Source organism: Pseudomonas sp. TREG-RG-20F-10-E-6-01 (assembly GCF_022662455.1).
GTDB lineage: Bacteria > Pseudomonadota > Gammaproteobacteria > Pseudomonadales > Pseudomonadaceae > Aquipseudomonas.
Genome location: NZ_JAKNQP010000005.1, coordinates 172,329 through 229,999 on the forward strand (window position 1 = coordinate 172,329; position 57,671 = coordinate 229,999).

At 60.8% G+C, this 57,671-nt stretch carries 41 protein-coding genes and 2 pseudogenes (2 of these 43 cut by a window edge); 24 read left to right on the forward strand and 19 right to left on the reverse strand.

The window, feature by feature from the left end; all coding sequences use genetic code 11:
• The 7 genes from L8K08_RS16980 to L8K08_RS17010 form a co-directional block, all read right to left on the reverse strand.
• Positions 1–138, reverse strand: the beginning of a protein-coding gene (locus tag L8K08_RS16980) for a glycosyltransferase family 2 protein (RefSeq protein WP_242198842.1). The gene continues 597 nt to the left of window position 1, outside the view; only the first 138 of its 735 coding nucleotides appear in the window; it begins with the start codon at positions 136–138; its stop codon lies off the left edge, out of view.
• Between the two features lie 242 nt (positions 139–380).
• Positions 381–2,051, reverse strand: coding sequence for an acyl-CoA synthetase family protein (locus tag L8K08_RS16985; RefSeq protein WP_242198846.1), 1,671 nt, complete (start codon positions 2,049–2,051; stop codon positions 381–383).
• Positions 2,048–2,593, reverse strand: coding sequence for a hypothetical protein (locus tag L8K08_RS16990; RefSeq protein ID WP_106577550.1), 546 nt, complete (start codon positions 2,591–2,593; stop codon positions 2,048–2,050). The genes L8K08_RS16985 and L8K08_RS16990 overlap by 4 nt, the downstream gene beginning before the upstream one ends.
• Positions 2,590–2,844, reverse strand: a complete 255-nt coding sequence (locus tag L8K08_RS16995; protein WP_106577551.1) for an acyl carrier protein — start codon at positions 2,842–2,844, stop codon at positions 2,590–2,592. The genes L8K08_RS16990 and L8K08_RS16995 overlap by 4 nt, the downstream gene beginning before the upstream one ends.
• 9 nt (positions 2,845–2,853) lie before the next feature.
• Positions 2,854–3,123: a phosphopantetheine-binding protein gene (locus L8K08_RS17000; RefSeq protein ID WP_010213712.1), complete on the reverse strand. Its 270-nt coding sequence runs from the start codon at positions 3,121–3,123 to the stop codon at positions 2,854–2,856.
• Positions 3,101–3,913 carry a lysophospholipid acyltransferase family protein gene (locus L8K08_RS17005; protein ID WP_242198848.1) on the reverse strand — a complete coding sequence of 271 codons (813 nt, stop codon included), beginning with the start codon at positions 3,911–3,913 and terminating at the stop codon, positions 3,101–3,103. The genes L8K08_RS17000 and L8K08_RS17005 overlap by 23 nt, the downstream gene beginning before the upstream one ends.
• Positions 3,889–4,608: a beta-ketoacyl synthase chain length factor gene (locus L8K08_RS17010; protein ID WP_145160033.1), complete on the reverse strand. Its 720-nt coding sequence runs from the start codon at positions 4,606–4,608 to the stop codon at positions 3,889–3,891. Before L8K08_RS17010 ends, L8K08_RS17005 begins: the two co-directional genes overlap by 25 nt.
• Positions 4,609–4,957: 349 nt before the next feature.
• Here L8K08_RS17010 and L8K08_RS17015 point away from each other — a divergent pair, with 349 nt between their 5' ends.
• Together L8K08_RS17015 and L8K08_RS17020 are read left to right on the forward strand one after the other, a co-directional pair.
• Positions 4,958–5,728: a ParA family protein gene (locus L8K08_RS17015; RefSeq protein WP_106577554.1), complete on the forward strand. Its 771-nt coding sequence runs from the start codon at positions 4,958–4,960 to the stop codon at positions 5,726–5,728.
• A 468-nt stretch (positions 5,729–6,196) separates the two neighbouring features.
• Positions 6,197–6,418 carry a DUF6124 family protein gene (locus L8K08_RS17020; RefSeq protein WP_145160035.1) on the forward strand — a complete coding sequence of 74 codons (222 nt, stop codon included), beginning with the start codon at positions 6,197–6,199 and terminating at the stop codon, positions 6,416–6,418.
• A gap of 125 nt (positions 6,419–6,543) precedes the next feature.
• Here L8K08_RS17020 and trxC read toward each other — a convergent pair whose 3' ends face one another.
• The 5 genes from trxC to L8K08_RS17045 form a co-directional block, all read right to left on the reverse strand.
• Positions 6,544–6,978, reverse strand: coding sequence for a thioredoxin TrxC (gene trxC, locus L8K08_RS17025; protein ID WP_242198850.1), 435 nt, complete (start codon positions 6,976–6,978; stop codon positions 6,544–6,546).
• A gap of 230 nt (positions 6,979–7,208) precedes the next feature.
• A complete protein-coding gene (gene selO / locus L8K08_RS17030; RefSeq protein ID WP_242198852.1) occupies positions 7,209–8,672 on the reverse strand; it encodes a protein adenylyltransferase SelO in 1,464 nt (487 codons plus the stop codon).
• 48 nt (positions 8,673–8,720) lie between these two features.
• The gene (gene mscK / locus L8K08_RS17035) at positions 8,721–12,059 is read right to left on the reverse strand and encodes a mechanosensitive channel MscK (RefSeq protein ID WP_242198854.1); all 3,339 of its coding nucleotides are present in this window, start codon (positions 12,057–12,059) and stop codon (positions 8,721–8,723) included.
• 56 nt (positions 12,060–12,115) lie between these two features.
• Positions 12,116–13,858, reverse strand: coding sequence for a potassium/proton antiporter (locus tag L8K08_RS17040; protein WP_106577559.1), 1,743 nt, complete (start codon positions 13,856–13,858; stop codon positions 12,116–12,118).
• A gap of 232 nt (positions 13,859–14,090) precedes the next feature.
• Positions 14,091–15,716: a methyl-accepting chemotaxis protein gene (locus L8K08_RS17045; RefSeq protein WP_242198857.1), complete on the reverse strand. Its 1,626-nt coding sequence runs from the start codon at positions 15,714–15,716 to the stop codon at positions 14,091–14,093.
• Positions 15,717–15,993: 277 nt separating this feature from the next.
• Between L8K08_RS17045 and L8K08_RS17050 the strand changes: the two genes are divergently transcribed.
• Both L8K08_RS17050 and L8K08_RS17055 read left to right on the forward strand, forming a co-directional pair.
• Complete coding sequence (locus L8K08_RS17050) at positions 15,994–16,224, forward strand: hypothetical protein (protein ID WP_038844376.1); 231 nt, start codon at positions 15,994–15,996, stop codon at positions 16,222–16,224.
• Positions 16,221–16,514: a cell division protein ZapA gene (locus L8K08_RS17055; RefSeq protein ID WP_119738009.1), complete on the forward strand. Its 294-nt coding sequence runs from the start codon at positions 16,221–16,223 to the stop codon at positions 16,512–16,514. The genes L8K08_RS17050 and L8K08_RS17055 overlap by 4 nt, the downstream gene beginning before the upstream one ends.
• Here the strand turns inward: L8K08_RS17055 and L8K08_RS17060 are convergent.
• Together L8K08_RS17060 and putA are read right to left on the reverse strand one after the other, a co-directional pair.
• Entirely contained in the window at positions 16,511–18,313 is a 1,803-nt protein-coding gene (locus L8K08_RS17060; protein WP_242198860.1) for an acyl-CoA dehydrogenase, read from the reverse strand. The two genes, L8K08_RS17055 and L8K08_RS17060, sit on opposite strands and share 4 nt — an antisense overlap.
• A gap of 227 nt (positions 18,314–18,540) precedes the next feature.
• Positions 18,541–22,494 carry a trifunctional transcriptional regulator/proline dehydrogenase/L-glutamate gamma-semialdehyde dehydrogenase gene (gene putA / locus L8K08_RS17065; protein WP_242198862.1) on the reverse strand — a complete coding sequence of 1,318 codons (3,954 nt, stop codon included), beginning with the start codon at positions 22,492–22,494 and terminating at the stop codon, positions 18,541–18,543.
• 463 nt (positions 22,495–22,957) lie between these two features.
• On the opposite strand from putA, the gene putP reads away from it, so the two are divergent.
• From putP to rlmJ, 7 genes and pseudogenes are all read left to right on the forward strand, one after another.
• Positions 22,958–24,442, forward strand: coding sequence for a sodium/proline symporter PutP (gene putP, locus L8K08_RS17070; protein WP_145160050.1), 1,485 nt, complete (start codon positions 22,958–22,960; stop codon positions 24,440–24,442).
• A 204-nt stretch (positions 24,443–24,646) separates the two neighbouring features.
• Positions 24,647–26,641, forward strand: a pseudogene (tssI, locus tag L8K08_RS17075) (type VI secretion system tip protein TssI/VgrG); the annotation flags it as partial.
• 1,044 nt (positions 26,642–27,685) lie between these two features.
• Positions 27,686–28,084 (forward strand): hypothetical protein, encoded by a 399-nt coding sequence (locus tag L8K08_RS17080; protein ID WP_242198864.1) that lies wholly within the window; start codon positions 27,686–27,688, stop codon positions 28,082–28,084.
• Between the two features lie 56 nt (positions 28,085–28,140).
• Positions 28,141–28,422, forward strand: a pseudogene (locus L8K08_RS17085) (DUF4123 domain-containing protein); the annotation flags it as partial.
• 325 nt (positions 28,423–28,747) lie between these two features.
• Positions 28,748–29,137: a hypothetical protein gene (locus L8K08_RS17090; protein WP_242198866.1), complete on the forward strand. Its 390-nt coding sequence runs from the start codon at positions 28,748–28,750 to the stop codon at positions 29,135–29,137.
• 711 nt (positions 29,138–29,848) lie between these two features.
• Complete coding sequence (locus tag L8K08_RS17095; RefSeq protein WP_242198868.1) at positions 29,849–30,574, forward strand: DUF4123 domain-containing protein; 726 nt, start codon at positions 29,849–29,851, stop codon at positions 30,572–30,574.
• 232 nt (positions 30,575–30,806) lie between these two features.
• Positions 30,807–31,643 carry a 23S rRNA (adenine(2030)-N(6))-methyltransferase RlmJ gene (rlmJ, locus tag L8K08_RS17100; RefSeq protein ID WP_016975658.1) on the forward strand — a complete coding sequence of 279 codons (837 nt, stop codon included), beginning with the start codon at positions 30,807–30,809 and terminating at the stop codon, positions 31,641–31,643.
• 139 nt (positions 31,644–31,782) lie between these two features.
• Here the strand turns inward: rlmJ and msrA are convergent, their stop codons facing one another.
• The 4 genes from msrA to aceE all read right to left on the reverse strand — a co-directional run bounded on the left by msrA (position 31,783) and on the right by aceE (position 39,825).
• Positions 31,783–32,430, reverse strand: coding sequence for a peptide-methionine (S)-S-oxide reductase MsrA (gene msrA / locus L8K08_RS17105; protein ID WP_106577569.1), 648 nt, complete (start codon positions 32,428–32,430; stop codon positions 31,783–31,785).
• 73 nt (positions 32,431–32,503) lie between these two features.
• Complete coding sequence (locus L8K08_RS17110) at positions 32,504–35,197, reverse strand: GGDEF and EAL domain-containing protein (protein ID WP_242198870.1); 2,694 nt, start codon at positions 35,195–35,197, stop codon at positions 32,504–32,506.
• 318 nt (positions 35,198–35,515) lie between these two features.
• Positions 35,516–37,168, reverse strand: coding sequence for a dihydrolipoyllysine-residue acetyltransferase (aceF, locus tag L8K08_RS17115; protein WP_242198872.1), 1,653 nt, complete (start codon positions 37,166–37,168; stop codon positions 35,516–35,518).
• Positions 37,169–37,179: 11 nt separating this feature from the next.
• Positions 37,180–39,825 carry a pyruvate dehydrogenase (acetyl-transferring), homodimeric type gene (aceE, locus tag L8K08_RS17120; protein ID WP_242198874.1) on the reverse strand — a complete coding sequence of 882 codons (2,646 nt, stop codon included), beginning with the start codon at positions 39,823–39,825 and terminating at the stop codon, positions 37,180–37,182.
• A gap of 383 nt (positions 39,826–40,208) precedes the next feature.
• On the opposite strand from aceE, the gene glnE reads away from it, so the two are divergent.
• From glnE to L8K08_RS17160, 8 genes are all read left to right on the forward strand, one after another.
• On the forward strand, positions 40,209–43,148 hold the full coding sequence (gene glnE / locus L8K08_RS17125) for a bifunctional [glutamate--ammonia ligase]-adenylyl-L-tyrosine phosphorylase/[glutamate--ammonia-ligase] adenylyltransferase (protein ID WP_242198877.1): 2,940 nt from the start codon (positions 40,209–40,211) through the stop codon (positions 43,146–43,148).
• Between the two features lie 219 nt (positions 43,149–43,367).
• Positions 43,368–44,402, forward strand: coding sequence for a lipopolysaccharide heptosyltransferase II (gene waaF / locus L8K08_RS17130; RefSeq protein WP_242198879.1), 1,035 nt, complete (start codon positions 43,368–43,370; stop codon positions 44,400–44,402).
• A gap of 1 nt (position 44,403) precedes the next feature.
• Positions 44,404–45,465, forward strand: coding sequence for a lipopolysaccharide heptosyltransferase I (gene waaC, locus L8K08_RS17135; RefSeq protein WP_242198881.1), 1,062 nt, complete (start codon positions 44,404–44,406; stop codon positions 45,463–45,465).
• Positions 45,465–46,589 carry a glycosyltransferase family 4 protein gene (locus L8K08_RS17140; RefSeq protein WP_242198883.1) on the forward strand — a complete coding sequence of 375 codons (1,125 nt, stop codon included), beginning with the start codon at positions 45,465–45,467 and terminating at the stop codon, positions 46,587–46,589. The genes waaC and L8K08_RS17140 overlap by 1 nt, the downstream gene beginning before the upstream one ends.
• Complete coding sequence (gene rfaP, locus L8K08_RS17145) at positions 46,586–47,392, forward strand: lipopolysaccharide core heptose(I) kinase RfaP (protein WP_242198885.1); 807 nt, start codon at positions 46,586–46,588, stop codon at positions 47,390–47,392. The genes L8K08_RS17140 and rfaP overlap by 4 nt, the downstream gene beginning before the upstream one ends.
• A complete protein-coding gene (locus L8K08_RS17150) occupies positions 47,392–48,126 on the forward strand; it encodes a lipopolysaccharide kinase InaA family protein (protein ID WP_145160075.1) in 735 nt (244 codons plus the stop codon). The genes rfaP and L8K08_RS17150 overlap by 1 nt, the downstream gene beginning before the upstream one ends.
• Complete coding sequence (locus L8K08_RS17155; RefSeq protein WP_145160077.1) at positions 48,123–48,875, forward strand: lipopolysaccharide kinase InaA family protein; 753 nt, start codon at positions 48,123–48,125, stop codon at positions 48,873–48,875. Before L8K08_RS17150 ends, L8K08_RS17155 begins: the two co-directional genes overlap by 4 nt.
• Positions 48,875–50,326 (forward strand): lipopolysaccharide kinase InaA family protein, encoded by a 1,452-nt coding sequence (locus L8K08_RS17160; RefSeq protein ID WP_242198887.1) that lies wholly within the window; start codon positions 48,875–48,877, stop codon positions 50,324–50,326. Before L8K08_RS17155 ends, L8K08_RS17160 begins: the two co-directional genes overlap by 1 nt.
• An 81-nt stretch (positions 50,327–50,407) precedes the next feature.
• On the opposite strand, the gene L8K08_RS17165 is transcribed toward L8K08_RS17160, so the two are convergent.
• The gene (locus L8K08_RS17165) at positions 50,408–52,492 is read right to left on the reverse strand and encodes a TonB-dependent receptor (protein WP_242198889.1); all 2,085 of its coding nucleotides are present in this window, start codon (positions 52,490–52,492) and stop codon (positions 50,408–50,410) included.
• 179 nt (positions 52,493–52,671) lie between these two features.
• Between L8K08_RS17165 and L8K08_RS17170 the strand changes: the two genes are divergently transcribed.
• From L8K08_RS17170 to L8K08_RS17190, 5 genes are all read left to right on the forward strand, one after another.
• Entirely contained in the window at positions 52,672–53,001 is a 330-nt protein-coding gene (locus L8K08_RS17170) for a YceK/YidQ family lipoprotein (protein ID WP_242198891.1), read from the forward strand.
• A 376-nt stretch (positions 53,002–53,377) separates the two neighbouring features.
• On the forward strand, positions 53,378–55,135 hold the full coding sequence (locus L8K08_RS17175) for a carbamoyltransferase (protein WP_119737974.1): 1,758 nt from the start codon (positions 53,378–53,380) through the stop codon (positions 55,133–55,135).
• Positions 55,119–56,249 (forward strand): glycosyltransferase, encoded by a 1,131-nt coding sequence (locus L8K08_RS17180; RefSeq protein ID WP_242198893.1) that lies wholly within the window; start codon positions 55,119–55,121, stop codon positions 56,247–56,249. The genes L8K08_RS17175 and L8K08_RS17180 overlap by 17 nt, the downstream gene beginning before the upstream one ends.
• Entirely contained in the window at positions 56,249–57,145 is an 897-nt protein-coding gene (locus L8K08_RS17185) for an antimicrobial resistance protein Mig-14 (protein ID WP_242198896.1), read from the forward strand. Before L8K08_RS17180 ends, L8K08_RS17185 begins: the two co-directional genes overlap by 1 nt.
• Positions 57,142–57,671: the beginning of a PIG-L family deacetylase gene (locus L8K08_RS17190; RefSeq protein WP_242198899.1), read on the forward strand. 886 nt of this gene lie beyond the right edge of the window; 530 of the gene's 1,416 nt are visible here — the first part of the coding sequence; the start codon lies at positions 57,142–57,144; its stop codon lies beyond the right edge, outside the window. Before L8K08_RS17185 ends, L8K08_RS17190 begins: the two co-directional genes overlap by 4 nt.

The window sequence follows — 57,671 nt, forward strand, 5'->3', positions numbered from 1 at the left end:
CAATACCGCCGCGCACGCCGGGCTGCTGCCGTCGTCGACCAGCAGGCACGGCAGGCCACTGTTCAACAGGCTGTGCACCACGGCCGGTACGGCGGCTTCGTGGTTGTAGACCGGGATGAGCGCGCAGGGGTTATGCATGGCTGGTCCAACCGACGGGTAGCGGGCTTACTGTGGTGAGCGCGCTTGTTGTGGCGAGCGGGCTCATTGTGGCGAGCAGGCTTGCCCTGCGTTGGGCTGCGAAGCGGCCCCAAAACCTGCCAACTCGGTATGCCTGACACACCTCGATTACCTTACTGGGGCTGCTTCGCAGCCCAGCGCAGGGCAAGCCTGCTCGCCACAAAAAGTCTGCTGGCCACAGGAAACCCGCTGGCCACAAAGGGTTATGCACTTGGCGCCTCCAACACTATCCGGCCACTGGAGCAGGCGGCGACGCCATTGCGGTAGGCAAAGTACAGCTTGCCGCGTTCCTGGTCGAAGCGCAGGTGCAGTTCAACCTGGTCGCCGGGGCGCACCAGTTGCTGGAACTTGAGCACTTCCATGCCGGCAAAAGTCGCGGGCAGGTCGAGCAACTGCTGGCCGAGGTTGAAGGCCCATTCCACCTGCACCACGCCCGGCAACACCGGCGTGACGGGGAAGTGGCCGCTGAAGTAGGCAAGGTCCGGCGGGATGCTCAGTTGCACGGTCCATTCGCCGTTGGCTTGCACTTGCTCCAGCACGTCCGGCGCTTTGGGCCGGGGGGCGAGTAACAGCGCTGTGACGTCGGCTTGAGGCAGTTTGCCCTGGGCATTCAACGGCAACTGGCGCAGCAACCGCCAGCGCCGCGGCAGCGCCAGGGCTTCGCAATGTTGGCTCAGGTGCTGGCGCAGGGTTTGAGTGACGGCGCGGCGGCCTTGATTGCGCAGGGCATGCAGGCCATCGGCGCTCAACACCACCAGCGCGCCGAGCGAGGCGCGGTTTTCCTGCACCACGCCCAGGCGGGTTTCGGCGACCCAGGCGTGGGCCATCAGCGCCTGTTCGAGCATCGGCAGGGAGATGCGTTTCTCTTCCAGCTTGACGATACGGTCCAGGCGGCCGAGCAACTCGAAGCGCCCGTCGCAGTGGATGCGGGCGGCATCGGCGGTCTGTTCAATGTGCCCAGCAGGTAGATAAGGTGAGGCAATGCGCAGGGCGCCGTCGGCATCCTGGCTCAGTTCGACCTCGGCAAACGGCTGCCACGGCTGCGCGCCTTGGCGCCAGGCAATGCCGCCGGTTTCCGAGCTGCCGAGGATTTCCGTCGGCCATTGCTGCAAACGGTCGTACAGGCTGCCGGCAGCCTCGATGGGCAGCGCGCCACCGGACGAAAACACCCGCGACACGTGGCTCAGGGCGGGCCAGTCGAGGTTGTCGCCCATGCGTTTGAGCAGCGCGGGGCTGGCGACCCAGGCAAATTGTGGGTGTTCACGGCTGGCGCGCTGCAGGTCTTCGGGGAAGGCCAGTTGTTTGCGTACAAAGGTGCGCCCGGCGCACAGCGGCCACAACACCCGGAACAGCAACCCGTAGATGTGCTGGGTGGCGACGCTGCCGATGATGCAGGCGTCTTTAAGGTCCGCGCCCCACAAGGCTTCCAGCGCTTCCACTTCGTTGGCAAGTTGGCGCAGGGTCTTGTCGATGCGCTTGGGCTCGCCACTGGAGCCGGAGGTGCACAGGCTCAAGTGGCAGGCGTCCAGGTCGAGTGCGGCGGCGCTCAACGGCGGCTGATACAGCGTGTCGAGATCGGCGGCCTCAACCAGCCAGGCGTCCACAGCGTTGTCCCAGCGCTGGCGCGTCTGGGGTTGCAGGTCGGCCGGCAGCAGCACGCTGACCCCGGCCCGCCAGGCGCCCAGCAGGGCAATGGCCAACAGGCCGGCGTCTTCCAGGTGCACGGCCAAACGCCGGATGCCGCGCGCTTGCAAGCCCGCCGCCAGGCTCAGGGAGTGCGCCCACAGTTGGGCATGGTTCATTTCAGGCTCGGTGGTAACCCAGCGCTGTTGCAGCGGCTCAAGCAGCAGGTGCTCAAGTTTCAACCCATTCATACGCGGCCTCGAACCCTTTGTCGTACCAGCCATTCCACGGCAAACAACAACCCCATCAGCCCGTAGGCGATCAGGCCGTTGTACAACGTCCACCAGCTCAGCGGCGCCCACAGGGTGAGGGCGGCGGCGAGCAGGCCATTACACAGAAAAAATACACTCCACACCACGGTGACCTGACGCGTATAGCGGATGGCCTCGGGCGGCAGTTGCGGTTCAGTGATGCGGGCCAGGCGCTCGACCATCGGCGGGCCGTATTTCAGGCTCAAGCCGAACAGCGCCAGCATGAACGCGCTGACCAGGCTGGGGTACCAGCGCAGCAGCTGCGGGTTGTCGAACCAGGCCAGCAGCAGGCAAAACACGATCACCGCCATCGCCATCCAGCGGCTGCCCGGGCGGCGTGCGCCGGTCAGCGCGCGCAGCAACCACAGGCTGCCCAGCAGCAGGCCGAATTGCCACGGCGCAAAGTGCTCGGTGCCGTAATACACCGCAAAAGGGTACAACAGCCCCGCCAACAACAGGCCAAGGCCGATCAGCCGGCTCATGCGGCAGGTGCGACCAGACGGTACACCGCCTCAACCACATCGTTCACGGTGCGCACGGCCTTGAATTCTTCGGCCGCGATCTTCTTGCCAGTCTGGCGCTTGATGTGATCGATCAAGTCCACGGCGTCGATGCTGTCGATTTCCAGGTCCTGGTACAGGTTGGCGTCGAGGGTGACGCGCGAAGGCTCCAGTTCAAACAGTTCCACCAAGGCGTCGCGCAGGGTGTTGAAAATATCGTCACGAGTTTGCATGGTCCGGTCTCAAGCTGCCTGTCTGGCCGTGACGAACGCCGCAAGGCTGGCCACGTTGGTGAAGTGATTGCGCGTGTCTTTGGCGTCGGCATCGATCTTGATGCCGTACTTTTTCTGGATCGCCAGGCCCAATTCCAGGGCGTCTACCGAATCCAGGCCCAGGCCTTCGCCGAACAGGGTCTGCTCGCTGCCGATGTCGTCGACGCTGATGTCTTCCAGGCCCAGGGCCTCGATGATCAGCATCTTTATGTCGTGCTCAAGGCGGTGTTGGTCGCTCATCTTCGGCGAGCTCCTTAATGAAATAGTGGTGCAGGTAATCGTTGAGCTTGCGTGAAGCCTGGGGCGCGGGCCCGAGTGCGGCAAAGGTGTGTGGTTCTATATCGGCACCCACGCGCAAACTGAAGTGAAATCGACGTTTGGGAATGCGGTACCAGGGTTCTGCCTTGGTCAACGTCGTAGGGCTGACCTTGATCACCACGGGGGTGATGATTGTCGCACCGCGCAGCGCGATGGCGGCGCCACCGCGATGAAAGGCGGGCGCCGCGCCGGGTGTGGTGCGGGTGCCCTCGGGAAAAATGATCAGGGTCTGGCCCTGGCGTAACGCCTCGGCGGCGGCGTCGAGCATGTCGGCGCTGCCGTCATTGCTGATATAGCCTGCATCGCGCACCGGCCCGCGGGTGAACGGGTTCTGAAACAGGCTCTGCTTGACCACGCAGTTGGTCTGGCGCATCAGGCCGATCAGGAATACCACGTCGATCAGCGATGGGTGGTTGGCGATGATCATCTGGCCCGGGCGACCGAGCTTTTCCGCGCCTTCGACGCTGTAGGTCAACACGCCGGCGCGCTGCATCAGGCGGACGAAGAACCAGAACAGTTTGCTGATGGTGTGGCGGGCGCGGCGCTGGTGTTTTTCAGCGCTGCCTGGCAGGCAACTGAGCAGCGGAAACACCAGCAAACGCAGGCACAACCCGCCGACGCCGAAGAAGAAAAAGCTCGCGGCGGTGGCAAACAGGCGCCAGTAATAGGCGTCCCGGGGTTTTTCGGTCAGGGCTTGCGTTGCCAGTTCCATACACGGTTCTTCCAGGCATGTTGGCAGGCAACCTGTTCGGTGAGCAGGGTGCGTAGCAGGTTCAGGGCGTGGGGCCACTGGGTTTGAGTGAGTTGGACAGCGCCGCTGTTTAGTTCCAGTCGCCACTCGTCGCCCGGTGTCAGCAGCAGGCCGAGGGCGTAAGGGAAGGGCACGTCATGAATCCAGCTGGCGTAGGCTTCGGGGGGCTGTTCCTCGGTGATCACCAGCAACACCGCCGGGGCACCTTCGTTGAGCAGCGCGGCGGCTTCGAGCATGCCGTGCTCCAGGCCGTCGCCTGCGGCGGCGAGCGCGGTCATTTCGCTGGTTTCATTGCGCAGGATCGACCACAGGCCGATCACCGCGTTATGCACCGATAGGCTGAACTGGGTCGGCGACAGTGGCTGGCCGTCGGCCAGATCACTGAGGATGTCGAGGGTGCGCGGGGTTTCGCCGTGCCGGGAAATAAACACCAGCGGCAGGTCTTGCAGGCCTTCGGCCAACGGCCAGCCGACACTGAACGCCATGCGTGCCAGGCGGCTCAGGCGTCGGCGCTGCATGGCCGGCAAAAAGGACACGTCAGGCCAAGCATCGCTGGCAGGCAGCGCCACTGGGGCCTGGCACCAGGCGTGCCAGTCGTGCGCACTCTCCAGGCCGGGAGCCCAGGCGCGCCATTGGGCGATGTTGAAAGTGATCACTGAGAAGTTATCCCGCCCCTGCGGGCTTCCATGTGCGGCCGTTGGCCCCGAATACCGGGACAGGGAACGCAGGCCGAATGGCGCGCATTATCCCGGTGCTGCGGGCTTCTAGCAAACTTTGGTAAAGAATTGTTCACGGCTGATTACAATTTACTGGGAAAGATTTACAGATTGTCCTTTACGTGAGGACTGACGGGGTCGTCGGAGTATTCCTTTTAGTTTGTCGGCGCCGGATTACGGGTATCGCGCATCCGGCCGTGCAATGCGCCAGTGCATGGATGAACGAGGTAGCTAACAGGCGCTTTTGCCCTCTACACTCGGACATTCATTGATACACGGAGGTTTTTCCATGCGGCGTGTGGTGTTCAATCAGAAAGGCGGCGTTGGCAAGTCCAGCATTGCCTGCAACCTGGCGGCGGTCAGCGCCAGTGAAGGCTATCGAACCCTGTTGGTGGACCTCGATGCGCAAGCCAACTCGACTCAGTACCTCACCGGGCTGACCGGCGACGATATCCCGATGGGCATCGCCGAGTTCTTCAAGCAAACCCTGTCATCCGGGCCGTTTTCCAAGAAAAACCGCGTGGATATCTACGAAACGCCGTTCGACAACCTGCACGTCATTACCGCGACGGCCGAGCTTGCCGACCTGCAGCCCAAGCTTGAGGCCAAGCACAAGATCAACAAGCTGCGAAAGCTGCTCGATGAACTGAGCGAGGACTACGACCGGATTTACCTGGACACGCCGCCCGCGCTGAATTTTTATGCGGTTTCGGCGCTGATTGCTGCTGATCGTGTATTGATTCCGTTCGATTGCGACAGTTTTTCACGCCAGGCGCTGTATGGCCTGCTGGCGGAAATCGAAGAATTGAAGGAAGACCACAACGAAGGCCTGGAAGTGGAAGGCATCGTGGTCAACCAGTTCCAGGCCCGCGCGAGCCTGCCGCAGCAGATGCTCGATGAGCTGATTGCCGAAGGCCTGCCGGTGCTGCCGGTGTACCTGGCCAGCTCCGTGCGCATGCGCGAGTCGCACCAGGAGAGCAAGCCGCTGATCCACCTGGACCCACGGCACAAGCTGACGCAGCAGTTTGTGGAGTTGCATAACTTGCTGGAAAGCGCGTGATCCTTGCCGGCACCGCCTGACCCTGTGGGAGCTGGCTTGCCTGCGATAGCATCACCTCGGTTTAACTGGCAAACCGAGTTGCCTGCATCGCAGGCAAGCCCGCTCCCACATTTGTTTTTGCATTCCTGCAGGGGATTTGGATTTGTCCCGCAGAGGCTGTAGGACACGTCTGGCAAGCGGGGTAGCGCCTTGTCTCGCTGCCTACAGATAAGCCAGAATCCGCCGGCTTGTGCGTCTGGATGGGCGTCTCTAAGGTTCTTCGGTCGTTGAATGTTCAGCGATCGGGTTTAGTAGCCCGTGGTGAGACGTACAGCAACTCTTCGGTCAGGGTCTTCCTGAGCGTGATGGTGGCTGTACGGAGGGCGCTTTCGAGCGCGCCGGTTGCGTCTCCCCGGTCTACTAACCTGCGTACAGCTGCCACCCTCCGTTTAGTAGCGGCTGGTTGCGGCTCCCGCTCGGAGACGTTCCATGGTTAACCTTTATACCGTTGCACCCAACCTCCCCACCGAAACCCTCGTGCTCAACAGCTACGAAACCTTCTCTTCCGTACGCACGCTGTTACTCAAGCTGTCCAACGACCTAAGCGGCGAACACCGCGACGTCGCCCTGGCCATCCATCAATTAAGCGAGCTGGGCGTACAACTCGTAGGCCAGATGATGGACCGCGAAACCCCCGTAGCACGGGCTTAAAACGCGGTCAGTGTGGGAGCTGGCTTGCCTGCGATGCAGACAACCCGGTCTGTCAGGCAAACCGAGGGGATGCCATCGCAGGCAAGCCAGCTCCCACATTTGACCGAGTTGATGTTGGGTGTGGGTTATACGCCCTGGCTACGCAACCAGCTCATCAACTGCGGCAATGGGAATGCCCCACTCTGGCGCGCCACTTCGCGGCCGTTTTTGAACAGAATCAAGCTGGGAATCGAGCGAATCCCCAACTGCGCTGACAGCTGCTGATTGGCCTCGCTGTCGAGCTTGGCCAACCGGCACTTGCCCTCCAACTGCCCAGCCGCCTGCTCAAACACCGGCGCAAACGACTTGCACGGCCCGCACCATTCCGCCCACACATCCACCAGCAGCGGCAGATCGCCCTTGATCTGGCTGGCGTAGTCGCCCTGTTTCAACTCAAAGGGCTTGTTCAACAACACCGCCTGTTTACAGCGCCCACATTTAGGCGCATCACCCAGGCGCTCGCCGGGGATGCGGTTAAGGCCGTTGCAATGGGGGCAGGGAATGACGAGAGGTTCGGACATTGAGGGCTCCTGGAGATGGCCAATAGTTTCTATTTGGAGCCAGCGCCGATATTTATCAAGGCAAATACATAACTGTGGCGAGCGGGCTTGCCCCGCGTTGGGCTGCGGAGCAGCCCCAGTAAAGTAACCGAGTTGTATCAGGCAGATCTTCATTGCAGATTTTGGGGCTGCTTCGCAGCCCAACGCGGGGCAAGCCCGCTCGCCACCGTAAACGTATCGTTTTTGCGAACTTACGATGAGCAACTAATCTCCAAATGCTTGCCCCAATCCGGCGGCCGCTGGGCGTATTGTTCCATCCCGGCCTGCTCTTCAAAGGGTTTGCTCAGCACTTCATGCAATCGACGTACTTCGCTGTAGTCGCCTGACTCGGCGGCGGCGATGGCGTTTTGTGCAAGGTAGTTGCGCAGGATGTACAGCGGGTTTACCGCGTGCATGCGCTCGCGGCGCTGTGCTTCGCTGTAGTCCCCGTCTCGCGCAACGCGGGCTTTGTACTGTTCGGCCCAGGCATCAAACCCTGCGAGGTCGACGAAGTCATCGCGCAGCCGCGCCACAGATTGCGCTGCGGGCTCATCGCCCAAGCGGCGGAAGAACAGCGTGTAATCGACGCCGCTGTTCTGCATCAGCTTGAGCAACTGCTCCACCAGCTTCTGGTCATCGTCTTCGGCGGTGGTCAGCCCAAGCCGGCGGCGCATCAGGTCCAGGTAATGGGCCTGGTACAGCGGCAGGTAAAGGCCAAGCGCCTCTTTCAAGGCGTCAACGCTGATAAACGGCGTGAGCGCCTGGGCCAGCGCGCTGAGGTTCCACTGCCCAATGGGCACCTGATTGCTGAAGGAATAGCGCCCTTCGTGATCGGAGTGGTTGCAGATGAAATGCGCGTCAAAGTCATCGAGGAACGCAAACGGCCCGAAGTCGAAGGTGATGCCCAGGATCGACATGTTGTCGGTGTTCATCACGCCGTGGCAGAAGCCATAGGCCTGCCATTTGGCGATCATTTCGGCATTGCGCTCGACAATTTCGCGGAACATCGCCAGGTACGGCTCGGGCTGCTCGCGGCACTCGGGGTAGTGCAGGTTCAACACGTGTTCGGCCAGTTCAGCCTGCTGCTCGGGCTTTTTGGTGTAGTAAAAATATTCGAAATGCCCGAAGCGGATATGGCTGTGCGCAAGGCGCAGCACCATGGCGCCGCGTTCCTGTTTCTCGCGCCAGACGGGCGTGATGGAGCCGATCACGCACAGGGCGCGGCTGCTGGGAATGCCCAGCGCATGCAAGGCTTCGGAAGCGAGAAACTCGCGGATCGAAGAGCGCAGCACCGCGCGGCCGTCGCCCATGCGCGAATAAGGCGTCATCCCGGCGCCTTTGAGGTGCAAGTCCCAGTGTTCGCCGGCCTCGTTGTACACCTCGCCCAGCAACAGCCCACGGCCGTCGCCCAGTTGCGGGGTGTAGCCGCCAAACTGGTGGCCGGAATAGACCATCGCCCGCGGCTCCGCTTCGGCCCACAACTTGTGCCCGCTGAACAGCTCGGCAAACACCGGCGTGTCGGCCACCGCCGGGTCGAGGTCGAGCAGAGCCATGGCGGCATTGCTCGCCACCACAAGGCGCGGCTCATCGAGGGGTTCAGGCAGTACGTGAGTTGAGAACGCGTCGCCCAGGCGTGCGAAGCGGTTGTCGAAGGTCAGTTCGTCGAGGGCTTTCACCGGCCATCTCCAGCAGAATGTCCGAGCATTCTGCTGGGGATAGGCGCGTTAGTCGAGTTTGCTCGGCGGTGGTTCTTGCACGCCGCCGTCGTTGGCGGGTTTGGCTGGGGTGTCGACTTCCACCAGTTTGTATTCCTGGCCGTGGAGGTTCTTGAGGTAAACCTCCATCTGGCGGAACGAGATGTTGATGTGGTGGTTCTTGAACTCGCGGTTGATAAAGCGGTTCACCTCGTCGATCACCGGGTTGCGGTCACCGAGGTCGCGCACGTGCATGCGCAGTTCGTGGTCGAGGGTGCTTTCGCCGAAGTTGAGGAAGTACACGTGGGGTTCCGGCTCTTTCAACACACGCGGGTTTTCTCGCGCCGCCTTGAGTAAGAGTTCCTTCACCAGGTCCAGGTCGGAGCCGTAGTCCACGCCCAGTTTCAGGGTCACGCGGGTGATGGTGTCGGTCAGCGACCAGTTGATCAGTTGCCCGGTAATAAACGTCTTGTTCGGGACAATAATGTCTTTGCGGTCAAAGTCGGTGATGGTCGTCGCACGGATGCGGATTTTGCTGACCGTGCCCGACAGGTTGCCGATGGTGATGGTGTCGCCGATACGCACCGGGCGTTCGAACAGGATCATGATGCCGGAGATAAAGTTGGCGAAGATCTCCTGCATCCCGAAGCCCAACCCCACCGACAGCGCTGCCACCAGCCATTGCAACTTGTCCCAGCTCACGCCGAGCGTGGACAGGGTGGAGACAAAGCCGACGCCGGCAATCACATACGACAGCAAGGTGGTTGTGGCGTAGGCGCTGCCTTGAGCCAGGTCCAGCTTGGACAGCACCAGCACTTCCAGCAAACCCGGCAAGTTGCGCGCCAGGGCGAAGGTGATGCCGATGATGATCGACGCACCCAGCAGGTCGCCGAAGCTGATCGGCACCATGCTGATGTTGGCGCCGGTGCCGCTGGTGTATTCGTACAGGGTGATGTTGTCCAGGTAGGAGAACACGGTGATCAGGTCTTTCCACACCCAGTACAGCGCCGCGATAAAGCCGCCGAGCAGGGCCAGGCGGATCAGGCGCATGGACTGTTCGTTGACCTGTTCGATGTCCAGGGTCGGTTCTTCGATCACCGCTTCGCCATCCCCGGCTTCCTTGGCTGCCTGGCGTTTGGCCAGTGCACGCGCGTAGGCCAGGCGCCGTGCGGCGACGCCCAGGCCGCGCACGAAGGTGGCTTCGATCACCAGCCAGAACATCAGCAGGTACAGGGTATTGATCAAGCGGTCGCTGAGTTTGAGCGCGGTGTAGTAATAGCCAAAGCACACCGCCAGAAACAGGGCGACGGGCAGGGCGGTGAACACCAGGCCCACGGCTTTGCGAAACAGTGAGGCTTTCTCGTGGGTCGGGCTGTTCAGCAGCAGGCGGCCCAGCAACCAGGCCATCAACGCGTAGCACGTCAGCACCACACCGATGCCCAGCACGTCGTCGGCCAACGCCTCGGGTTGGTGCTCGGCGATGGCCACTACGGCCACCAATGCCAGCACTACCAGGCCGAGTTTGCGCACCCAGCCTTGCAGGAATTCAACCTGGGGTTTCTCCCAGCGAAAGTGCAGTTCCGCCACGCCGCCCGGCGCCAGGATGCGGTAGGCGGTGTAGAACACCAGCCACGCTTGGGCGATCTGCAGCAGTGCATCGCCCAGGTTGGCGTTTTGCCCGCGGGCGTCGATCTGCAGCGCGTAGCCGCACAGCGCCAGGCCCAGGGACACCGGCATCGCCAACAGAATGTTGATCAGGATGGCCTGCGGCGTGTGCCACTGGCTGTCGCGCTTGAAGTGGCCGATGTCCAGGTGAACCTTGTTCAGCCGTTGGTACAGCGCTTTACGCCGCCACAACAATGCACCGATCAACAGCAGCAGTGGCAGGAACAACAGCGGGCGCTGGGTCAGGCCGTCGTACAGTTCGCTGACGCTGGAGGCCCACGGCAGAGTGGTGATCTGTTTGTTCAGGTGCGCCGGTACGGTTTCCAGCCACTCGGTGTCCAGCGGCTTATTGCTGGGGATCCAGAACATTTGCTCATCCAGCGTCGCGCGCAGGGTGGTGGCGGTGCTGAGCAGTTGTTTCTGGTTCAGTTGCAGGGTGATCGATTCGTTCAGCAGTGCGCTCAGCTCACGGCTCAGGCGCTCGAGCAAGTCGCTGCGGGTGATCGCCAATTCCAGCAAGGTGCGGCGCAGTTGCGGCGTCACGTCTTCCGGTGGCTGGTTGGCCAGCAAGTTATCCACATAGGCACTGGGTGAGTTGATCTGCTCACGTTGCTGGTTGATCTCGAACTGGTACAGGCGAATGTTGGCGATATCGTCCGCCAGGTCGCGGTCGACCGTGAGACGGGGCAGCGCCTGTTTCTGCTTGTAGAGGATCTTGGAGAGCAGCAGGCTGCCCTTGAGCACGTTGATTTGCTCGTCCAGGGCCGAGTCGCTTTGCGTCACTGCGTCCAGTTGCTGCTTGGTCTTGAGGTTGGCCTGGGTCAGCTCGTTAAGGCGGTCGGTACTCTTGAGCAGGTAGTCGGACAGTTTGAGGTTGGCCGCGCTTTCCGAGGCCAGCAGGCTGCTGCCCCCGGCTTTCTGCGCTTCGATGGACTGTTGGGTCACGGTCTGCTGGGACTGGGCCAGGCGTTTCTGGTTGATCAGCGTTTGCAGGTCCTGGATTTCCTGCTCCAGGCGGCTGGTTTTCTCGGTTGCCAGGTCGCGCTGGCTATTGCCCAGGTCTTGCAGTTGGCTGTTGCCGGCCAGTTCCTGGCGGCGCAGTGGAATCAGGGCATTGAGGGCGGCCAGTTCGGCATTCAGTTGGTTGCGCTGGTCGCCGGTGAGGGTCTTGCCGTTGTCTTTGCCCGCCTTGAGGATCGAATTGATCTGCTGGATGCGCGTCTGGCTGTTGCTGATTTCGGTCTGGGCGCGTTCGGGGCGGGTCTGGGCGGCGACGGACATGCTGTTGGCGTCGGCCACGGTTTTTTGCAGATCGCCTTGCTGAGTGGTGCGTTGCACCAGCAATTGCTCAAGCTGCGGCACCGGCAGGGTGGCGTAGCGCTGCGCCACCGGGATGATTTTAGTGGCCTTGAGCCGCACCAGTTCGCGCTGGTTTTCAGTGGTCTGGCGCGGAGCATCTTCGAGCTGGCGCTTGAGGTCGACAAGGCGCTGCTCGTAATCCTGCTTGTTGCCCAGGTAGGTCAGGGTCTGTTGCAGGATGGTTTGCAACGCCTTCATGTCGGCGTCGGGCAGCTTGCGGTCGGGCAGTTTGTCCAGGGTTTGCTGGATGGACTCGGCGCTGGGCGGGTCGGCGGCGTAAACGCTGCCGACACAGAGGGTCAGACCCAGCAGGGCAGTGGCTAAAAAGGTGCGCAGAGTTGTCATGGATACCGGTCGAGCAAGGTAAAGAAGGTGGGGGCGTGGCGCCATAGCCCCGCAGTTTAGAGGAAGAGTCCAGGGCCTGGACGACTTCCTTCGGGGAATTTGACGCCGACTTTTCCGATTCTGTTCCCGTCCATGACCGCGACGGTCCACAGCGTGTTGTTCCATTCCACTTGGTCGCCCACCACTGGCGCGCCGCCGACCTTCTGGGTGATGAAGCGACTCAGCGGCATATCCGGGTCGATACCCTCGAGCTTGAGGCCGTACAGCGCCGACACCGCGCCCAGCTGGGCGTCGCCTTCGAGCACAAAGTCGCCGAAGAAGCGCAGGTCGAGACCGCGTTGCGGCGCCTGGCTGAACAGTTTGCCCAGGGCCGGCAGGTTGTGTTCGTGGCCGATCACACAGAGCAAATCGTCGACTTCAAGCACCGTACTGCCCGACGGATGGAGCAGTTGCTGGCCACGGAACAGCGCGGCGATCCGCGTGCCTTCGGGCATTTTCAGTTCGCGCAGGGCCGCGCCGATACACCATTTTTCTGCGCCCAGGCGGTAGACGAACAGCTCCCACTCGCTGGTAACGTGCACTTCCAGGGCAGCGCGGGAGATCGGCGCAGGGTCGGGCGGTACGGTCACTTTCAGCAGCTTGGCCACCCACGGCAGGCTCGTGCCCTGCACCAGCAGCGAGACCAGCACGATAAAGAACGCCAGGTTGAAATACAGCTGCGCGTGCGGCAGGCCGGCCATCAGCGGGAACACCGCCAGAATGATCGGCACCGCGCCGCGCAGGCCGACCCAGGCGATAAAGGCTTTTTCGCGCCCGTGGAACGCCTTGAACGGCAGCAGGCCGACCATCACCGACAGCGGCCGCGCAAACAGGATCATCCACAGCGCCAGGCCCAGGGCGGGCAGGGCGATGGGCAGCAAGTCATGCGGCGTGACCAGCAGGCCCAGTACCAGGAACATGCCGATTTGTGCCAGCCAGGCCATGCCGTCGAGCATATGCAAAATGCCATGGCGGCTACGCACCGGGCGGTTGCCGATTACCAGGCCGCACAGGTACACGGCGAGAAAGCCGCTGCCGTGCAGGGCGTTGGTCAGGGCGAACACCACCAGGCCACCGGCGATCACCAGGATCGGGTACAGGCCGGTGGCCAGGTTGATGCGGTTGACCATCTGCAACATCAGCCAGCCGCCGCCCAAACCGACGATGCCGCCGATGCCGAACTCGCGGATCAGGTGGGTCAGCAGGCTCCAATGCAGGCCGGTCTGGCCGGTGGCGAGCATGTCGATCAGGGTCACGGTGAGAAACACCGCCATCGGGTCGTTGCTGCCGGATTCGATTTCCAGGCTGGCGGTCACCCGTTCGTTCAGGCCTTTGCCGCCCAATAGCGAGAACACCGCGGCGGCATCGGTTGAGCCGACAATCGCGCCGATCAGCAAGCCTTGAATGATATTGAGGTTGAATAGCCAGGCCGCGGCCATGCCGGTGAGGCCGGTGGTGATCAACACCCCGACCGTGGCCAGTGACAACGCCGGCCAGAGTGCCACGCGAAAACTCGCCACCCGTGTGCGCAAGCCGCCGTCGAGCAGGATCACTGCCAAGGCAAGGTTGCCCACCAGGTAGGCGGTCGGGTAATTGTCGAAGATGATGCCGCCGCCATCGACGCCGGCGATCATGCCCACGGCCAGGATGATCACCAGAATCGGGATCCCCAGGCGGGACGAAAGAGAACTCACCAGAATGCTCGCACCCACCAGCAACGCGCCGATCAAGAACAGGCTGTTGATGGTCGTCGCATTCAAAGGCAGTACTCCAGAACTGGGAAGACAGGGCGCAAACTGACCATGCAGTCTGCGTGCCAGCGATTCTAACCTGTTGAATTGCTGTGCTGTCAAAAAGCTTTTGCGGGTTGGCTCAGATCTGATGTGGGAGCGGGCTTGCTCGCGAATACGGTGTATCAGCTACACATCAAGTGACTGACACTCCGCCTTCGCGAGCAAGCCCGCTCCCACATTTTTTACCCAGGTGTGTCACTTACAGGCGAAAGCGCCCCACCATCCCATTCAAATCCACTGCCAGGCGCGACAACTCGCTGCTCGCTGCACTGGTTTGGCTGGCGCCGGTGGCCGATTGCACCGACAGATCACGAATGTTCACCAGGTTGCGGTCCACTTCCCGCGCCACCTGTGCCTGTTCTTCTGCCGCGCTGGCGATCACCAGGTTGCGCTCGTTGATCTCGACAATCGCGGTATTGATGGTGTCCAGCGACAGGCCCGCGCCTTTGGCGATGTTCAATGTCGATTCCGCGCGTTCGGTGCTGTTACGCATCGAATCCACCGCGTGTTCGGTGCCGGCCTGAATGCTGCCAATCATCCGCTCGATCTCGCTGGTCGACTGCTGGGTGCGATGGGCCAGGGCGCGCACTTCATCAGCCACCACGGCAAACCCGCGCCCGGCTTCACCGGCACGTGCGGCTTCAATTGCGGCGTTCAGCGCCAGCAGGTTGGTCTGGTCGGCCAGGCCGCGAATCACGTCCAGCACCTTGCCGATGTCACGCGATTCATTGGCCAGGTCGCCAATCAGCGTGGCGGTGGCCTGCACATCACCGCTCATGCGCTCGATGGCGCTGACGGTTTCCTGCACCAGATCACGGCCGTCACCCGCTGACGTGGTGGCGTTGCGCGAGGCTTCTGAAGTGCTGACCGCATTGCGCGCGACTTCTTCCACGGCGCTGGTCATCTCGTTCACCGCTGTGGCGGCTTGTTCGATTTCGTTGTTTTGCTGGGTCAGGCCGCGAGCGCTTTCGTCGGTAACGGCGTTCAGCTCTTCGGCGGCGGAGGCCAGCTGCGTGGCGGAACCGGCAATGCGTTGCAGCGTGTCGCGCAATTTTTCCTGCATCTTGGCCATCGCCGCCAGCAGGCGTCCGGCCTCGTCGTTGCCGTCGACCTTGATCGGGCGGGTCAGGTTGCCTTCGGCCACTTCTTCCGCTGCTTCCAATGCCTGGGAAATGGGCAGGGTGATGCTGCGGGTCAGCAGCCAGGCGAACAACAGGGTCAGCAGGGTAGCGATCACCAACAGGCTCACCACCATATTGAAGGCCATGTTGTATTGGTCCTCGGCGTCCTTATTGGTGGTCAGGGCCATTTTGTTGTTGAGCTCCAGCAGGCGCGTGAGCACGGCATTGACCTGCTCGGAGTTGCTGAGCAATTCGGTGTTGAGCAATTTGCGCAGATCGTCGACTTGATTGGCCTGGGAGAGGCTCTTCATGCGCTCTTCAATCTGATGGTATTGACCGAGCAAGCGCACGTACTCGTCGTAGGCCGAACGCTCTTCAGCACCCTCGATGAGTTTTTCGTAGACAGCCTGGGCGGTGCGGATCTGCTGATTACGCAGCTCAAAAGCTTCCAGGGTTTTTTGCTGGATCTCCGGCTCGCGGTTGGTCAACAGGCGGTACGACAATACCCGCAGGCGCAGGGTCAGTTGGGTGAACTCGTCGAGGGCGCGAATGCTCGGCACGCTGGCCAGGGTGATGTCTTCCGTGGCAGCACGGATCTTGCTCATTTGGTTCAGGGCGAACACACCGAGAAACAACATCAACGCGCCAATCAACGCAAAGCCGAGGAAGGCCCTCGGAGCGATATTCATATTACGAAGCGACATGCGGGAATCCTGGGGGAGAGCGCGATCCGTGCGGCCATGAGACGGTCAGTCCCCCTCTATCGGACGTAGGACTAAAGTCTAAAGGGGGCTGTGCGTTTTTGTCGCATCTGACGAGGGGTTGGGCGGATTCAGGAACCAGATCGGGTAAATGCAGTCACTAAGGCTCGAAAGTGCGGCCCGGCCCTTAAATATCGGGCTGCGCGCCTGGGATAACCCTGGCATCCGAGGTGAATTTTCTTTATCGTCACCGCCCTTTGAAAAAGCCCGAGAAATCAAAATGTTAGAAGCATCCCTCAGCCAACTGGAACAACTGGTCAGCGACCTGGTACAGCAGAATCAGGACCTACTGGGCAGCAACGAATCCCTCAAGGCCGAACTGGCCCGCGCCAAGGATGAAAACGACAGCCTGCAACTGAACCTGATGGAACAGGAAGAAAAGCACGGCGCTACCGCCGCACGCATCCAGGCCCTGGTTGAGCGTGTGAGCGCAGGTCCTGTCGGCGCATGAATGAAGGCATAAAGGTCGTTTCGATTCTCGGAGAGGATTACTCGATCAAGGCGCCGGACGGGGAAGATCAAACCCTGATGCACGCCGTGACCATGCTCAAGGCCTCCCTGGCCACCACTAAGAAAAAGTACCCGACCCTGATCGGTGACAAATTATTGGTACTGGCTGCGCTGAACCTGTGCGCCGAGCAGATCGAAATGCAAAAGCACCACCAGCAGGAACTCGACCGTTACCAAGAGCAAGTCAGCGCCACGGTTGAAGTGATTTCCAAGGCGATCGGAACGCCTTAGAACCACGCATCCTGCATCCCCAGGCACGTGTCATCGCGTGCCTCCAGAATCGCCAGTTCATGATGGCAGCTCGGCACTTCCCAGGTCAGGAAGTACCGAGCAGCCTGGAGCTTGCCTTTATAGAAGGCAGCATCCGCCGCATTGCCTTTGGCCAGGCCTTCCTCGGCGCGAATCGCCTGCTCCAGCCAGCGCCAGCCAATCACCGTGTGCCCGAACACCTTCAAATACAGTGCCGAATTTGCCAGGCTGCTGTTGACCTTGCCTTGGGCGAGATCGGTCAGCAGGCCAATTGTCACGCTTTGCAGGCGGCTGACCAATTGCTCCAGCGGTTCGCGCAGGGCCGTCAGTGAGGCGTATTGCTGTGCTCGAGCGCCTGTCTCGGCGATCAGGCGGATCAGTTGCTTGAGGCCCGCGCCGCCATTCTGCGCGAGCTTGCGCCCGAGCAAATCCAGGGACTGGATGCCGTGGGTGCCTTCGTGGATCGGGTTCAGGCGGTTGTCGCGGTAGTACTGCTCCACCGGGTATTCGCGGGTGTAGCCGTGGCCGCCGAGAATCTGGATCGCCAGCTCGTTGGCCTTGAGGCAGAACTCCGACGGCCAGGATTTGACGATGGGCGTGAGCAGGTCGAGCAGTTCGTGGGCTTGCTTGCGCTCGCTTTCGGTTTCCAGCGTGGTGGTGTCATCGAACAACCGCGCGGCATACAGGCCGAGGTCGAAGGCGCCTTCGACGTAGGCTTTTTGTGTCAGCAGCATGCGCTTGATATCGGCGTGCTGGATGATCGAAACCGGCGCGGTGCCTGGGTCTTTGCTGTCGGGCAGGCGACCTTGTGGGCGTTCGCGGGCGTATTCCAGCGAGTAGAGGTAGCCGGCGTAACCGAGCATGACTGCGCCCATGCCCACGCCGATGCGCGCCTCGTTCATCATCTGGAACATGCAGCTCAGACCCTGATGCGGCTTGCCGACCAGATAGCCGACGCAATTGCCGTTATCGCCGAAGTTAAGCGCCGTTGACGTGGTGCCGCGCCAGCCCATCTTGTGGAACAACCCGGCCAGCAGCACATCGTTGCGCGCGCCCAGGCTGCCATCCTCGTTGACCAGGAACTTGGGCACGATAAACAGCGAAATACCCTTCACCCCGGCCGGCGCATCCGGCAGCTTGGCCAGCACCATGTGCACGATGTTTTCCGACAGCGAATGGTCGCCGCCGGAGATGAAGATCTTGTTGCCCTTGAGGCGATAACTGCCGTCAGCCGCTGGCTCTGCGCGGGTGCGAATATCCGACAGGGATGAACCGGCATGCGGCTCGGTCAGTGCCATGGTGCCGAAAAAGCGGCCCTCGATCATTGGCTGCAGGAAGCGCTGCTTCTGCGCCTCGGTGCCGAAGCTTTCGATCAGGTTGGCGGCGCCCATGGTCAGGAACGGGTAGGAGGTCGAGGCCGCGTTGGCCGACTGAAAGTGCGCAAAGCAGGCTTGCGACAGCAGGGTCGGCAACTGCATGCCGCCGGCGTCGAAGCTGCGCGCGGCGTTCAGAAAACCGGCTTCGAGGAACGCGTCCACGGCGGGTTTGACGTCCGGGATCAGGATCGCCTTGCCGTCTTCGTAGCGCGGTTCGTTTTCGTCGTTTTTGCGGTTGTGCGGCGCGAAGTACTTTTCGGCAATGCTGCGCGCGGTGCTGATGGCGGCATCGAACGTTTCGCGGTTGTGCTCGGCAAACCGCTCGCGCTGGGTCAGGCCCTCGGCATCGAGGACTTCGTACAGCTCGAAAGCCAGATTGCGGGAACTGAGCAGCGTCTCGGACATGGCGGCTTACCTTTTAAGGGAATGGCCGGAGTCTAAGTGCGCAAATAGAGGCTGGATAGCAAGATTGATTTGCGTGATGCAGAGGCAGAACGCGAGAAGGGCGTTGCGAACGCGGTCAATGTGGGAGCTGGCTTGCCTGCGATGAGGCAGTGCCAGCCGACATCTTTGTCACTGACCCGCCGCTATCGCAGGCAAGCCAGCTCCCACATTTCTCCGCGTTTTGTCAGTTAGCCGATAGTCATCAGGCTGGCGTTACCGCCTGCCGCAGCGGTGTTAACACTCAACGCCCGCTCAATCACCAGACGCTCCAGCGCAATCGCCGTCTCGCCCTGTGACAAACCATGCACCCCGACAATCGCCCCACCACGCTGCGCCACTTGCTGGCACACCGCACGCAATTGGTCGGAATCACCGTGGTGCAGGACCGCGTCGAATACCACCTCATCCTTGGTCCAGTCAGCCACGCGCTTGATCTTCGCCTGAACTTCCCTCGGCAGACGTGGGAACAATGCTTTAGTCAGGTCAGTTTCCGGCCATACCGCCGAACCGCCGACGGCCAATACCGCCGCCAGTTGCGTCAGCAGATCACCTTCCACGTCCGCCAGACACAGCACGTGCTCGCGGGGCAGGATCGCGTAGCTGTTGCGCTCGCCGGTCGGGCCGGCCAGCTGGCGGGTAATACCGCTTTGCGACTGCGCGGCGAACTGGTTGCACAGGGCGCTCAGTTCGCTGAACTTGTGGCTGTCGGCCCAGGTTTTCAGGGCGGTCAGCGGTTGGCTCATGGCATCGCGCAGACGCACGTCCGGCGCGGCCAGCTTGTCGCCACGCACGAAGGATTGTTCGATCGCATCGGTAGGACGTGTCGACAGCAGACGGTACAGGTACAGCGGCCCACCGGCTTTCGGGCCAGTGCCCGACAGGCCTTCGCCGCCGAAGGGCTGCACGCCAACCACCGCGCCCACGATGTTGCGGTTCACATAGACGTTACCGGCGTGAACATTGTCGATCACCTTGGCGATGGTCTCGTCGATGCGGGTGTGCACGCCCAGCGTCAGGCCGTAGCCGGAGGCATTGATCTGCGCGATGAGCTGGTCGATCTCTTTGCGCTTGTAACGCACCACGTGCAGCACCGGGCCGAAGATCTCGCGTTGCAGTTCGTCGAAGCTTTCCAGTTCGATCAGGGTGGGCATCACGAAGGTGCCGCGCTTGATCTCTTCGCCGTCGGCAATCGCCACCTGGTACACATTGCGGCCTTTGTCGCGCATGGCCTGGATGTGTTTCTCGATGCCGGCCTTGGCTTCGGCGTCGATCACCGGGCCGATGTCTACCGACAGGCGCTCCGGGTTGCCCAGGCGGCATTCAGCCATGGCGCCCTTGAGCATTTCGATCACACGGTCTGCCGAGTCTTCCTGCAGGCACAGAACGCGCAGGGCCGAGCAGCGCTGGCCGGCGCTGTCGAAGGCCGAGGACACAACGTCGATGACCACTTGCTCGGTCAGCGCCGAAGAGTCGACGATCATTGCGTTCTGGCCACCGGTTTCCGCGATCAGCGGAATCGGGCGGCCCTGGGCATCCAGGCGGCCCGCAACGCTGCGTTGCAGCAGGCGCGCCACTTCGGTGGAGCCGGTGAACATCACGCCTTTGACGCGATCATCCCCCACCAGGCGGGCACCGACGCTTTCGCCCTGGCCCGGCAGCAGTTGCAGCACGCCTTGCGGAATGCCGGCTTCGAGCAAAATGCGCACAGCTTGTGCCGCCACCAGCGGGGTTTGCTCGGCAGGCTTGGCCAATACCGGGTTACCGGCAGCCAGTGCGGCAGCCACTTGGCCGCTGAAGATCGCCAGCGGGAAGTTCCACGGGCTGATGCACACCACTGGGCCCAATGGGCGGTGGGCGTCGTTGGTGAAATCGTTACGGGCCTGTACCGCGTAGTAGCGCAGGAAATCCACGGCTTCGCGCACTTCGGCGATGGCGTTGGCGAAAGTCTTGCCGGCCTCGCGGGCCAGCAGGCCCATCAACGGCTGGATCTCACCTTCCATCAAGTCGGCGGCACGCTCCAGGATCGCGGCGCGCTCCGCGGGCGGGGTGGCCTGCCAGATCGGGCCGGCATTGATCGCGCATTGAATGGCGTTGTCGACGTCTTCGACGGTGGCTTCCTGTACATGGCCCACCACGTCACGCAGGTCGGAGGGGTTCAGCACAGGTGCGGCCGGCTCATTGCTGGAGGCGCAGCCCAGCATCGGCGCGGCTTTCCAGTCGTTATGCGCGGTAGCCAGCAAGGCGCAGGACAACGACGCCAGGCGGTGTTCGTTCGCCAGGTCGATACCGGCCGAGTTGGCGCGGTCGCTGCCATACAGGTCACGCGGCAGTGGAATACGCGGGTGCGGCAGGCCGAAGCCGCCTTCCAGCGTGGCCATCTGCTCGATGCTGGCCACTGGGTCGGCCACCAGCTCCTGAATCGAAATAGTGTGGTCGGCAATACGGTTGACGAACGAGGTGTTGGCGCCGTTTTCCAGCAGGCGACGCACCAGGTAGGCCAGCAGTGTTTCGTGGGTACCGACCGGGGCGTACACGCGGCACGGACGGTTCAGCTTGCCCTCGGAAACTTTGCCTACAACTTGCTCGTACAGCGGTTCACCCATGCCGTGCAGGCATTGGAACTCGTACTGGCCGGGGTAATAGTTCTGACCGGCGATGTGGTATATGGCCGACAGGGTGTGGGCGTTGTGCGTGGCGAACTGCGGGTAGATGGCTTCCGGCACCGACAGCAGTTTGCGTGCGCAGGCAATGTAGGAAACGTCGGTGTACACCTTGCGGGTGTACACCGGGTAGCCTTCCAGGCCTTCAACTTGGGCGCGCTTGATCTCGCTGTCCCAGTACGCGCCTTTTACCAGGCGGATCATCAGGCGATGGCGGCTGCGGCGTGCCAGGTCGATGACGTAGTCGATCACATACGGGCAGCGTTTCTGGTAGGCCTGGATCACGAAACCGATGCCGTTCCAGCCGGTCAGTTGCGGCTCGAAGCACAGGCGTTCGAGCAGGTCGAGCGACAGCTCCAGGCGGTCGGCTTCTTCGGCGTCGATGTTCAGGCCAATGTCGTAGTGCTTGGCCAGCAAGGTCAGCGACAGCAGGCGCGGGTACAGCTCGTCCATCACACGCTCGTACTGCGCACGGCTGTAACGCGGGTGCAGTGCCGAGAGCTTGATGGAAATGCCCGGGCCTTCATAAATCCCACGGCCGTGAGAGGCTTTGCCGATGGAGTGAATGGCTTGTTCGTACGAGGCCAGGTACTTCTGGGCGTCGTGTTCGGTCAGCGCGGCTTCGCCGAGCATGTCGTAGGAATAGCGGAAGCCCTTGGCTTCGAACTTGCTCGCATTGGCCAGGGCTTCGGCGATGGTTTCGCCGGTGACGAACTGCTCGCCCATCAGGCGCATGGCCATGTCGACGCCCTTGCGAATCATCGGCTCGCCGCTCTTGCCGATAATGCGGCTCAGGGACGAGGTCAAACCCGCTTCGTTATGCGTGGCGACCAGTTTGCCGGTCAGCAGCAGGCCCCAAGTGGCGGCGTTGACGAACAGCGACGGGCTGTTGCCCAGGTGCGGCTGCCAGTTGCCAGTGCTGATTTTGTCGCGGATCAGTGCGTCGCGCGTGCCCTTGTCCGGGATGCGCAGCAGCGCTTCGGCCAGGCACATCAGGGCCACGCCTTCCTGGGACGACAGGGAAAATTCTTGCAGCAGGCCTTGAACAATACCGGCACGGCCGCCGGCGCTCTTCTGATTGCGCAACTTCTCGGCAATCGAGGCGGCCAGCTTGTTGGTGGCTTCGGCCATCTGCTGCGGCAGGCGGGCCTGCTCGATCAGCATTGGCACTACTTCCGGTTCCGGGCGGCGGTAGGCGGCGGTGATCGAGGCGCGCAGTACCGATTGCGGCAGGATGCTTTCAGCGAACTCCAGGAAGCACTGGTGGGCGTGGTCAGGCTGAACCTCGCCAGCGTCCTCCGCGTCCTTGCTGCCCAAGCCATTGAGCTCGTTCAGGGTTGCACCACCCTCCAGTTTCTCCAGGTAATTGAAAATCGCCTGCTTGATCAGCCAGTGCGGCGTGCGATCAATGGAGGTCGCGGCGGCCTTGAGGCGTTCGCGGGTCGGGTCGTCGAGTTTGACCCCAAGGGTGGTCGTTGCCATCTTTTTATCCTCATGGGTGCCACTACTGCGTGGCATCTGCTGGCGGCAAGATTAGCTTTGCCCATGCAGAGGTGCAACCGGGTGCAACCCAAATTGTTCAGGAAATTTTTGATCGTGATCGGGAAAAAATCCGGCCTTCAGAAAAATCTGCTTTCCATTGGTGCGTTTACTTCTGAGGTCGGCTGTTCTTGCTCCGAAAAGGAGCAAAAAACCGTGGTTTTGGGCTAAACATGCCTAGGTGCAACTTATTCTCAAGAAACTGGTTGCACCTTATTTGCTTTGTTGAATAGCATTCGCGCCCAAGGTGCAACCGCCTGCAAGGTTCGGTTCATCGGCTGGCGGCTTTCCTGGGGAAACGCCAGTCATAAATGCACGGCACGCAGTCTCGTCTATCCGGTTATCAACGGGTGGCCGTCTGACACAGACCGTCGCTACATAAAAACAAAGCCAGGGCGTCACTCTTATGAGCGTAAGTAATCCTACCCTGATCACATTTGTGATCTACATCGCAGCAATGGTGTTGATCGGCTTCATGGCCTATCGCTCCACCAACAACCTCTCTGACTACATCCTCGGCGGTCGCAGCCTCGGCAGCGTGGTCACCGCGTTGTCCGCCGGTGCTTCCGATATGAGCGGCTGGTTGTTGATGGGCCTGCCGGGCGCCATCTACATGTCCGGTCTGTCGGAAAGCTGGATCGCCATCGGCCTGATCGTCGGCGCGTACCTGAATTGGTTGTTCGTGGCCGGCCGCCTGCGGGTGCAGACCGAACACAACGGCGACGCCCTGACGCTGCCGGATTACTTCTCCAGCCGTTTCGAAGACAAAAGCGGTTTGCTGCGAATCATCTCTGCGGTGGTGATTCTGGTGTTCTTCACCATTTATTGCGCTTCCGGCATCGTGGCCGGCGCCCGTCTGTTTGAAAGCACCTTCGGCATGTCCTACGAGACCGCGCTGTGGGCCGGTGCTGCCGCGACAATTGCCTACACCTTCGTCGGTGGTTTCCTGGCAGTCAGTTGGACAGATACCGTACAAGCCACGCTGATGATCTTCGCGCTGATCCTGACGCCGATCATTGTGTTGCTGGCCACCGGTGGCATCGACACCACGTTCCTGGCGATCGAAGCCAAGAACCCCGACAACTTCAACATGCTGAAAAACACCACCTTCATCGGCATCATTTCGCTGATGGGCTGGGGCCTGGGTTACTTCGGCCAGCCGCACATCCTCGCGCGTTTCATGGCGGCGGATTCGGTGAAGTCGATTGCCAAGGCGCGTCGCATCTCCATGACCTGGATGATCCTGTGCCTGGGCGGCACCGTGGCGGTGGGCTTCTTCGGTATCGCTTACTTCTCGGCGCACCCGGAAGTGGCCGGCCCGGTCAACGAGAACCACGAACGTGTGTTCATCGAACTGGCCAAGCTGCTGTTCAACCCGTGGATCGCCGGCGTGCTGTTGTCGGCCATTCTGGCTGCGGTCATGAGTACCCTGAGCTGCCAGTTGCTGGTGTGCTCGAGCGCGCTGACCGAAGACTTCTACAAAACTTTCCTGCGCAAAAACGCCTCCCAGGTTGAGCTGGTGTGGGTCGGCCGCGCGATGGTGCTGCTGGTTGCCCTGATCGCGATTGCCATGGCAGCCAACCCGAACAACCGCGTGCTGGGCTTGGTGAGCTACGCCTGGGCCGGTTTTGGCGCCGCGTTCGGGCCTGTGGTGCTGATCTCGGTGATCTGGAAACAGATGACCCGCAACGGCGCACTGGCCGGCATCCTGGTCGGCGCGGTCACTGTGATTGTGTGGAAGCACTTCGAGCTGCTGGGCCTGTACGAAATCATCCCGGGCTTTATCTTCGCCAGCCTGGCGATCTACGTCGTCAGCAAGCTGGGCGCACCGACTGCCGGTATGGTCGAGCGTTTTGACGCGGCGGAAAAAGACTACAACCTCAACAAGTAATTCGTCGGGTGTTAAGCGCCCGTTGAATTGGAAAAAAGGCCCGCGTCCTACGGATTGCGGGCCTTTTTTTGCGTGTGATTTGGGTTGGTCCGAAGAACTTTCTGATGCGCGCGCGTAGGGATTTACTGATTTGTCTGGGGCGTGCTCAGCAGGGCGCACCCGTAGTGCAGAATCGGCCGCCTACCCTTCGCAGAGAAACACCGGATGTTCGCTCCTGCCAATCAAAGTGCGTTTAACCTGACCCTGGATGGGGTTGCCAGCGACCTCAAGGTCTACAGCTTCCAGGGTGAGGAGGCGCTGAGTCAGCCTTACTGTATCGACCTTGAACTGGTCAGCGAACAGCCCGATCTCGATTTGGAAAGCCTGCTGCATCGCCAGGCCTATCTGGGGTTCGATGAGCTGGGGCATGGGGTGCATGGCCTGGTCTATCGAGTCGGGCAGGGCGAGTCGGGGCGGCGCCTGACGCGTTATCAGATCCGTCTTGTGCCGCATCTTAAGTACCTGGCGCACAGCAGTCATCAGCGTATTTTTCAGCACAAGAGTGTGCCGCAGATTGTGGCGCTGGTGTTGGTCGGGCAAGGCATCCTGAGCGACCGCTTTGAGTTTCGCCTGAGCGGTACTTATCCACTGCGCGAGTATTGCGTGCAGTTCGGCGAGACTGATCTGGCGTTCATTCAACGTCTGTGCGCCGAGGTGGGCATCCACTACCACTTCCAGCATTCGCCCGATGGGCACCTGCTGGTATTCGGTGATGACCAGACGGTGTTCGCCCAGGCCGAACACCCCACTCCCTACAGCCCCGGTTCCGGGATGGTGGCGGCAACACCGGCGATCAAGCGCTTTGCGATGCAACTGGAAACCCGCACAACAGGGGTAAACCTGCGCGATTATGATTTTCGTAAGCCGCGCCTGACGCTGGAAAGTGCCGTGGCTGGCGAGCAGCTTCCGCGCCTTGAAATGCAGCAGTATCCCGGCCACTTTTCCGATCGCCCCCATGGCAAATACCTTGCGCAGCGAGGCTTGGAGCGCCTGCGCACAGACTCGAGAGCCGCCCAGGGTGAAGGCGATGATCCCGCCTTGGGCAGTGGCCGGTTCCTCAGGCTTGGCGGGCACCCGCGAGAAAGCTGGAATGATTTGTGGCTGGTCACCCAGGTTTCCCATCAGGGCAAACAACCTCAGGTGCTGGAAGAGGCTGTTACTGAGGTGGCAGGGGGAGATTTTCGTCAGGGCTACCACAACACGTTTATCGCCGTGCCATGGGATGTGATTTTCCGCCCGCCCTTGCCTGAATTGCCGCGCCCGAGCATCGGCGGTTATCAACACGCGGTGGTTACCGGGCCTGCCGACAGTGAAATCCATTGCGACGAATACGGTCGGGTCAAGGTGCAACTGGCCTGGGACCGTGACGGGGAACACAACGAGCACTCCAGCTGCTGGCTGCGTGTCGCCAGTGGCTGGGCGCATGATCGTTACGGCTCGGTGCTGATACCCAGGGTCGGTATGGAAGTGCTGGTGGGGTTCGCCAATGGTGACCTGGACATGCCGCTGGTGATGGGCTGCCTGCCCAACGCTGCGAACCCTCTGCCCCTTGACCTGCCGGCAGACAAGACCCGCAGCATCTTTCGCAGCCAGAGCAGCCCGGGGGGTGGCGGTTACAACGAGCTGCGCATCGAAGACCGCAAAGGCGCCGAGGAAATCTACCTGCGTGCCCAGCGCGATTGGACTCAGCATGTGCTGCATGACCAGCAAGTGCAGGTGGATAACCAGCGCCGGGTGAAAGTGGGCGGCGAGTCGCACCATGAACTGCAAGGCGAAGAGCAGCGCATTACCCATGGCAACCGCCTGACTGAACTCAAGCAGGACGATCATTTGGTGGTCGGTGGCTCGCAGCAGATGCGTGCAGGTCGCACCATCCAGATCGGAGCGGGGCAGAGCATCGTCATCGACGCCGGTGCGAGCGTGACAATCCAGGCCGGAGGGCAGTCGATCACGCTGTCGGCGGGTGGGATTTTCAGCAGCGTGCCGATCCAGCTTGGCGGCGCGCCGGCTGCCGCGACTGCGCCGTTAATGCCGGGGATAAAGGAAAAGCTGCTGGCGGTTGTTCCCGCCCCATTAAGCCGCGTGCAAGTGGCCAGCCTGAAACGTAGCGCACCTTTTTGCGAAGAGTGCGAGCGCTGCAAGAACGGCCAGTGTGACCTCCCGCAGCATGGGAATAAAGGTCCGGGACCCTCTGCCGGGAAAGCTGCTGGCGTCGAGCCGGGGTTTCATATCGTGCAGCGCGCAATGTCTCGGGATGCCTTGGAAAAGTCGCTGTCCGAATCGCCCAGTGCGATCGTGCTGGAGCGGTTTCGCAGCCTCAATCCACAACTCACGCAGTACGCCAGGCCGGGGCAAATGCTCGTCCTCAGCGACCCGCTTAATAGCCAATGCACGCGTGAAGAGGCATTGCTGATGGAGGCGGCGAAAGAAGTGAACGATGCACTGACGCCGATGAGCGATGACGAGGCGGCGTTTATGGTTGAGCACCAGCAAGAGGTTGGTGCTTTTTTTGGCGCAGAGTTCGATGGCGTTGGGGGTGGGATCCAGCATGGTGGAAAATCATTTAACGCGGACCAAGTCCGTCCTCGTAGATCTTGAAAAGTTGCACGTCAAAACCTTTCAGGCTCAGGGCAATTTGCAAGGTGCAGAATTTTTCTCTAAACGTCAGAAGCTGTTAACTCAACTGGATAACAGCCTCGGGCCTCTAGTTACGCAAAGGTGTTGGCATTGCCGATCACCCAAAGCTCAAAAAAGCATTGGGGATTTCCAGTCGTAGTTTGGTTCATCATTGGAGCAAAGCGGGTGTGTCAGGGGGGATTCCTGGGTACGCGACGCATATTCAAGGTGTGGCGCGGGCGAGCCAGTATATGAAGGTCGGCGGGTTTATCGGTATTGGGCTAGGGGGGCAGCGTCCGCATTGAAGGTGAAGGAAACGTGTCGAGTTGGAAGTAAAGATAATTGTCAAAGAGTGAAATATACAGAAGGAGGGAATTTTGTCGGGAACGCCGCGGTTGGCTGGTTAGGTGGTGCTTCCGCAGCAGCGGGTGCAGGAACAGTGTGTGTTGCTATAGGTGCAGGTACTGCGGGTTTAGGAGGCATTTTATGTATTTTGGTTGTTGTAGGTGCGGGCACTGCTGCCGGTGGCGCCGTTGGTGCGCTTGCTGGAGAGAGGATCGGAGATTTTATTTATGAGGTGGGGAAGTAATGAAGGGTGAATTTTACGCATTTTATATGTGGTGCTGGATAGGCGTATTTGTGTTCATTTTTTTTACATTTTTGGTTCAGGTTTATTTTTCTTACTCTAAAGTTAATGAAATATTGGAATGCCTAGGTGAGTCAAATATTGTATTGGGTCGTCAATTTGTTCTTGGGGACGGGATTTTCAGTAGGTCGTTTTTTGTACTGTCGATTGCGGGGATGCTTGTGTTTCCTGAAACGCATATAAAAGACGGCGGGTTTACTCGTGAGGAGTTTGAAGGCGTTCCTTATCGGCTTAGATTTCAACTAAAAGCACTGGTGTATGTTTTGTTTTTTTTGGTTGGGGTTTGCATCGCTTTATTGTGTATTGGTGAGTATATGGGTTGGCTTAATAAACATTCTTAGACGCTCGGTTATTCGCCGATTGTTTTGCCATATTTTGTCGTGAAGGAGCATTATTTATGCTAATGCAGTCCATACCCCGCACATGGCTATTCCACTCCTCGATTCAACCAGCCGAAAAACTCTTCGTCATTTTTAGCAGCGCCAGCGCCGCCAGGCCTTTGGACGCTTGGCGAACCCTTTCAGCCGGTCTACCGCCCCATCCAATCTGGGCAGGTACGGTTTACAGCGAATGGACTGAGGTCATGCCTTACGTCGCCATCATCGAGCCCGAAAGCCCATTCCTCGACTGGATAGCAACCACCGAATCTACGGATTGGGGCTGGCTGGCGGTATCCAGTATATGAAGGTCGGCGGGTTTGTCGGTATTGGGCTAGGGGGATCAGCGCCCGCATTGAAGGTGAAGGAAACGTGTCGAGTTGGAAGCAGGGATGAGTGTCAGCAGGTCAAGTTCACCGAAAGTGGGGCATTCGTTGGAATGGTAACTGGTGGGGTGGTTGGTGCTATGGGAAGTGGGGCCATATGTGTCGGTATTGGCGTTGCTACCGTCGGGGTGGGTGGAGCGGTTTGCGCTGTTGTAGTCGCGGGGTTGGGATCTGCTGTAGGGGGTAACGCATTTTCTAAAGTGGGTGAAACTATTGGGGAAGTTGTTTATAAGGTTGTCCGATGATAAGTGACTCGGAAATCATTTTTTTGATGTCCTCCTTAGGCTTGTTTTTGTCCGGTATTTTTATTATTGGTGTTTGGTTTTATATGGTTTTTTTTAGAATGTCAGAAATTGTCAGATGTTTGGGGCGGTCATTAGTTGTTCAAAATAGGAGGTCCCTTTTGAACGCTGGGCTGGTCGGTAAGTTTTATATTCTAAGTGGTGTCTCGGGTGTGTTGGTTTTTCCTCAAAAATCAATTGAAAGAGGTGAGCTTGACCCAGATGACTATAGGCGGTTTCCGAAGCCCTTAAAGTTTTGGATTGTATCCTCTGCGACAGCAGCAATTGTGCTCACATTAGGTGGTGTGGTGATGGCCTTGGCAATTAATTTTCTAGGGTGGCCTACCTAGAGTACTTAAGATTTTATCGCGTAGCGATAAAATTTACTGAGTCAATTGAATAACTGTCTCGGACCTCTGGTGCGTAAAGGCGTTGGCAAGTGTAAGTGCATTATCTAGCAATAGGGGCGAAAAGTTAGGCGAAAATATCTATGAGGTTGTACATTGATTCATGGGGGGGTGTGACATGTTTAGCTTTGTTGCCTCAACTTAGTCCTTTGAAGATGCAAGGATTATTACTGGAGCTTAATGGTTGCGTGTTTTTTATTTATTTTGATTGTTCCTGTGTGGGCTTTGTATCTTTCTTATTTTAAGGTGGAAAAGATACGGAAGAACTTAAGGCGTAGTTGGTATGTTATAAGGTCGGATGGAAGTATCGGTTGGGATCCTATAAGTAGATCGTAGGCGATAAGGGCTGTGATCGGTGCTTTCGCCTTTCCCGCACACTCTATAAAACACGGACGTCTTAGTGCTGAGGACTACGCTGGGTTTCCGAAGATGCTCAAATTTATTTTGAAAAGTCTAGGTGTCTGTTCAGTGGCCTCCGGCCTTGGTATTTTTATTTTGCTTGTAATAGGAGAGCTTGTGGGATGGGAGGATGTTGATTGGTTCTAGATTAGGCGAGAGCTTTTCAAAATGTAATTGTTGACGCTTTGTTTGTGACAGCAAATGTTATGAAAAACGAATCATTGCTTGCGTTCTCCTTTGAATGGAATGTACCTAATGCCGAATCAGTTGTTACCAGAAACTTGGTTAACCCATTGTCCCCTTCAGACGACTGAGAATGCCTTCGTCATTCTCAGTAACGCCAGCGACGCAAAGCCGGTAGATGTCTGGCGAAAAATGGCAGCTGGTATGCCGCCCCAGCCCATCTGGGCAAGCACGGCCTATGCTGAGTGGACTGAGGTCATGCCTTACGTCGCCATCATCGAGCCCGAAAGCCCATTCCTCGACTGGATAGCAACCACCGAATCTACGGACTGGGGTTGGCTGGCCGTATCGTCCAGCCCACTGGAAACAGTGGTCGCGCACCTGCAAAGCTTGACCAAGGTGCTGTTGCCCGAGAGGCAGGAAGTGTTTTTGCGCTTCTGGGATGGCGGTCAATTTCTGCCGATTGTGCAAAACATCGGCGATGAGGCGGGGAAGGTGTTGCCGGTATTTCAGCGTTACCTGATCAACGGCCAACCGCTAACGGTTGCGACTGGCCCGGTCACTGCCGCCAAAACCAGCCCATGGTGGCAAGTGCCTGCCTCGTTGTTGGAGCATCTGGCAGAGCAATCACCCCACGTGCTGATCGACAACTTGCTGCAATGGCTCGAAGAGCAGCGCCCCGACCTGCATACCGCTTTCAAGCCTGCGATCTTGCGCCACAAGGTCGCCTGCTTTGCGCGCGGGGCGGATGTCAGCCAGGGGGCGCTGGCCGACTATCTGGCCACAGAGTTGAGTTGACGCAGCGTCTGCTGAAAATAGTCATCGGTGCGAGGGGTTGTTGTGGCGAGCAGGCTTGCCCTGCGTCGGGCTGCGTAGCGGCCCCAAAACCTGCCAATGAGTTCTGGTAAAAAAAGAACGCGGTGACCGTTTCAGGGCTGCTGCGCAGCCCAACGCGGGGTGAGCCCGCTCGCCACACTCTGCCCCTTTGCTCCTGTAGAAGGTAAACTTCGCCCCCTGCGCAGGAGCAACCATGAATTATCGTCACGCCTTTCACGCCGGCAACCACGCCGATGTCTTCAAACACTTGACCTTGACCCGCCTCATCGCCCTGATGTCGCGCAAGGAGCAGCCGTTCGCCTACCTCGACACCCACGCCGGGATCGGGCTATACGACCTGCAAGGTGATCAGGCCAACCGCACCGGTGAATACCTGGAAGGCATCGCCCGCTTGTGGGGCGAGAGCGACCTGCCGCCGCTGACCGCCGACTACATGCGCGTGTTGCATGAGATGAACCCGGATGGCCAGTTGCGCTACTACCCGGGCTCGCCAGAACTGGCGCGCCGCCTCACGCGGCCTCAGGACCGTGTGCTGCTGAATGAAAAACACCCGGAAGACGGCGTGCTGCTCAAGGACAACATGAAGGGCGATCGCCGCGTCAAAGTGCACTTGGGCGAAGGCTGGCATGTGCCGCGTGCCTTGCTGCCGGTGCCGGAAAAGCGCGCGTTGATGCTGATCGATCCGCCGTTTGAAAAGCTCGACGAAATGCAGCGCTGCGCGGCGTCCCTCAAGGAAGCGGTCAGCCGCATGCGCCAGACCGTTGCGGCGATCTGGTACCCGGTGAAAGACCAGCGCATGTTGCGCCGCTTCTACCAGGACCTGGCCGGCACCGGTGCGCCGAAGTTGCTGCGGGTGGAGTTGCTGGTGCATCCCCTGGACACGCCCAACACCCTGACCGGCTCGGGCCTGGCGATTGCCAACCCGCCGTGGGGGTTGGAGGAGGAGTTGCGTGAGCTGCTGCCGTGGTTGTCCAAGAAACTTGGCCAGACCCAGGGTGGGTGGCAGATGGATTGGCTTATCGCTGAGTAATCAGATCTCAAGCCAAGCACAAGACTAAATGTGGGAGCGGGCTTGCTCGCGAAAGCGGAGTGTCAGTTAACAGATATGTCGACTGATATACCGCATTCGCGAGCAAGCCCGCTCCCACATTTTTTGATCTGCGTTGTGCTTAGATCGGGCAGGTCACGCCCGTGCCGCCGATCCCGCAGTAGCCCTGCGGGTTCTTCGCCAGGTATTGCTGGTGATACGCCTCGGCGAAGTACACCGTCGGTGCTTCTTCGATTTCTGTGGTGATGGTGCCCAGGCCGGCCTTGGTCAGCTCGCCCTGATACGCCTCGGCGCTGGCCTTGGCCGCTTCCAGGTGCTCAGGCTTCACGGCGTAGATCACCGAACGGTATTGGCTGCCGATGTCGTTGCCCTGGCGCATGCCTTGGGTCGGATTGTGCAGCTCCCAGAACATTTTCAGCAGCTCTTCGTAGCTGATCTTGTCCTGGTCGAACACCACCAGTACCACTTCGCTATGGCCGGTCAGGCCCGAGCAGACTTCTTCGTAAGTGGGGTTCGGCGTGTAGCCGCCGGCGTAGCCGACCACGGTGCTGACCACACCGTCGCGCTGCCAGAACCGGCGTTCGGCACCCCAGAAACAACCGAGGCCGAAGATCGCGAACTCGACGTTGTCGACAAAGGGGCCGAGCAGCGGGTTGCCGTTGACGAAATGCGTCTCTGGCAGTGCCATCGGGGTTTCACGGCCAGGCAAAGCTTGTTCTTGAGTGGGCAACACGTTTTTGTTCACCAGAATTTCCGAGCGCAAGACCATGAGCAGTCCTCTCGTCAGGTTGAGTTAGCGGTAAAGATTCAGACAGCCAGTGTGCCCGAGTGTTACAGCGCTGTCAGGCGATTGGCCCGCGCGGGTAGCGTTTAAGCTTCTCGAGCAGCTCTGCACCGGGGATCGGCCGGTCGAACAAATAGCCCTGGCCCACATCACAACGATGCCGGCGCAGGAAGGCCAGTTGCTCGGAGGTTTCGATGCCCTCGGCCACCACTTTGAGCTTGAGGTTGTGGGCCATGGCGATCACTGCTGAGGTAATTTCCATGTCGTCCTGGTTGTCCGGGATTTCGTGGATAAAGCTGCGATCGATCTTGATGATGTCGATGGGGAATTTCTTCAGGTAGCTCAGCGACGAATAGCCGGTACCGAAGTCATCCATGGCCAGGGTCAGGCCAAAGCTCTTCAGCTGGTCCAGTTGAAGGCGCGTGTCTTCGGTGGCTTCCAGCAGCAAACCTTCGGTCAGCTCCAGCTCCAGCAGTTTCGCGGGCAACTGTTCTTCCTTGAGGATGGTGGCAATCGAGGCCACCAGGTCCGGGTCGGAGAATTGCTTGGGCGACAGGTTGATCGCCACCTGCAAGTTGCCCATGCCGGCGGCGCTCAATTGCTTGCTCATGCGGCAGGCCTGGCGCGCGATCCATTTGCCGATGGGGATGATCAGCCCGGTTTCTTCCGCCACGCTGATGAACTGGTCGGGACGGATCATGCCCTTTTCCGGGTGGTTCCAGCGCAACAGCGCTTCCATGCCCAGCAGCCGGCCGCTGCGCAGGCACAGCTTGGGCTGGTAGAACACGTCCAGCTCGTTTTGGGTCAGGGCGCGGCGCAGGTTGTTTTCCACAAACAGTTTGTAACTGGCCTCGGCGTTCAGCGCCTCGGTAAACACCTGTACCTGGTGTTTACCATTGGCCTTGGCCTTGTGCAGGGCCAGCCCGGCGTTACGCATCAGGGTTTGCGGGTCGCGGCCGTGCAACGGCGCGCAGGCCAGGCCCACGGAGCCGGTGACACTGATCAGTTGGTTGTCGACGAACATCGGTTTGTCGAGGGTTGCCAGCAACTGGCTGGCGACCTGTTGGCCACTCTCCAGGTCGGTGTCGTCGAGCAACACCGCGAACTCGTTACTGGCAAACCGCGCCAGGCTGCCGCTGGCACTCAGGCTGTTGCGCAGGCGCCGGGCCAGGCTGATCAGCAACTTGTCGCCGGTCTGGTGGCCGAGGCTGTCGTTGATCCGCTTGAAATTGTCGATGTCCACCAGCAACAGGCTGATAGGGCTGTCGCTGTCGCGCGCGAAGCGCTCATCCAGGTTGCGGATAAACGCCGGGCGGTTGCCCAGGTTAGTCAGGTTGTCGGTGTAGGCCAGGCGCTCGATGCGCTGCTGGGCCAGCTTGGTCTGGGTGATGTCTTCGTAGATGCCGATGTAGTGGGTCAACTCACGGTTGTCGCCATACACCTTGGAAATCGACAGCTGGCCCCAGTAGGGTTCGAGGTTTTTGCGTCGGCTCTTGAACTCACCTTGCCAGCTGTTGCTCTTGGCCAGGCTCGACGGTGCGTCGAAGAGCATTTCACTGAGGTTTTCCAGGGCCGGCAACTGCGCCAGTCGATGGCCATGGACTTCTTCGGCGCTGTACTGGGTGATCGCGGTAAAGCTTGGGTTGACGTACTCGACCACGCCGTCGCAATTGACCAGCAGAAACGCGTTGGCGCTTTGCTCCACGGCACGCTGGAACAAGTGCAGCGCGCTGGTGGCGGCGCGCCGGTTGTGGTTGTTGATCACTTGCGCGAACTGGTCCGCCAGCTCGCCGGCGAAGGCGATCTCATCAGCCTGCCAGGCACGCGAGCTGCCGCTTTGTTCCAGGCACAGCACGCCGATGACTTGGCCATCCACACGGATGCTCGCGTCGAGCATCGCGTGCACGTCCTTGGCGCGCAGGCTTTCGGCCATTTCCCGGGTGCGCGGGTCACGCAACGCATGGGTGGCGTCGATGGCGCGGCTCGAGTGCAGGGCTTCCAGGTAGTCCGGGAAGCCGCTGGCGTCGATCGCTTCAGGCAAGTGGTGCTGTTGGTTGTCGCGGTGGTACGCCGAGATCGGCACCAGGCGCTGGCCTTCCAGGTTCCAGATGCTCGCGCAATCGATCTGGTAGATGTCGCACGCGCTGCGGGTGATCAGCTCGGCGGCTTCCTGCAGCGAGTTGGGCGTGGTGTAGCGCTGGCGAGCCAGCAGCAGGATCAGCTCCTGTTGGGCGCGCACGCGCTCCAGGTGCTGCAACTGTTCTTGCTGGGCACGCTGGTTGAGTTCCAGGGCGATCTGCAGGCGGCTGTTCTGGTTTTCCAGGTCTGCGGTCGGGACGGCAGTGGGGATTTCGCTAAACAGTCCGTCGACCACCATCAGGTAGCCGCGCAGCAGGTGGCGATTGTGCTGTTTGTAGGTCTCGCCCATTTCCAGCAGGCTCAAAGGCCCGTCGCTGGTGTGCAAGGTGTAGCGCACCAGGTAATGCGGGCTCTGGGTCAGTTGTTGCTGGATGGCGTCGTGCAGTTGGTAGCGCGCCTGCGGTTCCATCAAGCTGGCGTAGGGCGTGCCGACCAGGGCGCACAGTTCGACCGCCGGCAGACCAAACTGGCGCTCGCAATTGGGGTCGAGGTACAGCAGCGCCCAGCTTGCCTCATTAAGCCGTTCGAAACGCAACATGCCGAGGCGCGAAGGCACCGGTAACTGCGTCACTACCTCGGCCGCCATATGGGCGGCATCGGGTTGGCTTTTCATGGGGAAACTCGCTTGGAAAAATGCGCACGGCGCCGGGCTCACGCCCTCTTTACTGTCGCCTGCGGCAAGGTTGCATCATGCAGCACGCACTGACAAGAGAGGATGAAGGCTAAGTGCTATATGGCTGTTATCGGCCGCGGGAGCGGTTTCTACAATCCAGGTGATGGGTGGCGAGTTGACGCACGCGCTACAGCCCTTACCCCGACAAAAAAGCAGGCCAAAAAAAGCCCCGCCAAGTGGCGGGGTTGAGGTACGAGCGTGGCGCTCGGAAATCGGTGCAGCCAGGCCTCCCCGGTGAAAGGGAGGCCCGTTTGCGGCTTACAGCAGGATGGTGCGGATGTCGTTCAGCAGTTGGCTCAGACGCTGCGTGAAGCGTGCAGCGGCGGCGCCGTTGATCACACGGTGATCGTAGGACAACGACAGCGGCAGCATCAGCTTCGGTTGGAACGCTTTACCGTCCCACACAGGCTGGATAGTGGCCTTGGACACACCCAGGATCGCCACTTCCGGCGCGTTGACGATCGGCGTAAAGCCAGTGCCGCCAATGTGCCCGAGGCTGGAGATGGTGAAGCACGCGCCTTGCATATCGTCTGCAGTCAGCTTCTTGTCACGGGCCTTGGCGGCCAGTGCAGCCGCTTCAGCAGCCAGTTGCAGCAGGCTCTTCTGATCAACGTTCTTGATCACAGGCACCAGCAGGCCGTCCGGGGTATCAACTGCAAAACCGATGTGCACGTATTTCTTGCGAATGATCGCTTTACCGCTTGGCGCCAGCGAACTGTTGAAGTCCGGCAGTTCCTTGAGCAGGTGCGCGCAGGCCTTGAGCAGCAGTGGCAGCACGGTCAGTTTCACGCCAGCCTTCTCGGCCACGGCTTTCTGCGCAACGCGGAAAGCTTCCAGGTCGGTGATGTCGGCCTGGTCGAACTGGGTCACGTGCGGAATGTTCAGCCAGCTGCGGTGCAGGCTCGACGCGCCGATTTGCATCAGGCGGGTCATCGGCACTTCTTCGGTTTCGCCGAAGCGGCTGAAGTCCACGACCGGAATCGGCGGAATACCAGCGCCACCGGTAGCAGTGCCGGCAGCCGGAGCTTCCTTGGCCTTCTGCATCATGGCCTTGACGTAAACCTGCACGTCTTCTTTCAGCACACGACCGTGCGGGCCAGTGGCCGACACAGCATTGAGCTCAACACCGAACTCACGGGCCAGCTGACGCACGGCTGGGCCGGCGTGAACCTTGGCACCGCGTGGCGCAGGTGCGGCAGCCGCAGGAGCCGGTGCAGCCTCGGCTTTCGCAGCCGGTGCAGGGGCGGCAGCAGCCGGAGCCGCTTCAGCTTTTGCAGCAGGTGCAGCCGCAGCCGGTGCTGGAGCAGCAGCCGGCGCAGTGCCTTGTACTTTGAGCTTGAGGATGAAGTCGCCAGTGCCGACTTCGTCTTCGAGCTTGACCGCGATGCTTTCCACCACGCCGGCAGCCGGCGATGGGATTTCCATGGAGGCCTTGTCGGACTCCAGGGTGATCAGCGACTGGTCGGCTTCGACGGTGTCGCCGACCTTGACCAGCAGCTCGATGATCTTGGCCTTGCCCGACGAACCGATGTCCGGGACGTGAATGTCCTGAACAGAGGCCTCAGCCGGAGCAGCGGCCGGGGCTGCAGGAGCCTCGGCAGCGGCGGCAGGCTTTTCAGCAGCCGGTGCAGGTGCAGCAGCGGCAGCAGGAGCCGCCGCAGGGGCCGCGTCAGCGGCGCCTTCGATTTCCAGTTCCAGCAGTTCGTCGCCTTCTTTCAGGCGGTCGCCCAGCTTCACTTTCAGGCTTTTGACCACGCCGGCCTTGGGAGCAGGGATTTCCATGCTCGCCTTGTCCGATTCCAGGGTCAGGATGCTCTGGTCGGCTTCGACGGTGTCGCCGACCTTCACAAACAGCTCGATTACTTCACCTTCACCGCTGCCGATGTCAGGTACGCGAATGAGTTCGCTCACAAAAAATCTCCTCAGCAGTCCAGTGGGTTGCGTTTTTCCGGGTTGATCCCGAACTTGACGATAGCGTCAGCCACCACCTTAGGTTCGATCTCACCACGGTCAGCCAAGGCTTCCAGGGCTGCCAACACCACGAAGTGACGGTCAACTTCGAAGAAGTGACGCAGCTTCTTGCGGCTGTCACTGCGGCCGAAACCGTCGGTGCCCAAGACTTTGAATTCCTTGGACGGGACCCACTGGCGAATCTGTTCAGCAAACAGCTTCATGTAGTCGGTAGAGGCAATGACTGGACCTTTACGGCCGGCCAGGCACTCTTCGACGTAGCTTTTCGCTGGCTTCTGACCTGGGTGCAGGCGGTTGTTACGCTCCACTGCCAGGCCGTCGCGACGCAGTTCGTTGAAGCTGGTAACGCTCCACACGTCAGCGCCGACGTTGAACTCGTCACGCAGGATCTTCGCCGCTTCACGCACTTCACGCAGGATGGTGCCGGAGCCCATCAGCTGTACGTGATGCGCCGCTTCCTTGGTGTCTTCTTCGAGCAGGTACATGCCCTTGATGATGCCTTCCTCGACACCGGCCGGCATGGCTGGCTGCTGGTAGGACTCGTTCATCACGGTGATGTAGTAGAAAACGTCCTGCTGCTCTTCGGTCATCTTCTTCATGCCGTCCTGGATGATCACCGCCAGCTCATAGCCGTAGGTTGGATCAAAGGTGCGGCAGTTCGGGATGGTGGCAGCCAGGATGTGGCTGTGACCGTCTTCGTGTTGCAGGCCTTCGCCGTTCAGCGTGGTCCGGCCGGCGGTACCGCCGATCAGGAAGCCACGGGTACGGCTGTCGCCTGCTGCCCACGCCAGGTCGCCGATACGCTGGAAGCCGAACATCGAGTAGAAGATGTAGAACGGCAGCATCGGCTGGTTGTGGCTGGAGTACGAAGTACCGGCAGCGATGAAGGAGCTCATGGCGCCCGCTTCGTTGATGCCTTCTTCGAGGATCTGGCCCTTTTTGTCTTCCTTGTAGAACATCACCTGGTCTTTATCGACTGGCTCGTAGAGCTGGCCGACGGAGGAGTAGATGCCCAACTGACGGAACATGCCTTCCATACCGAAGGTACGGGCTTCGTCCGGGATGATCGGGACGATACGCGAACCGATTTCGTTGTCCTTGACCAGCTGCGCGAGGATCCGCACGAAGGCCATGGTGGTGGAGATTTCACGGTCGCCCGAGCCGTCCAGGATAGCCTTGAGGGTATCGAGTGGCGGGGTCGGAATGTTGAAGCTCTTGGCGCGGCGCTGTGGCACGAAACCGCCCAGTGCAGTGCGACGCTCGCTGAGGTAGCGGGCTTCGGCGCTGTTTGGCTCTGGCTTGAAGAACGGCAGGTTCTCCAGCTCTTCGTCCTTGACCGGGATGTCGAAGCGGTCGCGGAACAGCTTCAGGCTTTCAACATCAACCTTCTTGGTGTTGTGCGCAGTGTTCTTCGCTTCGCCGGCACCGGTGCCATAACCCTTGATGGTCTTGGCCAGGATGACGGTCGGTTGTTCTTTGTGGTTGACCGCTTCGTGGTACGCCGCGTAGACCTTGTACGGGTCGTGGCCGCCACGGTTGAGTTTCCAGATCTCGTCGTCGGACAGGTCTGCAACCATTGCCTTGAGTTCAGGCGTGTTGAAGAAGTGTTCACGTACGAACGCGCCGTCTTTGGCCTTGTAGTTCTGGTACTCGCCGTCGATGACTTCGTCCATGCGACGTTGCAGGATACCGTCGACGTCTTTGGCCAGCAGTGGGTCCCAGAAACGGCCCCAGATGACTTTGGTCACGTTCCACTGAGCACCGCGGAACACGCCTTCGAGTTCCTGGATGATCTTGCCGTTACCGCGAACCGGGCCGTCGAGGCGCTGCAGGTTGCAGTTGATGACGAAGATCAGGTTGTCGAGCTTCTCGCGGCCGGCCAGGGAGATGGCGCCCAGGGATTCCGGCTCGTCACACTCGCCGTCGCCCAGGAAGCACCAGACTTTCTGCTTGCCTTCAGGGATGAAGCCACGCGCTTCCAGGTACTTCATGAAGCGTGCCTGGTAGATCGCCTGGATCGGGCCCAAGCCCATGGACACCGTCGGGAACTGCCAGAAATCAGGCATCAGCCAAGGGTGCGGGTACGACGACAGGCCGTTACCGTCCACTTCCTGGCGGAAGTTGTTCATGTGTTCTTCGGTGATGCGGCCTTCCATGAACGCACGGGCGTAAACGCCTGGAGAAGTGTGGCCCTGGAAGTAGATCAGGTCGCCGCCGTGTTCGTCGGTCGGGGCCTGGAAGAAGTAGTTGAAGCCGATGTCATACAGGGTTGCGCTGGAAGCGAAGCTGGAGATGTGACCGCCCAGGTCAGAATCTTTCAAGTTCGTGCGCATTACCATCGCCATGGCGTTCCAACGTACCAACGAGCGAATGCGGCGTTCCATGAACAGGTCGCCAGGCATGCGTGCTTCGTGGGTAACGGGGATGGTGTTGCGGTATGGCGTGGTGATGGCGTAAGGCAATTGCGAGCCGCTGCGGGTCGCGAGTTCGCCCATACGGGTCATCAGGTAGTGAGCACGGTCTTCGCCTTCTTTGTCGAGAACCGATTCCAGGGCGTCCAGCCATTCCTGGGTTTCGACGGGATCGAGGTCTTGCATGGCTTGCTCCAGGGCGGAAAGGCTACCAGAATCGGTTGCCTGAAGTTTGCGACTGGCCTTGTGGGCAGACGACATAAATTCTTGGATGGCCGAAGGTTGCTTCGGCGTCCTGTAGTTTTACTACAAATCGTCGGCCATTTCAGCCTTTCGAATGTATATACGAGTAGTAAAACTACACAAGACCGAGTGGATTGCTCGGTCTGGCTGGTGAGCATAATCGTTATTGTTGATCTTTTGCGAACAAGAAAAGGTGAAAGTTTGATGTTGCCTGCCAAGATTAATTTAAATTCAGCTATTTATAACCTTTGTTCGACAGTCCTTCACCGAGCGTGGTTCTTGCGTTCACAGCAACAAGCCTTTTACGCGCCGATCAAGGATAGACCATGAGCCTTCCAACGCTGGCCCCATTACCGGCCATTCTCTTGCCTTTTGCCCAGCGGGCCGAGCAGTCATTTCGTGACGCAGTGGCCGCGCTGGACGACGATCATGGACTTTCTGCCTGGACGCCGCAACGGTGGGCTGACTTCGCCCGCGTGTGCGCCGCCAGTGATTTTGTCATTGAACAGAGCCTGCGTGACCCTTTGATGTTGCTCGAGCTGGTGGCCTGGGGCGAGCTGGACCGCGGCTTTGCGCCCGGCGAGCTGTGCGGCCAGATCGCCGGCGCCGTGCAACAGGCCGAAACAGAAGATGAGCTGGGTCGCGTGCTGCGTCGCCAGCGCACGCGCCAGCAAGTGCGCATCATCTGGCGCGACCTGACGCGCCAGGCCGACCTGGTGCAAACCTGTCGCGACCTTTCCGACATGGCCGACGCCAGCATCGACCAAGCCTACCAATGGCTGTACCAGCGCCATTGCGTGCAATTCGGCACCCCCACCGGCCGACGCAGCGGCGAAGCCCAGCACATGGTCATCCTCGGCATGGGCAAGCTCGGCGCCGTGGAGCTGAACCTGTCGTCTGATATCGACCTGATCTTCGCCTACCCCGAGGGCGGCGAAACGGTGGGCGTGAAGCGCGCGCTGGACAACCAGGAATTTTTCATCCGGCTTGGTCAAAAACTGATCAAGGCGCTCGACCCGATGACGGTCGACGGTTTTGTGTTCCGCGTCGACATGCGCCTGCGCCCCTACGGTTCTGCTGGCGCCCTGGTGCTCAGCTTCAACGCGCTGGAACAGTACTATCAGGACCAGGGCCGCGACTGGGAACGCTACGCCATGATCAAGGCGCGCGTGGTTGCCGGTGACCAGGTGGCCGGTGCGCAACTGCTGGATATGCTGCGCCCGTTCGTCTATCGGCGTTACCTGGACTTTTCGGCCATCGAAGCGCTGCGCACCATGAAGCAGCTGATCCAGCAGGAAGTGCGGCGCAAAGGCATGGCCGACAACATCAAACTGGGCTCGGGTGGTATCCGCGAGGTGGAATTTATCGCCCAGGCGTTCCAGCTGATCCACGGCGGCCGCGACCTGAGCCTGCAACAACGGCCATTGCTCAAGGTGCTCGGCACGCTCGAAGGGCAGGGCTATTTGCCTGCGGCAGTCATTGCCGAGTTGCGCAACGGCTACGAATTCTTGCGTTACACCGAGCATGCGATTCAGGCGATCGCCGACCGCCAGACGCAAATGCTCCCGGACACCCCGGAAGATCAGGCGCGTATCGCCTTTATGCTGGGCTTTGCCGATTGGTCCGCGTTCCATGAGCGCCTGATGTATTGGCGCGGTCGGGTGGACTGGCACTTCCGCCAAGTCATCGCCGACCCTGACGAAGAAGAAGGCGCAGAGAGTGAGTTGGTCGTAGGCGGCGAGTGGCTGCCGCTGTGGGAAGAGTCTCAGGACGAAGACGCCGCTCGCCTGCAATTGCAGGAAGGTGGCTTCACCGACGCGCCCAAAGCCCTCAAAGCCCTGGCCGGCTTGCGCGGCAGCCCGCAATTGCGTGCCATGCAGCGTCTGGGGCGGGAGCGGCTGGATGCTTTTATTCCGCGTCTGCTGGCCCAGGCCGTCGAACACGCCAACCCGGATTTGGTGCTTGAACGTGTACTGCCGCTGGTCGAAGCCGTCGCCCGCCGTTCCGCTTATCTGGTGCTGCTCACCGAAAACCCCGACGCGTTGCGCCGTCTGCTCACACTGTGCGCCGCCAGCCCGTGGATCGCCGAACAGATCACGCGCTTCCCGCTGTTGCTCGACGAATTGCTTAACGAAGGCCGCCTGTTCAAGCCGCCGTTGGCGCCGGAACTGGCCGCCGAGCTGCGCGAGCGCCTCACGCGCATTCCCGAGGATGACCTTGAGCAGCAGATGGAGGCGCTGCGCCACTTCAAGCTGGCTCACCGTCTGCGCGTGGCCGCTTCGGAAATCGCCGGCAACCTGCCGCTGATGAAAGTCAGCGACTACCTGACCTGGCTCGCCGAAGCCATTCTCGAACAAGTACTGGCCCTGGCGTGGCGCCAGACCGTGGCCCGCCACGGCTCGCCGCAGCGGCTTGACGGTACGCTGTGCGACCCGGGGTTCATCATTGTTGGTTATGGCAAGGTTGGCGGCATCGAGCTGGGACATGGTTCCGACCTGGACCTGGTGTTTATCCACGACGGTGATCCGCAGGCCGAGACTGACGGCGCCAAGCCGATCGACGGCGCGCAGTTCTTCACGCGCCTGGGCCAGCGCATCATCCACTTGCTGACCACCCAGACCAACTCCGGCCAGCTGTATGAGGTCGACATGCGCCTGCGCCCATCCGGCGCGTCGGGTTTGCTGGTGAGTTCACTCGGAGCCTTCGAGCGCTATCAGCAAAATGAAGCCTGGACCTGGGAACATCAGGCGCTGATCCGCGCGCGGGTGCTGGTGGGCAGTCAGGATGTGGGCCAGGCGTTCGAGCAGGTCCGCGCTAAAGTACTCGGGCGTGAGCGCGACCTGGTCAAGCTGCGCCAGGAGGTCAGCGAGATGCGCGCCAAGATGCGCGACAACCTGGGCACCCGGTCTACGGCGGCCGGCACCGGCGCCAATGCCTTTGAGCCCACGGTGGTGTTCGACCTCAAGCAGGACGCCGGAGGTATCGTCGATATTGAATTTATGGTGCAATACGCGGCTTTGGCGTGGTCTGCGCAACATCCATCGTTGCTGCGCTACACCGACAATATCCGCATTCTGGAGGGCCTGGAGCAGGTCGGGCTGATGCCCGCCGCCGATGCCCATCTGCTGCGCGAGGTGTATAAAGCCTACCGTTCCGCCGCGCACCGCCAGGCCTTGCAAAATGAGGCTGGCACGGTAGCCGGGGATCAGTTCGCCGACGAACGGCGCCAGGTGATGCGAATCTGGCAGGCGCTGGGGTTAAGCTGATACTCGATTAATTGAGCGATGCCTATCTAATGTGGAAACCAGCCTTGTGTGGGAGCGGGCTTGCTCGCGAAGCAGGCGCTGCGGTCTGTCTGGCGGACCGCGGTGATGCTTTCGCGAGCAAGCCCGCTCCCACACAAAGCGGTTCCGTGGCTACCGCAACCTAGGATAATTGTCGATGCGGGGAGGCATAAGCCTCCCCGCATCGTTTGTGGAAACTACATGAATATTCTGATCGTTGGGCCCAGCTGGGTCGGTGACATGGTGATGGCGCAGACACTGTTCCAGTGCCTGAAACAGCGTCATCCCGACTGCCAAATCGACGTGCTCGCCCCCGAGTGGAGCCGGCCGATCCTCGAGCGTATGCCCCAGGTGCGCAAGGCCTTGAGCTTCCCGCTCGGCCACGGTGCCCTCGAATTGGCGACGCGCCGGCGCATCGGCAAATCCATGGTCGGCCAGTACGACCAGGCGATCCTGTTGCCCAACTCGCTCAAGTCGGCGCTGGTGCCGTATTTCGCCGGCATCCCCAAACGCACCGGCTGGCGCGGCGAGTTTCGCTACGTATTGCTCAACGATGTGCGCACCCTCGACAAAGCACGCTACCCGCTGATGATCGAGCGATTCATGGCCCTGGCCTACGAGCCAGGTGCCGAGCTGCCGACGCCGTACCCGCGCCCCAGCTTGCAGATCGACCCGGTGACCCGTGGCGCGGCCCTGGCCAAGTTCGGCCTGATGCTCGACCGTCCGGTGCTGGCGCTGTGCCCAGGCGCGGAGTTTGGCGAGTCCAAGCGCTGGCCGTCGGAGCATTACGCCAAAGTCGCCGAGATGAAGATTCGCGAAGGCTGGCAGGTGTGGTTGTTCGGCTCGAAAAACGATCACTCGGTGGGCGAGGACATCCGCCAGCGGCTGATTCCTGGGCTGCGTGAAGAAGCGGTGAACCTCAGCGGCGACACGTCACTGGCCGAAGCCATCGACCTGCTGTCCTGCGCCGACTCGGTGGTGTCCAACGACTCCGGCCTGATGCACGTGGCTGCCGCGTTGAACCGCCCACTGGTGGCGGTGTACGGCTCGACCTCGCCTGGCTTCACACCGCCGTTGGCCGACAAGGTCGAAGTGGTGCGCCTGGGCCTGGATTGCAGTCCGTGTTTTGAGCGTACCTGCCGTTTCGGCCACTACAATTGCCTGCGCCAGCTGCTGCCGCAACCGGTCAGCGACGCGTTGCAGCGGTTGCAAGGCTCCGTGGTCGAGGTCCGTTAGTTTGCGAGTACTGGTAGTCAAGACCTCATCCCTGGGCGACGTGATCCACGCCTTGCCGGCACTGACCGACGCGGCGCGGGCGATCCCCGGCATTCGCTTTGACTGGGTGGTGGAAGAAGGCTTTGCCGAGATCCCCACCTGGCACCCGGCGGTGGACCAAGTGATCCCGGTGGCAATTCGTCGCTGGCGCAAAAACATCTGGCAAACCATCAAGAGCGGCGAGTGGCGACGGTTCAAGCAGCGTGTTCAGTCGACCAAGTATGACTTGGTGATTGACGCCCAAGGCCTGCTGAAAAGCGCCTGGCTGACGCGCTACGTGCGCGCTCCGGTCGCGGGTTTCGACAAGCATTCTGCACGCGAACCCATCGCTGCACGTTTCTACTCGCGCCGTTTGGCCGTGGCCCGTGGGCAGCATGCGGTGGAGCGTTTGCGCCAGCTGTTCGCCGTTGCGCTGGGCTACGACCTGCCCAAAGGGTTGGGCGACTACGGCCTGAGCACTGAAAAGCTGCTCGGCCTGCCGCCGAAAAAACCATTTGTGCTGCTGCTGCACGGCACCACTTGGGACACCAAGCATTGGCCCGAAGCCTATTGGCGCGAGCTGGCCGAGCGCCTGGGCCGCCTGGGTGTGGACGTGAAGTTGCCGTGGGGCAATGCCGACGAAAAAGCCCGTGCCGAGCGCCTGGCCCATGGCCTGCAACACGCCGAAGTGCTGCCCAAGCTCAACCTGGCCGGCGTGGCCCGCGTGCTGGCCGGCGCCCGTGCCTGCGTGGCGGTAGACACTGGCCTGGGTCATCTGGCCGCAGCGTTGGACGTGCCGACCATTTCCCTGTTCGGCCCCACCAACCCTGGTCTGACCGGCGCCTATGGCAAGGGCCAGATTCACCTGGCTAGCGACTTCCCGTGCGCGCCGTGCCTGCAAAAACACTGTACCTATCAACCAACGGCCGACGACCTGCGTCGGTTCGACATCAAGCGCGAGTCGCCCCTGTGCTTCACGCGCCTGAACCCTGAGCGTGTGGCAAGCCGACTGAGCACGTTGTTACTGGCTGAGGAGCTGCACTGATGCAACTGGCTTTTGTTCTGTACAAATATTTCCCCTTCGGTGGCCTGCAGCGCGACTTCATGCGCATCGCCCTGGAGTGCCAGCAGCGCGGCCATCAGATTCGTGTCTACACGCTGATCTGGGAAGGCGACATTCCGCCCGGCTTCGAAGTGCTGGTGGCGCCGGTCAAGGCGTTCTTCAACCATCGGCGAAATGAAAAGCTCAGCGCCTGGATGGAAGCCGACCTGGCCAAACGCCCGGTGGACCGTCTGATCGGCTTCAACAAAATGCCCGGCCTGGACGTGTACTACGCCGCCGATGGCTGCTTTGAAGACAAGGCGCAAAACCTGCGTCATTCGCTGTACAAACGCTTTGGCCGTTACCGCCACTTTGCCGAGTACGAGCGCGCGGTGTTCGCCAGGGACGCCAAGACTGAAATCCTGATGATCTCTGAAGTGCAGCAACCGCTGTTCATCAAGCATTACGACACCCCGCTGGAACGCTTCCACCTGCTGCCGCCGGGCATCGCCCAGGACCGCCGTGCGCCGCCGAATGCCGCCGAGATCCGCGAAGGTTTCCGCCAGGAATTCAACCTCGCAGGCGACGACTTGCTGTTGGTGCAAATCGGTTCCGGCTTCAAGACCAAGGGCGTCGACCGCAGCCTCAAGGCCGTGGCCGCCTTACCGGCGGAACTGAAAAAACGCACGCGTCTGTTTGTAATTGGCCAGGACGACCCCAAAGTATTCCAATTGCAGAGTGCTACGTTGGGGCTGGGCGATAACGTGCAGTTCCTCAAAGGGCGCAGCGATATTCCGCGTTTCCTGCTGGGCGCCGACCTGTTGATCCACCCGGCGTACAACGAAAACACCGGCACCGTGTTGCTCGAAGCCCTGGTGGCCGGGTTGCCGGTGCTGGTCTCGGCGGTGTGTGGTTACGCCCATTACATCAGCGAGGCCGACAGTGGGTTGGTGCTGGACGAGCCGTTCGATCAAACGCAGCTCAACCACTACCTGACACGCATGCTCACCGACACTGCACAGCGCGCGGCCTGGGGCCGCAATGGGTTGGCGTACGCCGAGACGGCCGACCTCTACAGCATGCCGCAGCACGCGGCGGATGTGATTCTGGCGGAGCCAAAACGATGAAGTTGATGCTTGCCGAACCGTTCAAGACCCGCTGGGCCGGGCGTGATGCCTTCGCCGAAGTCGAGCGGCTGGAAGGCGAGGTGTACCGTGAACTTGAAGCCCGGCGCACCTTGCGCACCGAGGTGGATGGGCGTGGCTATTTCGTGAAGATCCACCGTGGCATCGGCTGGGGTGAGATCGTCAAGAATCTGGTCACCGCCAAGCTGCCGGTGCTCGGTGCGGGCCAGGAGTGGCAGGCTATCCAGCGCCTGCAGCAGATCGGCGTGCCGACCATGACCGCCGTGGCGTACGGCGAGCGCGGCAGCAACCCGGCCGACCAGCACTCGTTCATCATCACTGAAGAACTGGCGCCGACTGTCAGCCTGGAAGACTTCAGCATCGACTGGCTCAAGCAGCCGCCCGCGCCGCGCCTCAAGCGCGCGCTGATCGCCGAAGTGGCGCGCATGACCGGCATGATGCATCGCGGTGGGGTCAACCATCGCGATTGCTACATCTGCCACTTCCTGTTGCACACCGATACGCCGGTGACGGCTGATAACTTCAAGTTGTCGGTGATCGACCTTCACCGCGCCCAGACCCGCGACAAAATCAGTCATCGCTGGCGCGACAAAGACCTGGCCGCGTTGTACTTCTCGGCGCTGGACATCGGCTTGACGCGTCGTGACAAGTTGCGCTTCCTCAAAGGCTACTTCCAGCAGCCGTTGCGCCAGATCCTCGCTGAAGAAAATGCCTTGTTGCAGTGGCTGCAAACCAAGGCCGACAAGCTGTATGCACGTAAACAACGCTACGGGGATGCGCTCTGATGGCGGGTTGGAACCTGGAACCTGCTTACGCCGCCCTGGCGGATGATTTCGGCAGCCTCGAAGCGGTATTCGCCCTGCAAGGCGAGCGCCTGACCCGCGACCCATTGTCGGAAGTGATTCGGGTGGCGCGCGGCGGGATCAATTACTACGTCAAGCGCTACGTCGGCGCCGGCAAGGGCCTGCGCCGCTACTTGGGCAAACCTCGGGTGAAGTCCGAATGGCAGAACCTCAAGCGTTTCGCCAAGTGGGGCATTCCCACCGCCGACGTGGTGGCCTGGGGGCTGGAGCGCAAAGGCCTGGCCTACGCGCGGGGCGCGATGATCACCCGCGAGCTGCCCAAGACTGAAGACCTGTCGATGCTGGCTGATCGCAAAGATCCGCGCTTGAAAGACCCCAAGTGGGTCAGCGTGATCAGTCGCCAGCTCGCCGAATACACGCGCACCATGCATGAGCACCGCTTCACCCATAACGATTTGAAGTGGCGCAACCTGCTGGTCGACGACCAGCAGACCCTGTACCTCATCGATTGCCCCAACGGTGATTTCTGGCGCGGTTTCTGGCTCAAGTACCGAATTACCAAGGACCTGGCCTGCCTGGACAAGGTCGCCAAGTATCACTTGTCGGCCACGCAGCGCCTGCGCTTCTACATGCAATACCGCCAACGCACGCACCTGACGGCGTCAGACAAACAGCGAATTCGCCACGTGGTGAAGTTTTTCGAGGGACGCGAATGAGTGATTTCCTGGCGGCCGAAGACCGCGCTCTGCTGGAGCGCCATGGTCTGGCAACCTTCGACGCCCTGTGGGCCAGGCAACTGGACGCGGTGGACGAGCCCAATACCAGCAAGGGTGGCTGGAGCAGCGTGTTTCGCCTGGAGCTTGAAGGGCAGGGTTACTACCTCAAGCGCCAGAGCAACTACCTGACACGCACGCTGCACAAGCCGTTTGGCGAGCCCACCTTTGCGCGCGAATTCCGCAATATCAGCCGTTATCAGAAACTCGGTATTCCGGCGCTGCAGGCCGCGTTTTTCGGTGAGCGCAAGGTCGACGGTGAGCACCGCGCGATGTTGCTGACCCGTGCCCTGGACGGTTGGAGCGACCTGGATTCGTTGCTGGAACAGTGGCCGCAACTGACCGATGCCCAGCACCGCGCGATTCTGCTGGCCTGCGGTCAGTTGGCCCGTCATCTGCACAGCGTAGGCCAGGTGCATGGCTGTTTTTATCCCAAGCATATTTTTCTGCAGGCCCTGGGCGACGGTTACGCCGCGCAGCTGATCGACCTGGAGAAAACCCGCCCGCTGTTGTTCGGCCAACGTGACCGGGTCAAAGACCTGGAGCCGCTGCTGCGCCGCGCGCCGCAGTGGACGGACGCGCAAGTGCGCCAGTTGCTGGCGGCCTACCTGGCAGAGCCTGAAAACAGCGCAAAGGTGGGCGCCTGGTTTGAACGGCTGACGGCGCGTCGCAGCCACAAGGAGAACCGCTGATGCGTTTGTCCGAGCTGAAAAAAGCCGGCCGCACGCCCAGCCTGCCGCTGACCATTGAACTGGCGGATGCCGCCGGCCCAGGGCAGCTGCAATTGCTCAGTCTGCTGCGTGTGTTGCCGGGCGAGCGTTATGTGGGCGCCGGCGTCTGGCGCGGGCGCACGGTGCTGGCCAAGTTATTGGTGGGCAGCAAGGCGGCACGTCATTTTCAGCGCGAGCTCAGCGGCGTACGCCTGCTCGCCGAGCAAGGCCTGACCACGCCGCAGCTGTTGGCCGATGGCTTGCAGGAAGGCGAAGGCGGCTGGCTGCTGTTCGAATTCATTGAGGGCGCCGAGAGCCTCGCCGATGCCTGGCAGGCAGTTGAAGGCTTGCCGCCGCTGGCGGACGAACAAACAGCCGTGCTTGCCGAGGCGCTGGGGGCGATTGCCCACATGCATGCCAAAGGGCTGTGGCAGGAAGACCTGCACCTGGACAACCTGCTGCGCCAGGACGGCAAGCTGTACCTGATTGATGGCGCCGGCATTCGTGTCGAAGCCGCGGGCAAGCCGCTGTCGCGCAACCGGGTACTGGAAAACCTCGGGGTGTTTTTTGCGCAATTGCCGAAAAACCTCGAACCCTTTACCGAAGAATTATTGGTCTATTACCTGCTGAGCAATGGCGAGCATGCCGTGCCGCTGGAAGCGCTGGAAAAACAGGTGCGCAAGGTCAGCGCCTGGCGCTTGAAGGACTTTTTGAACAAGGTTGGCCGCGACTGCACGCTGTTCGGCGTCGTGCGTGGCGCCTTTGCCTTGCGCGCGATTCGCCGTGAGGAAGAGGCCGCCATGCTGCCGGTGCTGGAGCAGGCCGATGCATTGCTGGATCAGGGCCACCTGTACAAAACCGGCGGGGCCGCCAGCGTGGGCAAGGTCGAGGTGGCCGGTCGGCCGCTGGTGATCAAGCGCTACAACATCAAGGGATTTGCCCATTGGCTCAAGCGCTTCTGGCGCCCGAGCCGCGCCTGGCATTCGTGGCGCGAAGGCAACCGGCTGGCGTTTCTGGGGATTGCGACGCCCAAGCCGCTGGCGGTGTTGGAGAAGCGGTTTTTGTGGCTGCGCAGCCGAGCGTACCTGGTAACTGAATACTTGCCCGGGCCGGACATCATCGAGCGTTTCGCGCCGTACGTTGAGCGCGGTGACGCGCCAGAAAACGAGCTGCTGGCGCTGGATCATCTGTTTGCCGAGCTGATTGGCGAGCGCATCAGTCATGGTGACTTCAAAGGCCATAACCTGTTCTGGCACGCAGACCGCTGGGCCTTGATCGACCTGGACGCCATGTGTCAGCACAGCTCACTCGCCAGCTTCGCGCCGGCGTTTGCCAAGGACCGCGCGCGGTTTATGCGCAACTGGCCCGAGAGCAGCGCGCTGTATCAGCTGATCGATCAGCGTTTGCCCAAAGAGATCGGCGCCGCCGGTTAGAGCGAGCAAGCCTGCTCCCACAGGTTGATGTGGGAGTGGGCTGGCCCGCGATGACGGTCGCCCAGACGCTGCGCTGGCTGATCAAAACTGATATTCGGCCCCCGCCCCCGCGTACCACGACCTTCCCGGCGCCGCTTCGTAATAGCGGAAGTTGCCGTCCCCGACGATCACCGAGCCCACGTACTGGCGATCCAGCAAGTTATCCAGGCGCAGGGTCTGGTGGAAGGTCCAGTGCTCGACCTTCTGCTCGAAGCGCGCACGCCAGTTGAACACGCTGTAGGCCGGCGCGGCGCGTTGCTGGTTGGTGTCTTCCACGTAGACTTTGCTGCGGTACATGCCTTCGAGGGCAGTGCTGACCCAGTCGCGGGGCTTCCAGTTCAGCTCGGCGAAGAGCGTGGTCTGGGGGACGCCGGGCAGGTAGTTGCCTTTGTCGATCGCCGTGCTGGCGCCGCTGACAAAGTCGCTGTCATAGGTGGCGTGCAGGCGGGTGTAGGCGAGGTGGGTGCTCCACTGTTCGGTCAATTGGCTTTCCAAACTCAGTTCGAAGCCACGGCGTAAGGTGCGACCGGCGTTCTGGTAGGTGGTGCGACCGCCGCTGGATTGCTGCACGACCAGTTCGTCATCGGTGGTGATCTGGAACACCGCAGCATTCACGCGTGTGTCTTGGCCAACCCGGGCCTTGAGCCCCATTTCATACTGCTTGCTGACCGACGGCTTGAGCGCGAAATTGAAGCCGTTCGAGCTGCTGGAATACGCCGACTCCGCCTGGGTCGGAGTTTCGAAGCCTTTGCCCGCGCTCACATAGCCATGCAGGTCCGGCGTGAAGGCATACATCACGCTCACTGAGGGCGTGTTCTTCTGGTAGGTCTTGTTGCCGCTGTCGTTGCCATCGCTGAGGAAGTGGTCGTCCACGTCCATCTTCATGGTGCTGTGACGCAGGCCGGCTTGCAGGGTCCAGTCGCCCAGCAGCCAGTTGGCCTGCACGAACGGGTCGAGGCTGGTGGCGGTGTCGATTTCATCGCGGCCCAGCGCGCCTTTGACGCCGTGCACGCCGTTGAGGGTGTTGGAGTAGCCTTGGCGATCATCCTGGCTGCGGTCGTAGTCGAGGCCGGTGATCAGGGTCAGGTCGCCAGGGGCGCTGGTGATGGGTTGCAGCCAGTGGACGGAGCCGCCGTAGAACTTGCGGTCGAAGTCCACCACGCCACCGCGCTTGTCTGACGGCGTACCGCTGGGAATCGACAAATACTGAATCACACTGCGCCGCCCGGTATACGCATTCACCTGCAGCGTCGCATCGCCGATATAGCGCTCGTAATTCACGCCCAATTGCTGATGATCGATGCTTTTTCGCGTGTTGTACTGCAGCGCGGCCGGCGCCACCGAGCGCGGGTCCGCCTTGTACGCGGCCCAGGTCTGGCCCAGCGGGTCTTGCGTGCCGTTTTGCTCCAGGCTGCTGTAGATCAGCGCCAGTTTGCTGTCGTCATCCGGGTGGACATTCAGCTTGGCAAAGGTCTGGTCACGACGGGCGCTGCTGTGGTCGCGGTAGCCGTCGGTGTCCATGCGTGAGGCGTCGAGTACAAAACCGGCGCCATTTGCCGCGCCCTCGGCCGTCAGGTGGTTCTTGCTCAGGCCGTCGCTGCCCACCAGTGTTTCGGCGCCGATGCGCGGCGGGCCTTCGCCATCGCGCGAGAACATCTGGATCACGCCGCCGGCATTGCTGCCATACAGCGTGGCCGCCGGGCCGCGCAGCACTTCGATGCGTTCGGCGGTGTCGAGGTTGAACGTGGCGGCCTGGCCCTGGCCATCCGGAGTGCTGGCGGGGATGCCGTCGGCGATCAGCTTGATGCCGCGCACGCCAAACGCCGAGCGCGCACCGAAGCCGCGCGAGGAAATCTGCAGGTCCTGCGCGTAGTTCTGACGGTTCTGCACCACCAGGCCAGGCACGCGGGACAGGGCTTCAGAGGCATTGATGCCGAGTTGGCCGTCGCTGATCTGCTCACGGCTGATGCTGTCGACCGAATACGGAAGGTCGAACGTCGGGCTGGCGCTGCGTGAACCGGTCACCACGCTGGGGTCGAGGATCAGGGCTGCGTCTTCAGCCTGGGCGGTGTCGCACAAGGTGAACAGGCTTGGCAGCAATAGGGTGAGGCGAGCGAGGGTTTTCATGGGGCAGCCCGAATCCGTGGCGCATAAGACATAAACGCGCAAAAGGGCGCGAGTTTAGTGAAATGCTGAGTTTTTACCATTTCGGATTTTTCGTACGCAATTTGGCGATGCGCTTGGGTGGGGGAGCCGACATTTCGCTGATAGCGTGGCCGGCCGTTGGCGATCACAGGACAATCACAATGAAAATCACGGCTGCAATGGGCATTGCCGCACTGCTGGTGGGCGGTTGTGGGACCGTCAACAGCGTCATCCGCAAAGACGGCGACACCGCGCGTGAGCTGCGGCTTATCAAAACGTACTGCCAGTCCATACCTCGCGTTTACAGTGGCGTGGCCTTTGATTTCTGCGCGCTGCACGCGGCTCCCGATCCGACCGGCGTACTGATACCCTTCGTGCTGCTGGACATTGCAGCGTCCGGCGTTGCCGATACCGTTGTGTTGCCCTACACGATTTATCGCCAGGCAAACGACGGCAACATCAGCGTCTATTGGCGCCCTGGTGGTTCTTGAGCGAGGCTGTGCATGAGCCGGCCATGACAAATGGAGTTGTCTATGAATCGTGGTTTCACCTTTCTATGGATGCTGGCGCTTGCAATGCTCACCGGCTGCGGCACGATCAATAACGACCCAACCTTTCCCCGCGCGAAAGCAATGCGTTCCCGATCATCGCCATTGAGGCGATTGCCTCCGGTGTGGCGGACACGCTGGTGCTGCCCTACACGATCTACCGCTAGGCGCAGTGACAACCGGTCGCCACATTCCCTAGATCATCACGTGGCGTGTTTACGCTATAATCCCGCCCTTTAGCTGTTTCTCGTCCAGGCGAGAGGCACACTTTTTTCAGGCGCACCCCGCCTGCATGCAGACTAAAAGAGGCTAGACCCCTGTGGCATTGACGATTCTTGGCCTGTCCGGCGCCCTTAGCCATGATCCTTCCGCAGCCTTGTATATCGACGGCAAGCTGATCGCGGCCGCCGAAGAAGAGCGCTTCGTACGCGACAAACATGCAAAGAACCGCATGCCCTACGAGTCGGCGAAGTTCTGCCTGGAACAAGCCGGTATCAAGCCCTCCGACGTTGATGTGGTGGCGATTCCGTTCGCCCCGATCAGCCTGTTCGGTGAGGCGCGCTGGCACTATGCCAAGCGTTACTGGTACGCCCCGGACCGCGCCCTCGACGCGATCCTGATGGGCAACCGTCGCTACAAGCGCTATCGCAACAAGATCGTCTGGTGCCTGGAGCAACTGGGCTTCGACCCGAAGAAAATCAAGATCGAACCGGTTGAGCACCACCTGGCCCACGCCTCCAGCGCTTACCACTGCTCGGGTTTCCAGGAGAAAACCGCGATCCTGGGGATCGACGGCAAGGGCGAGTACGCCACCACCTTTTTCGGCTACGGCGAAAACGGCAAGATTCACAAGATCAAGGAATTCTACGACCCGGATTCCCTCGGCGGCCTGTATGGCGCGATCACCGAGTTCCTCGGTTTCGAGATGCTCGACGGCGAGTTCAAGGTCATGGGCATGGCGCCGTATGGCGATGCCAGCAAGTACGATTTCTCGCGCCTGGCCTCGTTTGAGAACGGCGAGCTGGTGATCAACACCGACTACGCCAACGTCATCGGCCTGCGTCGCTACAAAGAGAAGGGCAAGGGGTTCTACTTCTCGCCAAAACTGATCGAGTGGCTGGGTCCCAAGCGCGAAGGCGATATCGCCGACGAGCCGTACATCCACTACGCGGCCAGCATGCAAGCGCTGTTCGAGAAGCTGGCCCTGCAGATGATCGACCACTACTTGGGCGATATCCTCAAAGACACCGGCAAGCTGGCCTTCGCTGGCGGCTGCGCGCTGAACGTCAAGCTCAACCAGAAGATCATTGCCCGCGATGACGTCAAGGAGCTGTTCGTGCAGCCGGCGTCCGGCGATGCCGGCACCGCGGTGGGTGCCGCCGCCTACGTGTCCCACGCCCGTGGTGTACCGGTCGAGAAGATGGAACACGTCTACCTCGGCCCGTCCTACAGCAACGAAGACGTGATCGCCGCGTGCGCCAAGCACGCAAGCAAACCGGTGTGGCGCAAGATCGAGAACATGCCCAAGCGCATCGCCAAGATCATGGTCGACGGCAACCCGGTGGCCTGGTTCCAGGGCCGCATGGAGTTTGGCCCGCGCGCGTTGGGCGGTCGTTCGATCATTGGTTGCCCAAGCGCCACCGGCGTGGCGGATCGCATCAACCACCAGATCAAGTTCCGCGAGCGTTGGAGGCCTTTCTGCCCGTCGATGCTCGACACCGTTGCGCCACAGATGATCAAGGTCGATCACCCGGCGCCGTTCATGACCTTCACCTTTGAAGTGTCGGAAGAATGGAAAACCCGCGTGCCGGAAGTGGTCCATGAAGATGGAACCTCCCGTGCCCAGGTGCTCAAGCGCGAATACAACCCGCGTTACTACGACATGATGAAAGAGCTGGAAGTACTCACCGGCAACGGCGTGTCGCTGAACACCTCGCTCAACCGTCGTGGCGAAGCAATGATCTGCTCGCCGACCGACGCGCTGAACATGTTCTTCGGCTCGGACCTGCAGTACCTGATCATGGAAGACATCCTGGTCGTCAAAGACGGCGTGGACCCTTATGACTCGGTCGGCTGATCGCCACGTCCTGCAGTTCTGCCACGGCTATGACGGGCCGTTCCTCGATTGCGCGCGGCAGTACGCCAGCCTGTTTGCAGGCTCGGGCTACAAGGTGACCACGGTGTTTCTCACCGGGGTCGCCGACCCCGATGTGGCGGCCGGTTGTGCCTCTGATGAAGTGTTGTTCATGGAATTCAGCTCCAAGGCCATTCGTGGTCTGAAGCTGGGCGCCATCGGTGAGCTGCGCAAGATCGCGGCGTCACGCAATTTCAGTTTCTGCATTGCTCACCGGTTCAAGCCGATCTATATCGCCTTGCTCGGCACGCGCTTGCCGGTGATCGGTGTGCATCATGCGTTTGGTGACTATGGGCGCCGCAGCCGCAAGCTGTTTGCGTCGATATTCCGCAAGCGTTTGAGCCTGCTGGGTGTGTCCGATGCGGTGCGTGATGACATGCGCCGTTGCTTGCCAGCCTGGCCGGCAGCGCGGATTCAAACGCTGTACAACCGCATCGATGTCGACGCCATGCAGGCCCTGCAGGTTCCGGCCGAAGCGGCGCGCGATGCGCTGGGGCTGTCGCCGGATGAGTGGGTGGTCGGCAACGTTGGCCGCCTGCACCCGGACAAGGACCAGGCGACCTTGCTCAAGGGGTTTGCTCTGGCGCTGCCGCATTTGCCGGCACAAAGTCGTCTGGCCATCCTCGGCACCGGCCGCTTGGAGAAAGACCTCAAGGCCTTGGCCCGGGAGCTTGGGATTGCCGAACAGGTGCTGTTCCTCGGCCAGGTGCCGGATGCGCGCCGTTACTTCCGAGCCTTCGACGCCTTTGCCCTGAGTTCCGATCACGAACCTTTCGGCATGGTACTGCTGGAGGCCATGGCCGCCGGCGTGCCGCTGTTGGCAACAGCGTGCGGTGGCGCCCGGGAAGTGGTCGAAGGCGTGGGGATCCTGTTTCCCTTCGGCGATGCCGAACACCTGGGCCAGGGGCTTCGGCACCTGGCGGCAATGGATCGTCAGCAGCACGCGCAATGCGCCCAGATGATGCTCGAGCGCTTGCACGAGCAGTTCTCGGACCAGGCGGTTCGCGCTGCCTTCTGGCAACTGCCGCACGTTACTGAACTGACCGCGAGGGCGTGATGCTCAATCGATTCCAAGGCTGGCGCGAGCGTGGCTGGTCCGTCGTTGAAGCGTCCACCTACAGCGACGCCTGGCAGCGTTACGGTGGCAGTGTTGCCACCCATCCGCAGGTGGTTGAGCGTCTTGCCGGGCTGGCCGAGATTCCTGTGCGCTACCTGGCGTGGGAGCAAGGCGGCGAGCTCAAGGCCTGTATTGCGACCTGGGGCCAGGACTTGGCGTTATCCAAGGATGTGCTCAAGCGCAAAGGCAAGAAGGGCTTGTTCGACCTGGGCAATGCCGAGTTGATTCTGCCTGCCGCCGCCGATGCCCAAGCCCCGTTGCGTCATCGCGCGCGCTACCTGTCGGCGCTGAATGAAGGCCGTTTTGCCGGCATCCAGCTGCAGACCGAGCAGTTGGCCATGGCGCGTACCCCGGAAGAACTGTCGAAGAAATTTCGCTATAACCAGCGCCGCGAGTTGCGCCTGCTGGAAGAGGCGGGCGGTGTGGTGCGTGCGGTCCAGACATTCACCAGTGCCGAGCTGGCGGCAATTTACTGTGATTTGTTCCAGCGCCGCTGGGGCTTTCCCGCCACCGGTGCCGAGCGCATGGCGCAGGTGATCGAGCTGTTGCGTGAATGGTTGATCGGTTCGGTGATTTTCCTCAACGATGCGCCGATCGCCATTCAACTGGTTTACCGCGTTGAGGCGCCAGAGTGGGTCAGCGTTGAATACGTCAATGGCGGCGTAGACCCTCAGACGCGTGAGTTCAGCCCTGGTAGCGTGCTGAGTTTCCTCAATACGCAAAGTGCCTGGGAACAGGCGCGGGAAGCCGGCAAGTCGCTGCGATTTTCGTTTGGCCGGGCAGACCGCGAGTACAAAGACCGTTGGTGCAACCCGGTGCCGGTGTTCAAGGTATGAGTGATTCTCCCAGCCGCAAGCAAGCCCTGCTCAAACGCCATCGCCGCAACAAGCGTATGGCGCTGCTGGTCGGTTTGCTGGTGTTGATCGGCGTCGGCGTGGCGGTGGCCTGGTGGCTGCCGTTGCTGCTGGCAATCCTGGCCTGGGTGGCCCATGAAGCCTGGTTTGCCGACCATCTGTTTTACTCGCCCGGCGATGACTATCAGTACGCCTTCGCGGCCGAGACCGAGCAACCCAAGGTTGTTCTGGATAACGGCCGATTGCTGCTGGAGCAGGCGCTGGAGCTGTCGGGCGACGAGACGCTGATCCTTGCGCTGCGGCTCAAGAGCGGCTTGCTGGGGCGCTTTATTGATCCGTTTATCGCCTTGCCACAGGGTGATCGGCAGGTGTTCGAGCGCGGCGTCAACGGCTTGCGCTACTTGAATCTCACCGGCCAGGCGCAAGCGCTGCTCGCTGGGCAACTGCGGCTGAGTGGCCGGTTCTGCCGTGTGCAAGGTACGCCGGTGTTGTCGGTATTTCGCCAGCC

Excerpts from the sequence above, each read along its gene's own strand:
- L8K08_RS16985 (WP_242198846.1), bottom strand. The coding sequence starts at position 2,051 with ATGAATGGGTTGAAACTTGAGCACCTGCTGCTTGAGCCGCTGCAACAG.
- L8K08_RS16990 (WP_106577550.1), bottom strand. The coding sequence starts at position 2,593 with ATGAGCCGGCTGATCGGCCTTGGCCTGTTGTTGGCGGGGCTGTTGTAC.
- L8K08_RS16995 (WP_106577551.1), bottom strand. The coding sequence starts at position 2,844 with ATGCAAACTCGTGACGATATTTTCAACACCCTGCGCGACGCCTTGGTG.
- L8K08_RS17000 (WP_010213712.1), bottom strand. The coding sequence starts at position 3,123 with ATGAGCGACCAACACCGCCTTGAGCACGACATAAAGATGCTGATCATC.
- L8K08_RS17005 (WP_242198848.1), bottom strand. The coding sequence starts at position 3,913 with ATGGAACTGGCAACGCAAGCCCTGACCGAAAAACCCCGGGACGCCTAT.
- L8K08_RS17015 (WP_106577554.1), top strand. The coding sequence starts at position 4,958 with ATGCGGCGTGTGGTGTTCAATCAGAAAGGCGGCGTTGGCAAGTCCAGC.
- L8K08_RS17020 (WP_145160035.1), top strand. The coding sequence starts at position 6,197 with ATGGTTAACCTTTATACCGTTGCACCCAACCTCCCCACCGAAACCCTC.
- trxC (WP_242198850.1), bottom strand. The coding sequence starts at position 6,978 with ATGTCCGAACCTCTCGTCATTCCCTGCCCCCATTGCAACGGCCTTAAC.
- mscK (WP_242198854.1), bottom strand. The coding sequence starts at position 12,059 with ATGACAACTCTGCGCACCTTTTTAGCCACTGCCCTGCTGGGTCTGACC.
- L8K08_RS17045 (WP_242198857.1), bottom strand. The coding sequence starts at position 15,716 with ATGTCGCTTCGTAATATGAATATCGCTCCGAGGGCCTTCCTCGGCTTT.
- L8K08_RS17050 (WP_038844376.1), top strand. The coding sequence starts at position 15,994 with ATGTTAGAAGCATCCCTCAGCCAACTGGAACAACTGGTCAGCGACCTG.
- L8K08_RS17055 (WP_119738009.1), top strand. The coding sequence starts at position 16,221 with ATGAATGAAGGCATAAAGGTCGTTTCGATTCTCGGAGAGGATTACTCG.
- L8K08_RS17060 (WP_242198860.1), bottom strand. The coding sequence starts at position 18,313 with ATGTCCGAGACGCTGCTCAGTTCCCGCAATCTGGCTTTCGAGCTGTAC.
- putA (WP_242198862.1), bottom strand. The coding sequence starts at position 22,494 with ATGGCAACGACCACCCTTGGGGTCAAACTCGACGACCCGACCCGCGAA.
- putP (WP_145160050.1), top strand. The coding sequence starts at position 22,958 with ATGAGCGTAAGTAATCCTACCCTGATCACATTTGTGATCTACATCGCA.
- L8K08_RS17080 (WP_242198864.1), top strand. The coding sequence starts at position 27,686 with ATGAAGGGTGAATTTTACGCATTTTATATGTGGTGCTGGATAGGCGTA.
- L8K08_RS17090 (WP_242198866.1), top strand. The coding sequence starts at position 28,748 with ATGATAAGTGACTCGGAAATCATTTTTTTGATGTCCTCCTTAGGCTTG.
- L8K08_RS17095 (WP_242198868.1), top strand. The coding sequence starts at position 29,849 with ATGCCGAATCAGTTGTTACCAGAAACTTGGTTAACCCATTGTCCCCTT.
- rlmJ (WP_016975658.1), top strand. The coding sequence starts at position 30,807 with ATGAATTATCGTCACGCCTTTCACGCCGGCAACCACGCCGATGTCTTC.
- msrA (WP_106577569.1), bottom strand. The coding sequence starts at position 32,430 with ATGGTCTTGCGCTCGGAAATTCTGGTGAACAAAAACGTGTTGCCCACT.
- L8K08_RS17110 (WP_242198870.1), bottom strand. The coding sequence starts at position 35,197 with ATGAAAAGCCAACCCGATGCCGCCCATATGGCGGCCGAGGTAGTGACG.
- aceE (WP_242198874.1), bottom strand. The coding sequence starts at position 39,825 with ATGCAAGACCTCGATCCCGTCGAAACCCAGGAATGGCTGGACGCCCTG.
- glnE (WP_242198877.1), top strand. The coding sequence starts at position 40,209 with ATGAGCCTTCCAACGCTGGCCCCATTACCGGCCATTCTCTTGCCTTTT.
- waaF (WP_242198879.1), top strand. The coding sequence starts at position 43,368 with ATGAATATTCTGATCGTTGGGCCCAGCTGGGTCGGTGACATGGTGATG.
- L8K08_RS17140 (WP_242198883.1), top strand. The coding sequence starts at position 45,465 with ATGCAACTGGCTTTTGTTCTGTACAAATATTTCCCCTTCGGTGGCCTG.
- rfaP (WP_242198885.1), top strand. The coding sequence starts at position 46,586 with ATGAAGTTGATGCTTGCCGAACCGTTCAAGACCCGCTGGGCCGGGCGT.
- L8K08_RS17150 (WP_145160075.1), top strand. The coding sequence starts at position 47,392 with ATGGCGGGTTGGAACCTGGAACCTGCTTACGCCGCCCTGGCGGATGAT.
- L8K08_RS17155 (WP_145160077.1), top strand. The coding sequence starts at position 48,123 with ATGAGTGATTTCCTGGCGGCCGAAGACCGCGCTCTGCTGGAGCGCCAT.
- L8K08_RS17160 (WP_242198887.1), top strand. The coding sequence starts at position 48,875 with ATGCGTTTGTCCGAGCTGAAAAAAGCCGGCCGCACGCCCAGCCTGCCG.
- L8K08_RS17165 (WP_242198889.1), bottom strand. The coding sequence starts at position 52,492 with ATGAAAACCCTCGCTCGCCTCACCCTATTGCTGCCAAGCCTGTTCACC.
- L8K08_RS17170 (WP_242198891.1), top strand. The coding sequence starts at position 52,672 with ATGAAAATCACGGCTGCAATGGGCATTGCCGCACTGCTGGTGGGCGGT.
- L8K08_RS17180 (WP_242198893.1), top strand. The coding sequence starts at position 55,119 with ATGACTCGGTCGGCTGATCGCCACGTCCTGCAGTTCTGCCACGGCTAT.
- L8K08_RS17185 (WP_242198896.1), top strand. The coding sequence starts at position 56,249 with ATGCTCAATCGATTCCAAGGCTGGCGCGAGCGTGGCTGGTCCGTCGTT.